Raw genomic sequence first — 57,671 nt, forward strand, 5'->3', positions numbered from 1 at the left:
ACAACGATGATCAGGATTTCGGCCCAGGAGGGCAGAACCTTGGGGCGCCGGGCCTTGCGCGTGTCGTCGGGGAGCTGGAAGGCCGCGACGACGGGGATGACGGATGCCGCCGCTGCGACGTAGCCGCCCGGTTCGAGATTGACCACGCCGCCGAGTTCGACGGTGATGGCGATGATCGTGAACCAGGTGGTGCCGAAGGCGCCGAGTGCGAGTAGCTGGAGGGCTTTGGTGGTGCCGGTGGGAGCCAGCCAGCGCAGCCCCTTGATGTTCAGCGAGGCCAGGGCGAACAGGGTGGTGAGGAGGCCTGCGACAAGGGTGAGGACCTGGAGACCGCCGGGATATCCGTAGACCGTGAGGTCGCCGGGGAATTCGTCGGTGTAGGTCCAGGACATGAACGTGCTGGCGATCGTGGCAAGGCCGCCGACGGCGGCGAGCCGACGGAACAGAACCGTGCGGGGGTTGTCGCCGACCGGTGCGGTCTCGGCTGTCTGCGTGGTGTCGGTTGTCATGGCTCTCACGCCCGATCCGCGACGCGCTCACCGAGCAGGCCTTGTGGCCTGACGAGGAGTACGACGATGAGAAGTACGAATGCCCAGACGTTGGCCCAAGCGCCGCCGCCGAGCTGCTGCATCCCGGGAATCTCTTCGATGTAGGCGATCGACAGGGATTCCGCGAGGCCCAGGACGACTCCGCCGACCATGGCTCCGTAGATGTTGCCGATGCCGCCGAGTACGGCTGCGGTGAAGGCCTTGAGGCCGAGGATGAAGCCCATCTCGAAGTTGATCTGGCCCTTGTCGAGGCCGTACGCGACTGCTGCGACGGCTGCGAACGCGGCACCGATGGCGAACGCCATCACGATGATGCGGTCCGTGTTGATGCCCATTAGCTTCGCGGTGTCGGGGTCCTGCGCGGTGGCCTGCATGGCGCGGCCGCTGCGGCTCTTCGCTACGAAGAGGCCCAGGGCGAGCATGCACAGGGGTGCGAGGACGAGAACGAAGGCATCGGCGCGCTGGAGGTACAGGTTGTCGAAGAGCTTGAAGGACTCGCCCTGGAACTCGGGGAAGCTTCGCGGCTTCTTGGCATCCGGGTAGAAGCCCCAGACAAGCTGCTGGAGAACGATTGAGAGGCCGATTGCGGTGATGAGCGGGGCCAGCCTGGGGGCGCCGCGCAGCGGCCGGTACGCGAAGCGTTCGGCGGCTGTGGCGACGGCGACGGAGGCGATGGCGCCACCGACGATCATGAGGGGAATGGCCACGAGAAGTGACGTTCCGCTGGGGAGCGCGATGTAGGCGGTGAGGGCGCCGAAGCCCCCGATCATGAAGATCTCGCCGTGGGCGAAGTTGATGAGCTGGACGATGCCGTACACCATGGTGTACCCGATGGCGATGAGGCCATAGAGGGCGCCGAGTGCAAGGCCGTTGGCCAGCTGTTGCGGCAGTTCGTGCACCGCAGGGCCTCCGATGAGCTTGTCGGATATGACTCCGCGCGAGGGCGCTGTTGCGCCCTCGCGCGGTGGGGATCAGGTCGTGATGTGGTGCGGGGTGGTGCGGTGGATCAGTCCTTGAAGGTGGCGGACTTGACGTCCTTCCAGACCTTGCCCTCGACCTTGTAGACGGTGAGCTGCTTGTTCGTGGTGTCGCCGTACTCGTCGAAGGCGACCTTGCCGGTCACACCGTCGAAGGCAACCTTGGCCATGGCCTCGACGACCTTGGCGCGGGCGTCGTCCGGGAGCTTGCCGTCGTTGGCGGCGACCACGCTCTTGACGGCCTGGATGATGGCCCAGCCGGCGTCGTACGAGTAACCGCCGTAGGCGGCGTACGGGTCCTTGTAGCCTGCGGCCGAGTAGTCGGCGATGAACTTCTTGGCCGTCGGGAGCTTCTCGACCGGGTAGCCGATCGAGGTGGCGAAGTCACCGTCGTTCGCAACGCCGGAGGCGCTGATGAAGGCCGGGTCGTAGATGCCGTCTCCACCCATGGTGGGGATCTTGGCGCCGGTCTTCTTGATCTGGTCGGAGAGCAGGCCGCCCTCGGGGTACTGACCACCGAAGTAGACGGAGTCGGCGCCGGAGGACTTGACCTTGTCGGCGGTGCTGGAGAAGTCGGTCTCCTTCACCGTGACGTGGTCGGTGCCGGCGATGCTACCGCCGAGGCGCTTGAATTCGGCGGAGAAGATGGCGGCGAGGCCGGCGCCGTAGGTCTGCTTGTCGTCGACGACGTAGACCTTCTTCTTCTTCGCGTCGTTGTACAGGTACTGCGCGGCGAACTTGCCCTGGACGACGTCCGTGGCGGCGGTCCTGAAGTACGTCTTGAACGGACGGTCCAGCTTGCCCGAGCCCCAGTTGTCACCCTGGCTCAGCGCCGGGTTGGTGTTGGCGGGGGAGACCTGGACGACGCTGGCCTTTTCGAAGTCACCCTGCATGGACTGGGCGACGCCGGAGTTCAAGGGGCCGACGGCTCCGATGACGTCCTTGTTGCCGACGAGCTTGGCGGCGTTGGCCTTGCCGGAGGCGGGTACAGCCTGGTCGTCGAGGGCTTCGATTTTGAACTCGACGCCGGGGACCTCGTTGTTCTTGTTCGCGGTCTTGGCCGCGAGGTCGACGGAGTTCTTGATGCCCTGGCCGAGTGCGGACAGCGACCCGGTCAACGGGGCGTCGACGCCGATGACGACGGTGGTTTTTTTGCTGCTGTCGCTCTTCTTGTCGCCGTCATCACGCGACCCGCAGGCGGTGAGCGTGAGCGCTCCCGTGGTGACCACTGCGGTGAGGATGAACAAGGAACGCTGTCGCACGGTAAGTCCTTTCCCTGGCGCGGCCTCCTCTGCTGAGGTGCCGTTTCGGTCGCCGGGCCGTCCTGGGGCGGAAGGGGCGGGCTGCAGACGCGCCCGGCGGCGCGGTGACTGGCCGTGACTCTAGGCGCAGGTGATGAGGTCGGGGAGCGGGCAGCGCAGGATGTGACTGTCTTGTTATGCCGAGGGCAACACTCAGTGGGAACTATATAACTAAAAGGGACTTATAGTCGCGCTGGGTAATTGCCCACATGCTGAGAAAGCCCAGTTCCGCTCAGGCGCATGAGGTGATCTTGGTGCTGACCGAGGCTGGAGTGAACGAAGTGTGGAGGCGGGGTCGGCGGCGTGGCGGCTGTCGAGAGCGAAGCTCGGATTCCCTCGGGCGTGATTGTTACGGAGCGTTACATCCGGGAGGTCGGTCGGCCTCCGTGGTACGCGGCGGCAGCAATTGATCATGCCGCGGGGGTCGCCACCGCCGGGGCGGAGGGTAGGGGGCCGAGGCCATGGATATACGCGGTCTGCTCGGCCGTCAACGCCCAGGGCCGGTTCATCTCGGCGGTCGCCAGTTTTCCGAGCTGCCGGTGGCGCCCTTCGCGGCCTCGCAACGCGCCGCGCTCTCGCGGCTGATCAGCGCCTCGGCAGCGGCCGTGCCGCGTTTCTCCTGCTCAGAGCGTGCGGCGGCCAGAATCTGCTCGTGGATTTCGTACTGTTCGTTGGAGAGGCCCTTCTGCTCCCAGTCCAGGCCGGCCCATTTCCCGCCCCTGAGCGCCTCCTTGGCCCAGTACGAGACGAGCGAGGTGCACAGTCCGCCGGGGGTTGTGCGACGGGGCGCCGGGCTGTCACTCGGGGTGATCCCGGAGGTGTCGCTTCCGGTGCATCCGGTCATGGCGGCGAGGAGCACGAGCGTGCACCCGATGCCCGCTCGGCGCGCCGATGTACCGACTGAACCCACCTTCGCAGGTTAGGGGTTGGCCGGTTCGTTTGTCTCGGCTCGGGGCGTTGTCGGTCGACTGCGGCGCGGTGTGGACGGCCCGGCGAGGGCGGGCGCGGACCACGGGCTGTATGCGTAGCGCCACCCGGCCGGGGCGTGGTCGGGCCGGGTGGTGCGGTGTGACGTGCCGGTCAGCCCGCGACCGGCGGGGCCGTGGAGCTGTCGATGTCGCGCAGCAGGCAGGTGAGGCGGGCCGTGCAGACCCGCTTGTCCTGGTCGTCGGTGATCACGATCTCGTAGGTGGCCGTGGAGCGTCCGCGGTGCACGGGGGTGGCGACGCCGGTGACCAGGCCGCTGCGGGCGCCCCGGTGGTGGGTGCAGTTGAGGTCGACGCCCACGGCGAGCTTGGAGATGCCGCCGTGCAGCATGGAGCCGATGGAGCCGAGGGTCTCGGCGAGCACCGCGGAGGCGCCGCCGTGCAGCAGCCCGTACGGCTGGGTGTTGCCCTCCACGGGCATGGTCGCGACGACGCGCTCCGCGGAGGCCTCGATGATCTGCACGCCCATGCGGGTGCCGAGGTGGCCTGCGGAGAAGAGTGCGGGCAGGTCCACGCCGAGGGTGGCGTACTCGTCGATGACCTCTTGCGGGAACTTCACAGCTGTCTGCTCGCCCATGGGGCCCGGCTCCGATCGTCGTGCTGCTCGTCGTGCGGCGTCCTGGCGCCCACGTGCTTAAGCGAACGCTTAGGCGGGTGGTGATTGTTCCAGACGGACAATCACGGACTTGCTCGCGGGTGTGTTGCTGGTGTCGGCGGTCGAGTCCAGGGGGACCAGCACATTGGTCTCCGGGTAGTACGCGGCGGCGCAGCCCCGCGCGGTGGGGTAGTGCACCACCCGGAAGCCCGGTGCGCGCCGCTCGACGCCGTCCTTCCATTCGCTGACCAGGTCGGTGTACGAGCCGTCGGCGAGGCCCAGGTCACGGGCGTCGTCGGGGTTGACGAGGACCACGCGACGGCCGCCCTTGATGCCGCGGTAGCGGTCGTCAAGGCCGTAGATCGTGGTGTTGTACTGGTCGTGGGAGCGCAGGGTCTGCAGCAGCAGTCTGCCTTCGGGCAGTGCCGGGTACTCGACGGGTGCGGCGGTGAAGTTGGCCTTGCCGGTGGCGGTGGGGAAGCGGCGCTCGTCGCGCGGGGCGTGGGGGAGGGTGAAGCCGCCGGGGTGGGCCACGCGTGCGTTGAAGTCCTCGAAGCCGGGGACGACGCGGGAGATCCGGTCGCGGATCGTCGCGTAGTCCTTCTCGAAGTCCTCCCAGGGGGTGGTGGACGCGGGGCCGAGGGCGGCGCGGGCGAGGCGGGCGACGATGGCCGGCTCGGAGAGCAGGTGCGGTCCGGCGGGGGTGAGGTTGCCGCGGGAGGCGTGCACCATGCCCATGGAGTCCTCGACGGTGACGAACTGCTTGCCTGCCGCCTGTACGTCCTTGTCGGTGCGGCCGAGGGTGGGCAGGATCAGGGCGCGGGTGCCGGTGACGACGTGCGAGCGGTTGAGTTTGGTCGAGACGTGGACGGTGAGGTCGGCGCGGCGCATCGCGGCCTCGGTGACGTGGGTGTCGGGGGAGGCGGCGACGAAGTTGCCGCCCATCGCGAAGAAGACCTTCGCCCGGCCGTCGCGCAGCGCCTGGATGGCCCGCACGACGTCGAAGCCGTGGTGGCGCGGTGAGGTGATTGCGAATTCTTTGTCGAGGGCGTCCAGGAAGGCGGGGGCGGGGCGCTCGAAGATGCCCATGGTGCGGTCGCCCTGCACATTGGAGTGTCCGCGCACTGGGCACACGCCGGCGCCGGGGCGGCCGATGTTGCCGCGGAGCAGGAGGAAGTTGACGACTTCGCGGATCGTCGGCACGGCGTGCTTGTGCTGGGTGAGGCCCATGGCCCAGCACACGATGGTGCGCTGTGAGGCGAGGACCATGCGCAGGGCTTCCTCGATTTTTGCGCGGTCCAGGCCGGTGGCGGTGAGGGTCTCGTCCCAGTCGGCCTCGGCGGCGGTGGCCGCGAACTCTTCGTACCCATGGGTGTGTTCACGTACGAACGTTTCATCGATCGCGCCGTCGGTCTGCACGATCAGTTTGTTCAGGAGGCGGAAGAGGGCCTGGTCGCCGCCGAGGCGGATCTGCAGGAACAGGTCGGTGAGCGCGGCGCCCTTGAGCATGCCCTGGGGGGTCTGCGGGTTCTTGAAGTGCTCCAGGCCCGCCTCGGGCAGCGGATTGACCGAGATGATCTTCGCTCCGGCGGCCTTGGCCTTCTCCAGGGCGATGAGCATCCGCGGGTGGTTGGTGCCCGGGTTCTGCCCGGCGACGATGATCAGGTCGGCCTGGTGCAGGTCCTCCAGGGAGACGCTGCCCTTGCCGACGCCGATGGTCTCGCTCAGCGCCGAGCCGGACGACTCGTGGCACATGTTGGAACAGTCCGGCAGGTTGTTGGTGCCCAGCTCGCGGGCGAAGAGCTGGAGCAGGAAAGCCGCTTCGTTGCTGGTGCGGCCCGAGGTGTAGAAGACGGCCTCGTCGGGGGAGGCCAGCTCCTTGATCTCGGTGCCGATGATCTCGAAGGCCCGCTCCCAGCTCACCGCTTCGTATCGCTCGGCGCCCTTCTCCAGGAGCATGGGCTGCGTGATGCGGCCCTGCTGGCCCAGCCAGTACCCGCTGCGGCCCGCCAGGTCCGCGATCGGGTGCGCGGCGAAGAAGTCGGGGGTGACGCGGCGCAGTGTCGCCTCCTCGGCGACGGCCTTCGCGCCGTTCTCGCAGAACTCCGCGGTGTGGCGCTTGTCTTCCTCGGGCCAGGCGCAGCCGGGGCAGTCGAAGCCGTCCTTCTGGTTGACCTTGAGGAGGGTCTGCGCGGTGCGGCGCACTCCCATCTGCTGCTGTGCGATCCGCAGGGTGTGCCCGATGGCGGGCATTCCGGCCGCGGTGTGCTGAGGCGCCGCGACCTGCGGTGCGTCCTGGACCGGGTCATCTGCGGGCGGCTTGGCAGCCATGGTGCTCCCCTTCGAGCTCTGAGCATGCGTAGGCGTATGCGTATGCGTTGCGGCGTTCTGCTGCGTACACAGGTCCGGCTGTTCCGTCCGGTGCGTAAACAGTTCCGTTACGTACGCATCCGATCCTGTCACGCAGCGCTGACAACGAGGCCGGGTGGGCCGGGAATGTCAGTGCGGCGGCCTAGGATCGGGTGCGTGGTAGAGACAGCATCGAAGAAGAGCGCAGAAAACCGTCCCCGCCTGCTCCTTATGGACGGGCACTCCCTGGCGTACCGGGCGTTCTTCGCGCTGCCCGCGGAGAACTTCACGACCGCGAGCGGCCAGCCGACGAATGCCATTTACGGCTTCGCGTCGATGCTGGCGAACACGTTGCGCGACGAAGCGCCCACGCATTTCGCGGTGGCCTTCGACGTGTCGCGCAAGACGTGGCGGTCGGACGAGTTCCCCGAGTACAAGGCGAATCGCTCCAAGACCCCCGACGAGTTCAAAGGGCAGGTCGAGCTGATCGGCGAGCTGCTCGACACGATGCACGCGGACCGGTTCGCGATCGACGGGTTCGAGGCGGACGACGTCATCGCGACCTTGGCGACGCAGGCCGAGGCCGCCGGTTTCGACGTGCTGATCGTCACGGGCGACCGGGACTCCTTCCAGTTGATCAGCGAGCGCGTCACTGTGCTGTACCCGACCAAGGGCGTCTCGGAGCTGACCCGCTTCACGCCCGAGAAGGTCGAGGAGAAGTACGGGCTCACCCCGCAGCAGTACCCGGACTTCGCGGCGCTGCGCGGCGACCCCTCGGACAATCTGCCGGGCATCCCGGGCGTCGGCGAGAAGACCGCCGCGAAGTGGATCAATCAGTTCGGTTCGTTCGCCGAGCTGGTGGAGCGCGCCGACGAGGTCAAGGGCAAGGCGGGGCAGAGCTTCCGCGACCATCTGGATGCCGTGAAGCTCAACCGCCGCCTCACCGAGATGGTGCGCGACGTGGAGCTGCCCAAGGGGCCCGCCGATCTGGAGCGTGCCCCGTACGACCGCGAGGCGCTGCTGGGCGTCCTGGACGTCCTGGAGATCCGTAACCCGAGCCTGCGCGAGCGGCTGCTCGCCGTGGACCCGGGCGCCGTCGAGGAGGAGGCCGCGGCCCCCGCCGCCGGTATCGCCATCGACGGCACGGTCCTCGGCTCCGGTGAGCTCGCGCCCTGGCTGGCGGAGCACGGCGGCCAGCCGCTGGGTGTGGCCACCGTCGACGCGTGGGCGCTGGGCACGGGCAGTGTCAGTGAGATCGCGCTCGCGGCGGCCGACGGGGCCGCGGCCTGGTTCGACACCACGCAGCTCGACGAGGGGGACGGGAAGTCCTTCGCCGCCTGGATCGCGGACCCCGCCAGGCCCAAGGTCATGCACAACGCCAAGGGCGTGATGCGGGTCTTCCCCGAGCACGGGTGGAGCGTCGATGGCGTCTCCATGGACACCGCGCTCGCCGCCTACCTGGTCAAGCCCGGCCGCCGTTCGTTCGCGCTGGACGCGTTGTCCATCGAGTACCTCGGCCGTGAGCTGGCCCCGGCCGCGTCCGCCGACGGTCAGCTGGCCTTCGGCACCGACGAGCAGGCCGAGGCCGATGCCCTGATGACGCAGGCCCGCGCCGTCCTGGACCTGGGTGACGCCTTCGGGGAGCGCCTGAAGGAGGTCGGCGCGACGGACCTGCTGCACGACATCGAGCTGCCCACCTCCATTTTGCTGGCCCGCCTGGAGCGCCACGGCATCGCCGCCGACCGCGCCCATCTGGACACCATGGAGCAGCAGTTCGCCACCGCCGTGCAGCACGCGACGGCGGAGGCGCACGACGCGGCGGGGCGCGAGTTCAACCTCGGCTCGCCCAAGCAGCTCCAGGAGATCCTCTTCGGGGAGCTGGCGCTGCCCAAGACGAAGAAGACCAAGACCGGTTTCACCACGGACGCGGACGCCCTGGCGTGGCTGGCGGCGCAGACCGAGCACGAGCTGCCGGTCATCATGTTGCGCCACCGCGAGCAGGCCAAGCTGCGGGTCACGGTCGAGGGTCTCGTCAAGGGGATCGCGGCGGACGGCCGGATCCACACGACGTACAACCAGACGGTGGCGGCCACCGGCCGGCTCTCGTCCACCGACCCCAACCTGCAGAACATCCCGGTGCGTACGGACGAGGGCCGGGCCATTCGCCGGGGGTTCGTCGTCGGCGAGGGCTACGAATGCCTGATGACTGCCGACTACAGCCAGATCGAGCTGCGTGTGATGGCGCACCTGTCGGAGGACGCGGGTCTCATCGAGGCGTTCGCCACCGGCGAGGACCTGCACACCACCGTCGCCTCCCAGGTGTTCGGCGTGGAGAAGTCCCAGGTCGACCCGGAGATGCGCCGCAAGATCAAGGCCATGTCGTACGGACTGGCCTATGGTCTTTCGGCGTTCGGCCTGTCCCAGCAGCTGAACATCGACGCGGGTGAGGCCCGCGGGCTGATGGACACCTTCTTCGAGCGGTTCGGCGGTGTGAGGGACTATCTGCAGCGGGCCGTCGAGGAGGCCCGCGCCACCGGGTACACCGAGACGATGCTCGGCCGCCGCCGCTATCTGCCGGACCTCAACAGCGACAACCGCCAGCGCCGCGAGATGGCCGAGCGGATGGCGCTCAACGCCCCGATCCAGGGCACGGCGGCCGATATCGTCAAGGTCGCCATGCTCAGGGTCGACAAGGCGTTGGAAGGGGCCGGGCTGACCTCGCGGATGTTGCTCCAGGTGCACGATGAAATCGTGCTGGAGATCGCCAAGGGTGAGCGCGAGCGGGTCGAGGTGATCGTGCGCCGCGAGATGGCCGCCGCCGTCGAGCTGAACGCTCCGCTTGATGTTTCGGTGGGTGTGGGCACCGACTGGGAGTCCGCCGCGCACTGACCGCAGGGCCCGGCGGCGCCCGGCGGCCCGCTCACCCGTTCCGAGTCGGAGGTACGACATGGAGTGGGTGAGCGGGTCTTCCCCCGCCCAGGGCCGAGTGCGTCAGCGTCGTCGGTCGGCGACCGTGGAGCCGATGGCCGCCGCGTCCGGCGGGACCGCTTGCTCAGGACCCGCCGCACCGCGAGCCCGGCCCCGCTGCCACAGCCGTACCCCCGCCGCGTACAGCACAAGACCGGCCGCCAGTCCCGCACCGGCCCCGAAGCACGCGGTCGGGACGAAGTCGAGCGGCTGCAACGGCACGGTGTCCATGGTGATCAGGCGCAGACACCGGTGTACGACGCCCAGCAGTACGCACACCCCCAGCAGCGCGCCGGCCGCCCAACGCCCCCTCGCCTCCAGCAGCGGTACGGAAGCGGGCGCCTGCCCGTCGGGACCGCACCGCAGCGCGGTGACCGTGAACCAGCCGAGCACCACCAGGGCGAGCGCCGAACTGCCGTACTGCGCGTACGAGTACACCGGGAAGCCTGCGACGAACTCGCCGAGCACCGGCAGGACTCGCACACCCCACCGGTCCAGGTGCGTGAAGCTGTCCCAGAGGACATGCGTGCACGCCCCGACGGTCGCCGACAGGACGAACCGCCAGGTCAGCGAGGAGAGTCGGCTGCCGCGCCAGTCTCTGCCACGGACAAAACGGTGAAAGCGGGCCTGGCGGTGACGCGGCACCAGCGCGAGCAGCGGCTCGCGCATCAGCAGCCAAATCCCCACCAGTGCCGCCGTGATCAGTACGTCGACGGTGACGATGCCCGGCAGTGAATGGGTGAAGTCGCCGAAGGCCATCGCGGCCGGGATCGCGGTGGCCGCGAAGTACGTCATGTCGGGTGCGAAGGACCCGGCGACGAGCGCCGAGGCGAACAACGGGCCGCGCGCGGTCCCGTCACGCCGGATGCCCGGCAGTACCGCCGCGGCATGACTGAGTGTGAACGGCAAGGGCCCCCCTCGGACCGCTTCTGAGCGGTGTCGAACAAGTGCCGATCAGTATGCGGGACGTTTACGGGCGAGTGTCCTGAGCCACCCGCCATGTGAAGAACCGGCAATAAAGGGGCAGGGGTCGGTGCCCCGGCGCGCGGAGTTGTCGTAGTGTCGCGTGAGTCCTGGCGCTGGGGAGCGCGGGCAGCCATCGACGGGGAGGGCCTTACGTATGACAGCGCAATTCGGTCGCAGGCTGCGCAAGGGGGCGACAGCCACCACGGTGGCAGCGCTCGCGGTGGCAGCGCTTTCGGCCTCGCAGGCGCCGGGCATCACGGACGCTCACGGCGACCAGCCGGCCGCGGGGGCGACCGATACTCCGGACACCCCGGTGACCGGTGACTCGCCGTACTACACCGACCTTCCGCCGCTGCGCACACCCGACAAGCCGGGCACTTCGGTCGACCTCCCGGGCTCGCCGGGTTCGGCGGAAGCAGGCATACCCGCCACGGTGCTGTCCGCGTACAAGCGGGCGGAAGCCGCCATCAAGGTCGCCGACCCCGGCTGCCGCCTCCCTTGGCAACTGCTCGCGGCGATAGGCAAGGTCGAGTCCGGTCAGGCCAGTGGTGGCGCGGTCGACGACAACGGCACCACCCTGAAGCCGATTCTCGGCCCCAAGCTCGACGGTGTCGGGTTCGCCAACATCTCCGACACCGACAACGGCGCCTACGACGGCGACGTGACGCACGACCGCGCGGTCGGACCGATGCAGTTCATCCCCTCGACCTGGGCGACCTGGGGCCAGGACGGCAACGGCGACGGCAAGAAGAACCCGAACAACATCTACGACGCGGCGCTCGGCGCGGGCCGCTACCTCTGCGCCAACAACCGGGACGTATCGGCCAAGGACGACCTGGACGCGGCGATCCTGGGATACAACCGGTCGACGGAGTACCTGCGTACGGTCCTGTCCTGGTTCGAGTACTACAAGAGCGGCAGCCACGAGGTCCCGGACGGCGAGGGCGTCCTGCCCGGCAACTCCCTGCCCGACAGCGACCCCGTCGGGGTCGGACGGCCCACTCCCGGTACGAGCCCCACGCCGGGGCCGAGCAAGCCAGGATCGACCACGCCGGGGTCCACCGAGCCCACCACGCCGACCAAGCCCACCACGCCGACCAAGCCCGGCAAGCCGACGCCGCCTCCGGCGACCAACCCGCCGACCAAGCCCACCCCGCCGGCCCCCGCGCCGCTCACCGCCCTTGAGCGCCTCGGCGCACGGACGGTGACCGCCACCGCGGGCGAGAACTTCGCCGACCGGCTGCGGGTGCGGGGCGAGACCGCCGCGGGCAAGGTGGTCAAGGGCGCCAAGGTCCAGTTCCAGATCGTCGGCGACACCGGCGCCCGCTTCCCGGGCGGCGCGCTGCGCGTCACCGCCACCACGGGCGCCGACGGCATCGCCGTCGCCCCGGTCCTCGGTGCGGGACAGCGGACCGGCACGTTCACCGTCCGCGCCAAGGCCCTCACCACCGCCGCGCCCACCGCCGACTTCGCCGCGACCGTCAAGGCCAAGCCCGCGCCGGACCCCAAGTCCGACGCCATGGCCCGGACGTCCGACAAAGCACTCACGGCCCAGGCCGGCGGCTCCTTCGCCGACCTCGTCGAGCTGAAGGCGACGTACAAGAGCAAGGCCGCCGCAGGCGTCGGGGTGAGCGCCTCGCTGGTCACCGATGCTGCGACGCCGGTGGAGAACAGCAAGGGCCCGTACTTCGAGCACGCCGATGGCAAGACGGTCCGCACACTGACCGGCCTGAAGACGGACGCCAAGGGCCTGGTGGAGCTCCCGAAGATCTACACCGACGGGAACGCGGGCACCTACAAGCTCCGCCTCACCACCGAGGACGGTGTGGTGCTGACGGTCGAGCTGACCGTCACCGCGGCGCCCACCACGCCGCCGACGGACACCCCGTCGACGACACCTTCCACGACGCCCACCGCCAAGCCCGGCGCGTAACCGCCCCGGCCGAACTGCCGCTGCCCCGCCCGGACCTGCGTACCGGGCGGGGCAGCGGTATGTCCGCGCGAAGTGTCCGCGCACCGCCTTCTCATCTGGCCGACGCGTTGCTACGGTGCCACCGCCCTGACGATGCATCAGATCCCGGGAGGTCGAGCATGCGTGCTCTTGTCGCCGCCGCCATCGGGCTGGTCGCCGCCCTCGCCCTCGTCCTCACGATCACGGCCGTCGGTGCACCACCGGGGGAGACCTCGCCCAAACCGCTGCTGACCACCGTTCCCGGGCCGAAGAAGTAGTGGGGGCCGCACCGTGCGCCGTAAAGCCAGCCTGATCCTGCTCGCCCTCGCGGTCTTCTTCGCCGCCCTGTCACCGCTGCTGCGCTGGTACGCCTTCCCGCGGCTCGCCAAGATCCCGCCCAGCCAGTACCAGGAGATGGTGCTTGAGGCGAAGCCCGCGACCCTCCTGGACTACAGCACGATGAAGGCCGCGGAAGTCGAGAAGATCACCATCGTGCAGACCCTCAAGGGCAACGTCGAGGAGTCCGAGAAGATCGAGCGCAGCGCGGGACGCGACGTCGTCGTCTGGGACGCCCTGTCGTACGTCGAAGGGGCCGACGGCAAGATGGTCTCGGCCCTCCCCGAGCGTTACATCTTCGACGCCCACAGCCAGGCACCGGTGCACGCCACCGGCGAAATGGTCGACGGCGACGCGGTCAGGCGCGAGGGCATCGAGTTCAAGTGGCCCTTCCTCACCGAGAAGCGCGACTACGAGTACTTCGACGCCCAGACCCGCACCGCCGCCCCGATCCACTACAGGGGGACCCAGGACTTCCGCGGCCTTGAGGTCTACTACTTCGAGCAGACGATCCCCTGGACCAAGGTCAAGTACCCGAGGAAGCTGCCCATGCCGGGCATCGACGCGACCACAGTGGAGAAGCAGACAGGCACCACCCGCTGGTACACCACGAAGCGGATGTTCTGGGTCGAGCCCGTCACCGGCGCCCCGGTCAGGGGCGAGGAGATCCACCAGGAGGAGCTGCGCGGCGGCACCCTGCTGAACGGCCGCGACAAGGTCACCGCCTTCTCCGGGCATGTGAAGATGCGCGCCGACTACATCGACTCCACCTACGACCTCGTCAAGTCCAACCGCCTCATGGTCCTGCTGCTCACCGCCTACCTTCCCTGGGGCTTCCTGGTGTCGGCCGTCGCCCTGCTGGCCCTCGCCCTGCTCCTGGAGGCCCGCAGCCGAAGGCCCGGGGACCCTGCGCGCTCGGGCGCCACGTCCCCGGCGCCGGAACCGGTCGGCAGCCCCTGAAGCGGGTGAACCCCGGCTCGTAACACGGGTGAACCTCCGCCCCGATCAACGGACTTCGCGGCTCACCCCCGGCTGAGCCGCGCCTTCGTGTACCGCGTCGGCACGGCCCCCGCCGGGTCCTCGGGCCACGGGTGCTTCGGGTAGCGGCCGCGCAGGTCCGCCCGCACCGCGCGGTATCCGTCCCGCCAGAAGGACGCCAGATCGGCCGTGACGGCCGCCGGGTGCCCCGCCGGGGAGAGCAGGTGCACCAGCACAGGCACCCCCGCCACCCGCGGCGTCTCGGCAAGACCGAACATCTCCTGGAGCTTGACCGCCAGTACGGGCTGCTCCCCGCCGTACTCGACCCTGACCCGCGACCCGCTGGGCACCTCGATCCGCTCCGGCGCCAGCTCGTCCAGCCGGCCGGCCTCGCCGGACGCCCAGGGCAGCAGCCGGTTCAGCGCTTGGCCCGCGCTGATCCGACCCAGGTCGGACCGGCGTCGGGCGCGGGACAGCTCCGGCTCCAGCCATGCGTCGATCCGGGCCGGGTCCGCCAGCGCGGCGTCCGACACATCGGGCCAGGGCGCGCCCCTGACCCGGTGCAGGAACGCGAGCCGATCCCGCAGCGCCTGCGCGTCGCGCGACCACCGCAGCAGCCCAAGCCCCTCCCGCCGCAGCCCGTCGAGCAGTGCGTCCCGTACGAGCGCCCTGTCCGGTGTTTTCAGCGGTCGTACGGCCAACTCGATCGCCCCGAGCCGCTCCACGTGCCGCGCCACGACGTCCCCGTCCTCCCAGCGCACCTCCTCACCGCGTGCGAGGAGGTGCTCGGCGGCCAGCCGTGCGGTGTCCTCGTCGATGACCGCTGCGAGCCGTACCCGCGCGGAGGGGGCATGGACGGGCCGGTCGGCCACCGCGACCGCCAGCCAGGACGCGCTGCGCAGCCGAGACCCGTCACCGAGCTCGGCCCCGGTACCCGAGGCCATCAGGAAGGTCCCTTCGCCCCGGGCCCTGGCGACCCGCTCGGGAAACGCGAACGCGGCCACGAGCCCGGCGGCCGCGTCATCACTGGTGGATGCGGAGGCGGATGCTGATCCAGCCGCGGAGGTGGCTCCGGCGGTGCCGCTCGTGGTGGTGCCGGAGCGGGGGCCCTTGCCGCCCGCCGCCGTCGCCAGGCGCTTCGCCTCCTGGCGCCAGCGGGCCCCGTACGCGTCGCCGCCCCGCCGGGCCGCTCGCCAGGCCGCCGCCAGGTCGTCCCCGTACTCCCTCGGAGGCTCCTCGCTGAGCAGCGCGACCACTTCCGCCGCCCGGCGCGCGCCGACCTCCCGCGCGCCGTCAATGAGCGCCCGCGCGAGCCGGGGGTGCAGGCCGAGGCGGGCCATCCGTACACCGCGCTCCGTCGCGCGGCCCGTGCCGTCCACCGCGCCGATCGCGGTCAGCACCACGCGCGCCGCGGCCATCGCGCCGCCCGGCGGCGGATCGAGCAGGGCCAGGCCGCTCGCGTCCGGATCGCCCCAACAGGCGACTTGCAGAGCGAACGCCGTCAGGTCCGCGACCTTGATCTCGGGGGCGGGGTAGCTCGCCAGCCGCCCGTTCTCCGCCTCGGACCAACAGCGGTAGACCGCGCCCGGCGCCTCACGCCCGGCCCGCCCCGCGCGCTGCCGGGACGCCGCCAGGGAGGCCCGTACGGTCGCCAGGGCGCTCAGACCCCGTGCATGGTCGGTACGGGGCTCACGCGCCAGCCCGGAGTCCACGACGATCCGCACTCCGGGGACCGTCAGGCTCGACTCGGCCACCGACGTCGCGAGCACCACCCTGCGCGCGCCGGCGCCCGACCCTGCGAGCACGGCGTCCTGCACCGCGGCCGGCGCGCGCCCGTGCACTTGGAGCACCTCGGCGTCCAGGCCGCCCAACTGCCCAGCCACCCGCGCGATTTCACCGACGCCCGGCAGGAAGCACAGCACATCGCCGGCCCGCTCGGTGAGGGCCCTGCGCACCACGGACGCCACATGCGTCAGCATCACCGGGTCGACCCGCATGCCGTGCGGCGGCCGCACCGGTCGCGCGGGCGGCGCCCACACGGTCTCGACGGGGTACGAGATCCCGTGCGCCTCCACCACGGGCGCGTCGTCGAGCAGCCGGGCCCAGCCCGCCGCGTCGGTGGTCGCGGACGCCGCGACGAGCCGCAGCTCGGGACGCAGAGCCGCCCGTACGTCCAGCAGGAAGGCCGCGACGGTGTCCGCGTCGAGGTGCCGCTCGTGGCACTCGTCGAGGACGACCACGTCAATCCCCGCCAACTCCTGGTCGCGCTGGAGGCGTTGCAGCAGGACACCGGTGGTCACGACCTCCACCACCGTCTCGCGCCCCACCACGCGCTCCCCGCGCACGGTGAACCCCACGCGCCCCCCGACGCTCTCGCCGAGCAGCCACGCCATACGCCTGGCGGCGGCACGTGCGGCGATACGACGGGGCTCCGCGACGACGACCTTGCGCACCGGGCGGCCCTCGTCGAGCAGCCCGGCCAGAACCAGCGGCACGAGCGTCGTCTTGCCCGTGCCGGGCGGGGCACACAGGACGGCGGTGCCGTGCTCTTCCAGGGCGCGTTGGAGGTCGGGCAGGGCGGAGCGTACGGGCAGCTGGGCGAGGGCGTCGGTGCGGATCACGCCCCCAGTGTCGTACGTGGGCGGGTGCGGGGTGCAGGGGTGCGGGTGCGGCGGGACTTGGGTGCGGGTTGCCTGCGGCGCTGTTCCCCTACCCGCCCCTTCCCGCTGTGTCATTTTGCGGCTGCCGCCGCGTGGCGGGGCTCCGCCCCGGACCCCGGTCCTCGAACGCCGGACGGGCTGAATTTGCCGCTTGCGGCAACTTTCAGCCCGTCCGGCGCCTGAGGACTTCGGGAAGGGCGGGTAGGGGAAATAAGCCCCGCGCAGCGGCCCGCCCCCGCCCCCGCCGCCCGTCCCCTCAGTTCCGTACGCAGACGAAAATCGCCGTGCCCGGGATCAAGTTGCCCCGCAGGGGAGACCAGCCGCCCCACTCCTGCGTGTTCCACGCGGGCCACTGCGGCTCGACCAGGTCGACCAGGGTGAAGCCGCCCGCGACCACGTCCCGGACCCGGTCGCCGACCGTCCTGTGGTGCTCGACGTAGATCGCGCGGCCGTCGTCGTTCTGCTCGACGTAGGGCGTCCGGTCGAAGTAGGACGCGGAGACGGAGAGGCCCTCGGGGCCGGGCTCGTCGGGGAAGGCCCAGCGGACCGGGTGCGTGACGGAGAAGACCCAGCGGCCGCCGGGCCGCAGGACCCGCCGCACCTCGCGGAAGACCTCCACCGGGTCGGCGACGAAGGGCACCGCCCCGTACGCGGAGCACGCGAGATCGAAGGAGCCGTCCTGGAAGGGCAGCTTTCCCGCGTCGGCCTGCACCAGAGGGATGTCGCCGCCGATCCGCAGCGCGTGCTGGAGCTGGCGGTGGGACAGGTCCAGCGCCACCGGCCGTGCCCCCTGCGCCGCGAGCCAGCGCGAGCACTGGGCCGCGCCGGCGCCGATCTCCAGGACATCGAGCCCCTGGAGGGACTCCAGCGGCCCCAGCAGGCCGGCCTCCATCTCGTCCAGCCCCTCGGGGCACCAGACGAAGCGGTCGTCGCCCAGGAAGGTGCCGTGCTCGATCTGGTAGTCGTCCGCGTTCCGGTCCCACCAGCCCCGGCTCGCCCGGCTGCTCTCGGCCTCGTCGGCTTCGCGCCGGGTGGGCTCGCTCTCGTCGGCGTCGTCCGCCGTGCAGGAGTCGAGAGCCTCGTAAGTGTCGTCCTCGTGGATCATTGCGCCCGTCTGTCTCGTCTGCGTAGGGTCGCTCGGACCTGGGGCTGCCGGGTGTGCTGTGGCCCGTGTGGCCTGCTGAAGCCCCGTGAAAGCCCAGGTGTGCCCGGTATAGGGCGTTCCGCCCCGGGTGTGCGCCTTCGCGCATTGACCCTGCCCGGCTGCCCCCGTATGCTACAAGTTGCGCTGCGAGCCTGCGCACCTCAGACAGAGCAGGCTGCGCTTGCATCGGTTGTATGCCCCCTCGGTTGTCGAGGCGCTTCCGTTCCACGGAAAGTGCGCCTCCTAGGCTGCCCGGCTGCAGCTGATGCCGATACGGGCTCCCGGCGTAGCAGTACCTACGACTTACTGTCCGTACCGGAGCCCTTACCCACATGACGAGCAGCACCGAGACCACCGCCACCACGCCGCAGGTTGCGGTCAACGACATCGGTGACGAGGAAGCATTCCTCGCCGCGATCGACGAGACGATCAAGTACTTCAACGACGGCGACATCGTCGACGGCGTCATCGTGAAGGTCGACCGGGACGAGGTCCTGCTCGACATCGGTTACAAGACCGAAGGCGTCATCCCGTCCCGCGAGCTTTCCATCAAGCACGACGTCGACCCCAATGAGGTCGTCGCCGTGGGCGATGAGATCGAGGCTCTTGTTCTCCAGAAGGAGGACAAGGAAGGCCGTCTCATCCTGTCCAAGAAGCGCGCACAGTACGAGCGCGCCTGGGGCACGATCGAGAAGATCAAGGAAGAGGACGGAATCGTCACCGGCACGGTCATCGAGGTGGTCAAGGGTGGTCTCATCCTCGACATCGGCCTCCGTGGCTTCCTGCCGGCTTCCCTCGTCGAGATGCGCCGCGTCCGCGACCTCCAGCCCTACGTGGGCAAGGAGCTCGAAGCCAAGATCATCGAGCTGGACAAGAACCGCAACAACGTGGTCCTGTCCCGCCGTGCCTGGCTTGAGCAGACCCAGAGCGAGGTCCGTCAGACCTTCCTCACGACCCTGCAGAAGGGCCAGGTCCGCTCCGGCGTCGTTTCCTCGATCGTCAACTTCGGTGCGTTCGTGGACCTCGGTGGCGTCGACGGTCTCGTGCACGTCTCCGAGCTCTCCTGGAAGCACATCGACCACCCCTCCGAGGTTGTCGAGGTCGGCCAGGAAGTCACCGTCGAGGTCCTCGACGTCGACATGGACCGCGAGCGCGTCTCGCTGTCGCTCAAGGCGACGCAGGAAGACCCGTGGCAGCAGTTCGCCCGTACGCACCAGATCGGGCAGGTTGTTCCCGGTAAGGTCACGAAGCTCGTTCCGTTCGGCGCGTTCGTTCGCGTCGACGAGGGCATCGAGGGTCTGGTCCACATCTCCGAGCTGGCCGAGCGCCACGTGGAGATCCCGGAGCAGGTCGTCCAGGTCAACGACGAGATCTTCGTCAAGGTCATCGACATCGACCTTGAGCGTCGTCGCATCAGCCTCTCGCTGAAGCAGGCCAACGAGGCCTTCGGTGGCGACCCGGCGTCGGTCGAGTTCGACCCGACCCTGTACGGCATGGCCGCGTCGTACGACGACCAGGGGAACTACATCTACCCCGAGGGCTTCGACCCCGAGACCAACGACTGGCTCGAGGGCTTCGAGTCCCAGCGTGAGGTGTGGGAGACCCAGTACGCCGAGGCGCAGACGCGCTTCGAGCAGCACCAGGCTCAGGTCATCAAGTCCCGCGAGGCCGACGAGGCCGCTGCCGCCGAGGGCGCAGCTGCCCCGGCCGGTGGTGGCACCCCGGCAGCCTCCAGCGGTGCTGGTGGCGGCAGCAGCAGTGCCGGTTCGTACTCCTCGGAGTCGGCGGACAACTCCGGCGCCCTGGCGTCGGACGAGGCCCTGGCGGCGCTCCGCGAGAAGCTGGCCGGCGGCCAGAGCTGAATCGCTGAGCAGCGCGTCGGCGTAAAGCCGAGTAGCTGACAAGTAAGGCCCGCTCTCCAGGAGAGCGGGCCTTACTTCGTTTCCCACTTCGTTTCCCACCACGGTGTTCCGCAGTGGTGGGGCAGGTGCGTCGGCAGGTGATCGGTGCATTCGGGGAATGCCCGCGCTCCGTGGCACGTTCTCCCGTAGGAACACGAGGAGGAGCGGTAATCGTGCTTGAACCGCAGGATCTGTACGCATGGGAGCCGAAGGGCCTGGCTGTCGTCGACATGGCGCTGGCCCAGGAATCGGCCGGACTGGTCATGCTCTACCACTTCGACGGCTACATCGATGCGGGTGAGACCGGCGAGCAGATCGTCGAGAAGCTGTTGGACACACTGCCCAACCAGGTGGTGGCCCGCTTCGATCACGACAGACTGGTGGACTATCGAGCCCGCCGCCCCCTCCTGACCTTCCGGCGCGACAAATGGGCGGAGTACGAGACCCCGACGATCGACGTCCGCCTGGTGCAGGACGCGACCGGGGCGCCCTTCCTGCTGCTTTCCGGCCCCGAGCCGGACGTGGAGTGGGAGCGGTTCTCCCTTGCCGTACGCCAGGTTGTCGAGCGACTCGGTGTGCGCCTCTCGGTGAATTTCCACGGCATCCCGATGGGCGTCCCGCACACCCGCCCGGTCGGCATCACCCCCCACGGCAACCGGACCGACCTCATGCCTGGACACCGCAGTCCCTTCGACGAGGCGCAGGTGCCCGGCAGCGCGGAGTCGCTCGTGGAGTACCGCCTGTCAGAGGCCGGACACGACGTGCTCGGTGTCGCGGCGCACGTGCCGCACTACGTCTCGCGTTCGTCGTACCCCGACGCCGCGTTGACGACCTTGGAGGCCATCACGGCGGCGACCGGGCTCGTGCTGCCCGGCGTCGCGCACTCGCTGCGCACCGAGGCCCGGCTGACACAGGACGAGATCTCCCGGCAGATCGGTGAGGGCGACGAGGAGCTCATCTCGCTCGTGCAGGGGCTTGAGCACCAGTACGACGCGGTGGCGGGCGCGGAGACGCGGGGCAATCTGGTGGCAGAGGCGGTCGATTTGCCGTCGGCGGACGAGATCGGCCTCGAATTCGAGCGTTTCCTCGCCGAGCGTGAGGGCGAGGGGTAGGGCGGGGTCCAGGGCTGGGGCTAGGTATTCCCTGGCCCCCTGGCCCCCCGGCCCCCGGACCCCGGACGGGCTGGACGTCGTCGCCACGTGCGGCAGCGCCCAGCCCGTCCGGCGTTCGAGGGCCGGTGCAGGGGCCGGTGCGGGGCCGAGCCTCAGTTGTGAAGAAGGGGGCTGGGGAGAGGCCGGGAGGGGCCGGGGAGGGGAAAGCTCCGTGGGCTCCCCTTAAGCTTTCGCGCATGCTGAAAGTGGGCCTGACCGGCGGTATCGGCGCCGGCAAGAGCGAAGTGTCGCGCATGCTCGTCTCGTACGGGGCTGTGCTCATCGACGCCGACAAGATCGCCCGGGAGGTCGTCGAGCCGGGAACACCCGGACTCGCGGCCGTCGTAGAGGCCTTCGGCCAGGACATCCTCGCCGCCGACGGGACTCTGGACCGCCCGAAGCTCGGCTCGATCGTCTTCGCCGACACGAGCCGCCTGGCGACGCTGAACGCGATCGTTCACCCCCTGGTCGGCGCCCGCTCCGCGGAGCTGGAGGGCGGCGCGGACGCGGACGCCGTCGTCATCCACGACGTACCACTGCTCACGGAGAACGCGCTGGCCCCCCTGTACGACCTGGTGGTCGTCGTGGACGCGTCCGCCGGGACCCAGTTGGAGCGGCTCGTGCGGCTGCGTGGCATGACCGAGGACGAGGCCCGCAGCCGGATGGCCGCTCAGGCGAGCCGCGAGCAGCGCCTGGAGATCGCTGACCTGGTGGTGAACAACGACGGGCCGCTGGAGGCGTTGGAGCCGCAGGTCCGCAAGGTCTGGGCCGAGCTGACCGGACGCGCCGAGCGGATCGACACCCACTAGATCGGTTCGCCGCCCTGCGGAATACGACATGCCGTACCGACCGTTGAAAGTGTGAGGCGAGGGGAAGGATGTCAGCGTGTCCGAAAGCAGCCCGGAAACCCACGTTATCGACTACCGCGCAGCGGAGCAGCTGCTCGCGGCGCGCGATCCGCGGGGCGCCGTAAAGCTCCTCGACTCCGTGATAGCGGTCCACCCGGAGAACACGGCAGCTCGGCTTCTGCGCGCCCGCGCCTTCTTCGCGGCAGCCCAACTGCGTCTGGCCGAGCTTGAGTTCCAGCTCGTTCTGGAGCGTGAACCCGACAACGCCTTCGCCCACTTCGCCCTGGCGCGTACCTATGAGCGGGTGGCCCGCCCGGATCAGGCCAAGCGCCATTTCCGGCTGGCTGCCGCGCTCGACCCGAAGCCGGAGTATCTGGCGGCGGCGCGGTTCGACTCCGACGCGCAATGACCCGCATGCCTGCTGGCGTGCCCGCTCGTGTGCCGGCTCGCATGCTCGCCCGTGTGCGGGATCTCGTGACGGCGTGACGGCGTAACGACTCGCGTCGGGTGTGATCGGGCGGCCGCCCGCAGTGAGCGTCTGCGCGGTCTTCTGCGCGCGGCGCTCACCGCGTCGACAGCCGTGGTCGGGGGCTTGATCAGTCGCTGATGCGGTCCATGACCTTGCCGAGGTCCACGAACTTGAAGTCCGTCGACGCCCGTCCGCCGTCGCCGTCCGCCGCTGTGTTGTGGCCGTCCTGTACGACGAGGAGTCCGCGCGGGTATTTGTTGCCGAGGGGAGTGTTCAGTACCGCCGCGCCGTCGCATTCCTCCGAGCCGTCGATGGTCTTGGACGCGGTGACGCGGAAGCCGCCCTCGTACTCGTTGTTGTCCTTGAGCTCACGGTCGTACAGGGCGAAGGTGTTGTCGCCCTGGCTCGACGAGAGGAGGTATCCGTCTCCGTCGGACTCGGTCAGCAGCGTCAGTCCCTCGACGTCGGACGAGATCCGGGACCCGCCGAAGCCGGGATCGGCTCCTGGGGTGCATTCCTCGGTCTCCTCGTCGTAGACGCCCGGAACGCCGTATTCACGTACCTTGTCGACGAGTTGCGGTGCGCTCGTGAGGTCGGCGCGCAGCCGCCAGATGCCGACGTCCTCCTGGCCCGCGTACAGCATGCCGTTGGCAGGGTCGACGACCATGCCCTCGATCTGGGGGAGTTCGCCCGGCTCGGCGCACGGGGACCAGGTGGCGCCGTTCGGCAGCCGGAAGGCGGACGGCAGGTCGAGCGTGCGGACCTTGCGGTAGCCGACCTTGCCGCCCGCGGTGGCGGTGAGCTCCAGCAGGGCGATGCCGGTGCGCTCGCGACGGCTGACCAGCGCGTAGGTGCGGCCGGTCGCGCGGTCGGTCCAGGTGGCCAGACCGTACGCCGTCCGCTGGCCGTTGATCTCGTCCTGACTGCCGGAGAAGACCGGCGCGGCGGCCGGGTCGGTGATGTCGGTGAGCGGGCCGCCGGGGCGGTCGCGGTCGATGCGGTAGACCCGCAGACGGTCGTTGCCGCGGTCACTGATCACGGCCACATCGGCGCGGCCCGAGGGCAGGCGGAGGCCCGTCACGAGGTCGACGTTGTTGAACCGACCCGGAGCGTCGTCCGGAACGCCCGTCGAGGGGGCCGGTATTGCCTGTACCTGGCGCGCGTCCAGGTCGTACACCCGCAGGCCCGCCTCCTTCGCGGTGGTGATGACCAGGCTGCGGTCCGGATTGCTCGCATTGCGCCAGATTGCCGGGTCGTCCGCGTCGGCGTTGCCCCCGGCCTCGTCGTCGTGGAGCGCGGGGGTCTCGGCCCGAGGAGTGACGGCGGGCAGCGGGTCGGCCGCGGGTCCGCGCGCCTCGGCCGGCGCGGCGAGGGCGACCGCCGCCAGCGCGGAGCTCAGTGCGAGAGCGGTCGAGCGGAGTGTTCGGTGTCGGGTCACGGAGAGCCTCTCGGTGTCGGGAACATGGCAAGCGCAGCGTGAGCATCGAATGGTCGTCCGACCGGCAGGACATGAACAGGGAGCATCAAGGTGTGCGGGACATGAACAGGCCGCCTCGGCGTGGGGTGTTCGGCCGGTGGAACGGGCGGGTGATGCGGAAGAGCTGTTCAGGCCGATGTGGAAAGGGCCGCTCAGGCCGATGAGTTCTGTGGGCCCGCGGGGTCTGTATCTGTGAAAAGCACGCACCGCGCCGCTTCACAGAGGGAGACCACGATGTCCGAGGCCCCGACCAACGCCGCTGCACCTACTGCCACTTCTGCTTCTGACACACCTGTTCCTGTTCCTGCTCCTGCTCCCGTTCCCGTTCCTGCTTCTGCCTCTGTTTCTGCTTCCGTGTCGGCTCCGGTCAGGACGGGCCGCCGGACGAACATCGCCGTGCGCGTGCTCCAGGTCGTACTCGCTCTGCTCTTCGCCGTCCCCAGCGCGCTGCCCAAGCTGATCGCACACCCCTCGGCCGCCGAGAGCTTCGACAAGATCGGCTTCGGCGACTGGTTCATGTACCTGACCGGAGGGCTTGAGCTGGCCGGTGCGATCGCCCTGGTGATACCGATTCTGTCCGGAGTCTCGGCGCTTGCCCTGAGTGGGCTGATGATCGGGGCGTTCATCACGCAGATCACGGTCTTCGACGGGGAGAACGCGGCGTCGCCGCTGATCGTGATGGCGCTGCTCCTCGTCGTCGCCTGGTTCCGCCGCCACCACAACGCGGACCTCATCGCGCTGGTACGCCGTCGCGCGTAGCCGCCCGGCCGTCGTGTTCATGGCCCCGCGCGCCCTGCCGGACTCCTTGTCCGGCGAGGCGCGCGGAGCCATGAGCCGGTCCGAGCCATGAGCCGGTCCGAAGTGAGCTTTCGCCCCCACGCTCCGACGGATCTCCTTACTGTGGCAGTGGTAGGTGTACGAGCCGAAGCGGGTTGAGGGCACAGGGTAAGGGGGCGCGGTGGAAGCCGAGTTGGTGGCTCTGGCAACGGCGGGGGCGACGGCGCTGGTGCAGCAGATGGTGACGGATTCCTGGTCGCACGCGCGCGGGCGCGTCGCCGCGTTCTTCTCGCGTGGTGGCGCGGCGGTCGACGAGGAGACGGTCGAGGGCGAGCTGGAGGTGTCGCGCGGCGAACTTGCCGCCGCGCGGGAGGCGGGCGACGAGCAGGCGGTGTCGGACGTGGAGGCGGAGTGGCGCACCCGCCTGCGCCGGGCGCTCCAGGCGGATCCGGCGCTTGCAGAGGACCTCCGGTCGCTGCTGGAGGAGTTGGCGCCGGGAGAGGCCGGGCCGGGCCAGGGCGCCGTATACAACACGATCAGCGGGGGAGTGCAGCACGGTCACGTCGTCCAGGCACGGACGATCTCTTCCGTGCAATTCGGCGAACAGGCCTGAAGAAGTCCAGCAGCCTGTCCGGCGTTTGAGATCACGCCCGCAGGATGACCGGGGTCCTCGCAGGGGGCCTGGGGTCCGGGGGCTTGCCCCGCTTTCGCGGGAAGGGGCGGCTGGGCGAAACGGGACGCCCGCGCCTGAGCTTCGGCGTTCCGGGCGACGAACGCGCCCGGCCGGTGTGTCCTCGCCCCGCCGGTGCAGCCGCCCCCGACCGCGTCCCGGAGTGCCGCGCGGTTGCCCCCACCTGCACTTTGCGCCGTGCGCCTGCACCTTGCGCCCACCTGCACCTGCGCCCTGCACCTGCGCCCTGCACCTGCGTCGCGTACCTGCGTCGCGTACCTGTGCCGCATCGCAAAGACCGGCTGTCAGACCCCGCCCGTAGACTCGCACGTGTACAGGGACACAAGCGCACGAGTGGGACGGGGGAGTCGACGTGGACAGCGTGCAGCAGTCATCGGGGGCCCCGCGCGCGCCCGCTTTCCTCGCTTCGGCCCGGCGTGCCGCCGCCGTCTTTCTGCCCGCCGAGCTGCCGCGCGACGGCAAGGTCGCCTTCTGGGACCCGGAGGGCGACGCGCTGCCCGGCGCGACCGCCGAGATCACGGTCGTACGCCGCCACGGCGCCACCGTCCGCCGCCGCACTGTTCCCGCCGTGCTCATGTCCGTCACCGAAGCGCTTCCGCTGCTGGCCCGCGCCCGGCAGGACCCGGCGGCCCACCCCGCCACCCGCTGCTGGGGCGCGGCCGCGCTGCACGCCCTGCACCTGACCGCGCGGGCGCGGATGTTGCCCGGTCTGACCGCGGGTGACCACGACGCCTGGCGGGCCGGACCGCTCGACGCCGACGACATCGCGCAGGTGCGGGCCATCGCGGCGGCCATGCCCGGCGAGGCCCACGCGGTGCCACTCCCCGGCCGTGCGCCGCTCCAGCTCCCCGAGCCCGAAGCGCTGGTCAAGGCGTTCCTCGACGCGGTCGCTGACACCCTGCCCCGGACCCCTTCGGCGGCGTTCGCGGTGGGCGCGCCCTTCGCGGCGCGCGCCGCCCAGCATCTGCCGGGACTGCGGGAGTGGGCGGCGGAGGTCGCGGCCGGGATGGACGCGGGGGTGCGCGTATCCCTGCGCCTGGACCTGTCCCAGTTCGAGCTCTTTGACGGCGGTGCGGACGACGCGGACGTGGATGCGGCGGCGGGCGATGACGCTGCCGGTCAGGACCCGCGCGGGTACCACGCGGACGGTGGTGTCCCCAATATTTCCAGTATCTCCGATGGCGCCGATGCCGTGGTGAAGCGCCGCGCCGGCACCGCCCTGGTCCAGGTGCACAGCCTGGCCGACCCCACCCATGTCATCGACGCCGTCGCGCTGTGGGCGGGCCGGGGGAGCGACGGTTTCGGCCCGCGGGCCAGGATCGACGCGGTGCTGGCGCTGCGTCGCGCGGCGCGCGTCTGGCCGCCGCTCGGGCGGCTCCTGGAGCGCCCCGTTCCCGACGTACTGCCTCTGTCGGAGGACGAGTTGTACGAGCTGCTCGGCCCGGCGGCGGCCAAGCTCGCTGCGGCCGGCGTCGCCGTCCACTGGCCCAGAGAGCTGGCCCGCTCGCTCACGGCGACCGCGGTGGTGCGCGCGGCCCCCGGTTCGGCGACCGACGGTACGTCCTTCTTCGACGCGCAGGAGCTGTTCGCCTTCAGTTGGCAGTTGGCGCTCGGTGGCGAGGAGCTCAGCGAGTCCGACATGGACACGCTCGCCGAGGCACATCGCCCGATCGTGCGGTTGCGCGACCAGTGGGTGGTGGTCGACCCGGCGCTCGTACGCAAGGCACGCAAGCGGGAGTTGGGCCTGCTGGCCCCGGTCGACGCGCTGGTTGTGGCCCTCACCGGCAGTGCGGAAGTGGACGGCGAACAGGTCGACGCGATCCCCGTCGGCACCCTGGCCGCCGTCCGTAACCGTCTCATCGCCGAAGCCGGTGACACGGCGGCCGGCGCCCTGCCGGTCGCCCAGCCCGCCGGCCTCGACGCCACCCTGCGCGACTACCAACTGCGCGGTCTCGCCTGGCTGGACCAGATGACCTCACTCGGCCTGGGCGGCTGTCTCGCCGACGACATGGGCCTGGGCAAGACGATCACGGTCATCGCACTGCATCTGCGTCGTGCCCGCCCCGAGCCCACCCTCGTGGTCTGCCCCGCCTCCCTCCTGGGCAATTGGCAGCGCGAGATCACCCGCTTCGCGCCCGGCGTCCCGGTCCGCCGCTTCCACGGCACGACGCGCACCCTCGATGACCTCGACCCTCTCGACGGCGGCTTCGTCCTCACGACGTACGGGACGATGCGTACGAGCGCACCCGAGCTCGCCACCCACGCCTGGGGGATGGTCGTCGCCGACGAGGCGCAGCACGTCAAAAACCCGTACTCGTCCACGGCCAAGGCGCTGCGCACCATCCCCGCCCCCGCCCGCATCGCCCTGACGGGCACCCCCGTGGAGAACAACCTCTCCGAGCTGTGGGCCCTCCTCGACTGGACGACCCCGGGGCTGCTCGGCCCGCTCAAGTCCTTCCGCGCCCGGCATGCACGTCTGGTCGAGAGCGGCGAGGACCAGGATGCCTCCGAGCGGCTGGCCCGCCTCGTCCGCCCGTTCCTCCTGCGCCGCAAGAAGTCCGACCCGGGCATCGTGCCCGAGCTGCCGCCGAAGACGGAGACCGACCATGCCGTCTCGCTCACCCGTGAGCAGGCCTCGCTCTACGAAGCGGCCGTCCGCGAATCCATGGCGGTCATCGAGGCGTCGGAAGGTATCGCGCGCCGAGGCCTCGTCATGAAACTCCTGTCCTCCCTCAAGCAGATATGCAACCACCCGGCGCAGTATCTGAAGGAGGACACGAGACGCCTCGCCGACCGCTCCGGCAAGCTCGAACTGCTCGACGAGCTCCTCGACACGATCCTGTCGGAGGGCGGTTCCGTCCTGATCTTCACCCAGTACGTGACGATGGCCCGCATCCTCGCCGACCACCTGGCGGCCCGCGCCGTCGGAGCCCAACTCCTGCACGGGGGAACGCCCATCGCGCAACGCGAGGAGATGGTCGACCGCTTCCAGTCCGCCGAGGTCCCCGTCTTCCTGCTCTCGCTCAAAGCGGCGGGCACCGGCCTGAACCTCACCAGGGCCGCCCATGTCATCCACTATGACCGCTGGTGGAACCCGGCCGTGGAGGACCAGGCCACCGACCGCGCCTACCGCATCGGCCAGACCCAGCCCGTGCAGGTGCACCGCTTGATCGCGGAAGGCACGGTGGAGGACCGTATCGCCGAACTGATCGCCTCCAAGCGAGCGTTGGCCGACGCGGTTCTCGGCGGCAGCGGCGAGGCAGCCCTGACCGAGCTCACCGACCGCGAGCTGGCGGACCTGGTCTCCCTGCGGAGGCCCGCATGAGCACGGGAGCGGGACTGGGAGCGGGACTGGGCGCAGGTGCAGGCGCAGGGAGGGGCGGGGGCGCGGACGCGAGCAGGAATGCGAGCGCGAGTACGAGTACGAGGATGAGTACGAGGATGAGTTCCAGCTGGTGGGGCGCCGCCTGGATCGAGGCCCTGGAAGCGCTCTCCCTGGACCCGGCCCGACTGGCCCGCGGCCGCAGTTACGCCAGTGCGGGAAACGTCGGGGCGATCAGTGTCGCGCCGGGCCGGATCGTCACGTACGTACGCGGCAGCAGACCCCGTCCGTACCGTACGGAGATCCGCCTTCGCGCACTGTCCGACGACGACTGGGACCGCTTCCTGACCACGGCGGCGGCCGATCCGTTGCACATGGCGGCGCTCCTCGACAAGGACATGCCGCACTCCCTGGTGGAGTCGGCGGCCGAGGCCGGCGTGGACCTGCTGCCCGTCCCGGGAGATCTGGCCCCGTCCTGCTCCTGTCCGGACCACGGGCACCCCTGCAAGCACGCCGCAGCCCTCTGCTACGAGACCGCCCGCCTCCTGGACAACGACCCGTTCGTCCTGCTCCTGATGCGCGGCCGGGCCGAGCGCGACCTCCTCGACGACCTCGCCCGCCGCAACGCGGCCCACTCGGCCCGCGAAAAGCCCGCACCGCCGCCCTTCCCCGGCATCCCGGCCGCCACCGCCCTGACCCCGCGCACGCTCCCGGCGCTCCCCGGCCCGCTGCCGATGCCCGTGCACCCCGGCCACGCCTCGGCGGCGTACCCCAGTACGCGGGGCGCCCCGGACCCGCTCGCCCTGGACCTCCTGGTGACGGACGCCGCGGCCCGCGCCCACACCCTGCTCGCCACGGGTGAGGACCCCATCGCCCCGCTCACCCCCTGGCAGGACGCGGTCCGGCTGGCCGCCGCCCAGCCCGGCTCGGGCCTCACCGCCACCACCCGCAGCCTGTACGCCGCCCTCGCGTCCGCGACCGGCCGCACCCCCACCGACCTGGCCCGCGCGGTAGCGGCCTGGCAGCAGGGCGGCCGCCCCGGCCTGGCGGTCCTGGAAGCGCCCTGGGACCCCCCGGCGGGCCCCTTCGATCGGGCCCGCCCGGCCCTGGCCGCCGCGGACCTCCCCCGCCTGCGCCCCCACCGCAACCGCCTGAGCGACGCGGAGCGCGGCATCCAGCTCCGGCTGGGTCACGACGACCGCTGGTACCCGTACGAATCGGACCCGGGCACGGACGACTGGTGGCCGACGGGCACCCCGGACGCCGACCCGGTGGGTGCGCTCAGCGCGCTGCTGGGGGACTGAGGGGCCGACACGGAGGGGTCGCTGATGCAGGGGAAGTTCGGGGGCCGGCCCGCGGTCAGGGCGATACGCCGACGGCGGCGCCTCGCCCGCGCTGCGCCGATCGCTGCTCTCCCAGCGCCTGTGTCTCCACCCGCGTGACCACGCTCGTGTAGAAACGGTCGACAGCGGAATCCACACTGCGGATGAACCCCGACTCCGCATTGCCCCGTGTGCTGCCGACCCCCTTGGAGAGCGTCAACCGGAAGCCGGTGAGCTGACTGCTGTCCTTCGGCAGGAGATCACCGGGTTCGGGGCGCAGCTTCTCCAGGGTGCTTCGCGGCCCGGTCCCGTCGCCTTCGACGAGCGTCTGGACGTGCAGATCCGCCGGTGCCTCGCCCAACTGCTTCATCAGCCGCTTCACCCGGGTGAGGGGTTGTCCCTGCTCCGGAGCAGGGATCTCCATGGAGGTCCGGAGCCTGCCCAACCGGAGGTCGGCTGTGATGAGTAGGTTGCCCGGAGCCCCTTCGATCCTGACCTCCGCGTGCAACAGCCCGTCCTCACAGAGGTGGTCCGCGAGCGCGATCCGGCGGGACCGGGGGTCCGTGCCGCGCTTGGCGCGCTGGACGGGAACGACCTTGTGGCCGATCTCGCCTCCGAGCCGCAGACACACCTGCCGAATCAGCCGCTCCCAGCTCTCCACGACGAGGACGGTGCGGGCGTCCCCCTTGCACAGAGTCTCCTCGTCGATCCCGTTGCGTACGGGAACCCATGCCGGGCCCATGTTCTGGAAGCCGTGGCACCCGGAGTTGTCGTGCTGGAGGTAGTGGAGGAGCTCGCGCAGGAGCCAGGCCTGCGACTCGTGACGAAGGCCTTCGTGGTTGATCAGCATCTGGGCCTGGTGTGTTACTTCGGCCCAGGAGAGGTGCCATAGGGCGACTTTGTGCTTACGGCGGCTGTCGACCCTGACGTCGACCAGTGGACTGCCCTCCAGGGCCACATCGTTGGAGAGGGTGATGACGGCCTCGTAGCCGCGCCGGGCCGCGATGTCCATGTAGGCCTGGATCTGTTCGGCCTTGAGAGGGTTGCCGTTGGTCTTGGTTTCGACCAAGGCGGTCCACAGCTTGCCCGCACGTTCGACGCGGATGATGCCGTCGGGCCGCCTAGGGGTGTCCCCGTTCGGCAGGGAGACCTCGGTGAAGGTCTCCATCCGGCCGGCGGGCGCGCCGAAGCCGGCGGTGAGGCGATGCCCGAACTTGGGGACTTGGGCCATGACGGACAGCAGGATGGAGGTTGCCCGTACCTCGCGTTCGTGGTCGCTCTTCAGCGAGGACGCGGGGAACAGCCGGGCGCTCCGCCAGGAGTCGTTCTCGGCCAGCGAGGGCTTCACGACCTTGGGTAGGACGACCCGCTGCTTCGTGGTGCGCAGACGCTTGGCGGGGACCGGGGGGACCGGGGGCGGAGCCGAATCAGGTACGGCCTGAGCTGGGACGACGGCCGACGGGACCACAGCGGCGGGGGCGCTGGCAGGCAGGTCCGCACGCGGGGGTTCCTCCGTCGATGCGGCCACGGCAGCCGACTGCGCCGCAGTATCCGTATCGGTGTCGGTGTCCTGATCGTCGTCCTCGTCGATCTCGATGCCGTAGTCGGTCGCCAGCCCCGCCAGCCCGGTTTCGTACCCTTGCCCGACGGCGCGGAACTTCCACTCGTCGTTACGCCGGTAGACCTCGCCGAACACGAAAGCGCTCTCCACACTCGCATCCGTGATGGAGAAGCCGAGGAGGCCCTCACCGCTGCCGTCGGTGAGCACCAGCCGGATGTTCTCCAACTCGCCGAACGCGGCCCGCTGATGGCGGCTCGCAGCGATGACGACACGGTCGATCTCGGCGGGCAGCACGGAAAGATCGAGTTTGATCCGGTCCTCATTGCCGTTCTCCGTGGGTGTCAGCCCCAGGAGCTGCACGCTGCCGTCCGATGCGGCGGGATTGTTGTAGAAGAAGAAGTCGGCGTTGTGACGGACTTTGCCGCTCTCGTTGAGCAACAGCACGGAGACATCGGCGTCGCCCTCACCGCTCGGGCTGCTCCAGCTCAGACTGACGATGACGGAGTCGACGTTGTCGCTGAGCGTGCCGACACCTACGTTGGAACCCTTGGTCATTTCGTGCACGGAGACCCCCCACAGGCCGGAGCGCAAGGGCAGACGGCTGGTCGATGCGCTCCCTCGAACGATGAGATGAGGCTCCCCCTCAGGAGCGTGAAGTGGAGCTTATCCAGGCACGGAGGCCATTCCGCCCGTATCGGCAAATGAGGCACTCGAGGGTTGCCGGCCGAGGCGGGCGGGGTTCGGCTGCGGAAGCCGACGGCCGGGCAGCGGACAACGGGAAAGCCCGCCGCGACAAGGGGAGGGGGACCGGACTTGGCCGGCCCCTTGTCGCGACGGGCGCCCGTGGGGGGTGCCTGGGGGAGGTTGTCCTTCAGGTGGTCGTGCAGGTGGTCGTGCAGGCAGTGGTGCAGGCAGTGGTGCAGGCGGTGGTGCAGGCGGTAGTACGAGCGGTGGTGCGGGTGGTCAGGCGGTGTGCAGCCTCAGGCCGTACCGGCCGAGGATCTCGTTGATCGGCTGGTGCCAGGTCTCGCCGCCGCTGCTGCAGTTGCCCCAGCCGCCGGAGGTCACTCCCTGAGCCTGGTCCCCGCTGATGAAGGAACCGCCCGAGTCGCCACCCTCGGCGCAGACGCTGGTCTTGGTCATCTGATGGACGGCGCCCTGGCTGTAGTTGACGGTCTCGTTCTTGGCCAGGACCCTGCCGCAGTGCCAGTGCGTAGTGGAACCGGACCGGCAGACCGAGGCACCGATGGGGGCCTCGGCGGAGCCGCGGACCAGTTGGTCGGGGACCGTACCCCAGCCGAGGACCACCGGGACGGTCCACCAGCCGTTACCGACGCTCACCCAGGCGTAGTCGTTGTCCGGGAAGGACGAGCCCTGGAAGTTGCCGATGGCCGAGTTGTCCCAGCCGCGCACGGAGGCGCCCGCCTGGCCGCAGTGTCCGGCCGTGACGAAGCCGCCGTGCACGGAGAAGCCGATGGAGCACCGGACGTTCCCCGTGTAGTACGGGTCGCCGCCCACGGTCCCGGCGGCGAAGGTGGTCGGCGCTTGCGAGGTCTCCTCGACCTTCACCGGCCCGGCCTTGCGGGCCTGCTCGACGAAGTCCTGGACATCGTTGTCGTCCTGCGCCGAGGCGACGATGTTCAGCACGACCCGACCGGCTTTGGGGTTCACATGCCAGCTGCTCACCCCGGTCGGTGCGGAGAGCGCGTCGATCCGCTTCTTGACGGCGTCGAGCTCCTTCGCGCTGTGCGACACGATTCGGACCGCAGCGCCCGTCGCCCTTACGTCGTCGGCTTTTCGGGCGGCGTTGACCGCGACGGTCAGCTTGCCGGTGCCCGCGTCGAACCAGGATCCGCCGTACGCGGCTCCCGCGGCGCGGCGTGCCTCGCCTTCGAGAGCGGTTGCTGTCTTCTCCGCCCTCAGCCGTGCCGTGGCCTGGCTCTGCGTCAGACCCAAGTCCCTCTGCATGGCGGTGAGTAGACCGGCGGAGGCCTGTGGGGCGGTGGTCGGTTCCGGCACTGCGGCAGCGGCGGGGACGAGCCCGGCGGTTGCCCAGGTACCGAGGAGGAGGATGGCGGAGAGACCGGTGCGTATGACTGTCGTACGTCTCAAGGCATTGGCCCTTCTGTTGTTCCAGCAGCGTGGGGAGGAACAGCAGGCGGATGAGAGCGGCCAGACGGATGAGAGCGCTCTCACATTCCACCCGGCCGGAGCGTAGCGGAGGACGGTGGGCAGGTCCATGCCAATGACGGCACCAACTCGGGCACCCCGCCCAGGAACGGCGGCGACCCGGTGCAGGTGGCAAGGCGCTACACATCGACGTCGTCATCGAAGAGGGGCATCACGTCGAGCAGTCGGGTCGCGGAGGTCGTCACGTTGAGCGCAACGAAGAGCACGCGCTGGGCCCGGGCCCGCGTAGTTCACTGCCCGGCATGCGGCCCCACCGGCGCCCGCAGCCACACTTCACCCCCCCCAGGACCCACTGGTCACCCCTCTCGCCGCGTCACGAAAACCGGTGCAGGCGGAGCCGGGCCCTTAAGGTGGTTCCGTGGTCGACGAGACGCGGAACACGGTGGGCGGGCACGCCAGAGTCGGGAATCTCGTACAGGCAAGGAGTATCGGTGAACTCCACGTGCACGAGGCGCCCGTGCCGGACGCCGACCCCCCGCCCTGCCAACTCCCTCCGAAAACCCTGCATTTCGAGGACCGGCAGGCCGAGCAGGCGACCGTCTTCCAGTCGGCAGGGACAGGTGCCGTCGGCCAAGGGCCACTCCTGGTCGCAGTCAGCGGCATCGGCGGAGTGGGCAAGACGGCGCTCGCCTTCCAGCTGGCCCGCGGACTGCGCGAGCGCTGCCCGGACGGCATCCTCTTCGTTGACCTCGATGACTACCGGCGCGACGGTGGAGTCGAACTGACCGACGTACTCGCGGAGTTGCTCCGCCCTCTCGGGGTCAGTCCCCCCTGGCTGGCTCCGTCCCTGTCCGGCCGGCGCGCACAGTTCTGGGAACGTACGCAGGGCAAGCGGCTGGTCGTGGTCCTCGACAATGTGCGCTACGGGACCGAGGCCGAGTCCCTGCTGCCGGCCTCCGCCGACAGCATCGCCATTGTCATCAGTCACGGTCGGCTGTACGACATCGAGGGCGACGGCCTTCTGGAACTGCCCCTCGCCCCGCTCGACGAGCAGGACGCCGTACGACTGCTACGTCGTATCGTCGACGACCCGAGGATGGCTGCGGAACCAGAAGCGGCAGATCAACTCGCCGTACTCTGCGGCGGTTTGCCCGCAGCGCTCCATGTCGCCGCACAGTGGGTACGCAAGCACCGCCGCCGCAGGCTTCCGCGCCTGGTCGAAGAGCTCGCCGCCGAGTTGCACGGAAAGGGTCTCTTCATGGTCGAAGGGCTGTGGGACGCCGCATACCGGGACCTGGGCGCCGACGCCGCCCGTCTCTACCGGCTGCTGCCCGTCTTCCCCGGTCCGTCCATCACCACCGAGGCGGTGGCGGCTCTCCTCGGTGAGGTCGGTGACGTCGGCGATGCGGCGGAGGACGCCCTCGAAGAGCTGGAAACGGCGAGCCTGCTGCTGCCGGACACCGGCGACCGTTTCCGTATGCACGACCTGGTGCGCGCGCACGCCCGCCGCTGCACGGACCGAGTGGCCACCGGAGCGGAGGAATCGGCCGAGGCGCGTCGGCGTATCGTCCGCTGGTATCTGCGACAGGCACAGCGCGCCGACGAACTCGCCGCAGGCAAGCGGCTGATCCTCGGCGCTGCGGTCGAGTTACTGCCGTACGCCCCCGACATCGCCTTCGCGGGTAAGCCGGAGGCGCTGCACTGGCTGGAGGCGGAGCGCCTCACTCTCCACGGCTGTGTACGAGCCGCCCACGCGCACGAACTCGACGCCGAGGCCGTGGCCTTGTGCGAACCCCTGTGGACGCACTTCCTCGACCACAGGCACCTCACCGATGCGATCGATTCCTTCGGGTACGCGGTGGCCTCGGCCAGGCGGGTCGGCGACATCCCCGCGCTGGTGAGGATGCGCTGCCAGCTCGCCCGCCCCCTGTGGGAGCAGGGGCGTTACGAGGAAGCGCAGCGGGAACTGGAGCACGCGCTGCACGGCGCGCAGACCCTCGGCACGACGCCTCAGGAACGCAAGCTCCAGGCGTCGGCGATCGAATTCCGCGGCAAGTTGCTGTCCGTACAGGGCGATTGGGTGGCGGCGGAACCGTACTTCGAGCGGTCCCGACGCATTCACATCGAGATCGGCAACAGCTACGGCGTCTTCCTCCAGACCTACCTGCTGGGCCTGTCGGCGGCAGGGATGGGCGAACCGGAGCGCGCCGCACGACTGTTGGAAGAGGCCCACGCGATGGCGCGCGAGCAGCAGCGCGAGCGGATGACCGCACGGTCGGGATTCGAGCTCGGACGGGTGCTGCACGGACTCGGACGTACGGGGGAGGCAAGGGAACTGCACGAGGCCGCGCTGGCGAGCGCGCAGCGGCGCGGGGCGACTTTCGACGAGGCGCGCATCCATGACGCGCTGGCGGCCCTGACGGAGGAGACGGGGGACGCGGGCGCGGCGGAGAGCCACCGCGAGTCGGCCCGTGCAATCAGGGAGCAGTCGGCCTAACACTCGCGGTCGGCCTCCGCGGCGGTAGCGGCCGAGATGCGTACGTCGTACGCCCGGCCGGCGACGATGCAACGGAAACTGGCGACCGCACCCGGAGACTTGCCCAGCCAGGCGTGCACGCCGGAGAGGACGGCGGCGGGATCGGCGCGGAACACGCGCCCGCCCTCGCGACGGGCTCCGATGCGCACGGACAGCAGGGGCCCGTCGGCTCTGCGCACCACACAGCGGTCGCGGCCGAGAACCACACCGACGGTCCGTCGTCCCCCGTACCGGGCGAGCGTCGCGGAGATCCAACCACCCACGGTCCATCCGGCACCCACCGTCCATCCGGCACCGCCGCTCCATCCCGCACCCCCGGCGCGGTGGATGAGGAGAGCGGCGCTCTGCGACTGCCGGGCGGTGGCGCGGCCGTGTTCGGCGGCGAGATGGTGGGAGGCCTTGTCGCTGTATGGCGCCCGCCGTTCGACGCGTACGTCGTCACCGCTGATGCCGACCTGCACTGCGAAGGCGGTCGGCTCCTCCCTTCCCGAGACGGGCACCGGCCACGGCCGCTCGTCCAGTGGTCCTTCGAGCGGCGCCATGCCGAGCAGCGCGTACAGCTCGCCCCGGAGCCGCTCCATCGCCCGCCCCTGCACATGTTCGGCAAAGGCGGCCGAGGCGAGGGCCCGCCCCGAGCCGTCCCGATGCGCGGCGATGGCGCTCTCCACGTCTCCGGGCGACTCAAGCCACGGCACACACGCGATCAACTCGGCCATCGGACTACCGGCGATCAGCTCGTCGCCCCCGTCGCAAGCGGCAACCAACGGCCGGTCGAGCGCGGCGGCGTACAGCGCAGTGGACCCATGATCAGTGACCACAACATCGGCGGCAACGATCAGCGAGGCCCACTCCTCGAACGGCCGCGCCACAACGAGCCCGGCATCGACGGCGGGCGCGAGGCGCTCGCGCAGATCGAGCAGCCCGCGCTCACTGTGCACATTGGGATGAGCGACGAGCGCCAACTGGTAGGCGTCGTACGGCAACTGTCCTGCCACGTCCGCCACCAGCCCGGGTCGCCGCACGAGCAGCGACTCGGCCCCCCAGGTGGAGGCGAACACCACCAGCTTCCGCCCGTCCGTGCCGAGTGCGGCGCGGTAGCGGTCGCGGTGGGGGAGCGAGGCCAGTATCCGGTCAAGGGTCGGATCGCCGACCACGGCAGCACGCCGGGCGGCTTGCGGGCACTCCCTGCCGAGCCGGGAGACCTGACTGGGGTGCGCGAGCGCATGAAGATCGGCGAGCAGCCGCCCGCCCCGCTCCAGATACACAGGATCGAGCCCGGAAGCGGATTCGTCCGACCCCTCCCCGGACAGCGCCTTGTTGAACCCGGCCCCGTGCGGCAACAACACCAGGGGCCCACCGCGCAACAGGTCAAGATTCCCTTTGGGGCTTGCGGCCAGGATCAGCTGATGCGTACGGGAGACGGCCTCGTCCCAGGGGATCGTACGAGCGCCGGAACGCTCAATGGCGGCGAGGGCGTCGACCCCGAAGTCGGAGCCGGGCACGAGGGTGAAGCGACGCATGATGCGATGATCACCGGCGAAGACGGGCAGGACGTCCAGCAGCCGATGCAGCGCGGTGGCCGACCGCACGGCAAAGAGGACGACGGCCTCCCCTTCCCGCCCAACCTTCCGCTGCCCGCTGCCCGCTGCCCGCTGCCCGCTGCCCGCTGCCCGCTGCCCGCTATGGAATCGTTAATCCTACTTCGTTCCACCGATTCAGGTATGCCATTTCCGCAGATCAGCGAGGGTTTCGTGGGGCGGCTGGACGGCATGGCCGAGACACTACCCGCCGCCCACCCCACCCCCCGAAGCCCGCTCACCAGCGGCTGCCGAGGCCCGCCAGGCATGCCACCCATGCGCACCAAGCGACACGACCGCCTCAGGAGGCCGCATGGGCTCACCCGGCAAGAGGTCGACGAGCGGCGTACACGGGATATCGCGGCCACCAGGCGCCGCATGGGGCAGCTGGATCCGGAGAGCTGACGGAGGCGCCACCGGGTCGCCATCGCCTCGACTTCGCCTCGACTTAGCCTCGTTCCACCGACGTGGCTCGGGGAGGCTCGAGTCCTGCCAGCAGAGGCTTCAGGAACCGGCTCGGGGACCCGTGCCAGAAGATGGCGAGGGTGTCTCGCGAACGGGTTGCCGCGACGAAGAGCAGGGAACGTGCACGTTGCACCTCTCTGCGATAGCGAATCGCATCCGTATTCTCCAGACGCGTTACAGCATCCCGCGGGACCAGTCCGTCGCGGACACCAGCGATGATCATGCGTTGATACTCGAGTCCCTTGAACCGGAACATCGTGCCGATGTGTACGCCGCCGTCGTCACGTGGTCCGTCCGGTCCGATCTCGACTGCTCTGATTCCGTGCTGAGCCAGGGTGTAGGCGACTTGCTGTGCCATGGCGTTCGTAGGAACGCAGATGGCGATTTGTTCGAGGGGGATGTCGTTCCAGGCGGCGATGCGCTCCGCGACGGCCTCTCGCTCCGCATCCCAGTCGGTACTGGCGTGCAGTTCGGGAAGGCCACCGCTCAGGATTGAGCGGTATCCGGCCAGGGTCTCTTCGTTGCCATCCAAGTCGTCGAAGTGCTCCCCGCTGAGCAGGCCGATCGCGGAGCCCAGGATCTGACGCGTGGTGCGGTAGCTGAGCATCAGTTTGGCTGAGCGGCCGCGGATATTGATGCCGAGACTACCCAGCGTCACATGGTTGTTGTAGATCCTCTGGTGAGTATCGCCGACCAGGAAGATGTCATTGCGCCCTCGTGGCACCATGGCCCTGAGCATCTTCCAGTGGGCGGCCTTCAGATCCTGGGCCTCGTCCACGATGATGTGCTGGTATCGGTACCGCAACCATCCCCCGGAACCGGCCTGCCGATGGATGTTGTCCAGGCCTCCGGCCTCCTCGCGCTGACGGTCGATGGCCTGGATACGCTGCTCTCGCTCCAACTCAAGACGGGCAGCCCGCTCGGCCACCTGCTCCCAGGTCTGTCGCCCGAGCCGGTCGAGGCGCTGGGTGAAGCGCTCGGCCAGCTGCCAGACTTCGGCCCGCTCGGCGCGGCCGATGCTTTTGCCGCGCCCCGCACGACGGGCTCGAAAGTACTCCGTACGTGAGGTCACCGCTTGGCCGAGGATGACCTGGGTCCACTCGTCATGCAGGAACTGCGCGTCCCAGCCTGTCTCGTCCAGCTCGTCCAGCAGTGAATGCCACTCGCGCAGCGCCTGGTTGTCGTCGAGTGTCTGCTTCTTACTGCCGGGCTCAGCCTCGCGGACTATGCGCAACGCGATTTGATCGACGTGGCTGATTTCCACTCGGGAGAGCAGTTGCTCACCGCCGAGTTCCAGCAGGCGTGCCCGGAGGTCCGCAGCCAGGTTCTTGTTGTATGTGGTGAGGAGCACGGGCTTGTCGCGCCCCGGCGGGAGCTGCTCCACCAGGTGCTTGACGCGGTGCAGGGCAACAATGGTCTTGCCGGTGCCGGGGCCGCCGCCCACCCGGGCGGGCCCGGAGTAGTCGCGTGCGACCAGTTTCGCCTGGGTGGGATGCAGGAAGACTTTCCAGCGGCCGAAGTTGCCGCCTTCGAGGGCCTCGCGCAGTGCCTCGTCCGTGGTCGTGACCATGGTGGCCGGCCTCTCGGCCGCCGCCTGGAAGTCCTCGGTGTCCACTGCTTCCGGCGCCGCGACCGGGGCGGTGACCTGGTCCAATACGTCCTCGTACGACTTCCCGTCGGCGAGGGCGAGCAGGACTTCACCGGTGAGCTGCGGCGCGTACTCGACGAGGCCGAGGAGCTGGTCCTCGGTGGTGAGCGTACGGACGACTGGGACCAGCGGTCCGGCCACGCCGAGGTCGGTGAGCTGTTCGTCGGAGAAGCGCGCGAACAGCTGCTCCGGCTTCGTGGGTGTCGGCGCGGGCTCCGGCCGCGTGGGAGCGGCCCGGCGCAGCACGCTCTCCTCGACGATCTGGAGATCGACGTACTCGATTCCACCGGTGATCTGGTTGATGCCGTAGCTCAGCCGTTCGAGGTTGTCGTAGACATCCTTGCGGTGCTTGACCGTGACAATCAGCCAGTCGCCATCGGCGAGACGGAGGAGAAGCGCCCGGTAGTCGTCGGTGACACGCGCCGACCACAGGCGGTCATGCCCCTTGAGCTGCTTCAGCTGCAGGCCGGTGGCCTTCGGGTTGTCCTTGAACTTGTGCTGGAAGTCGTAGATCGCGCCCTTGACCGAGCGGGGGAGCTTCAGGATCTCCTTGTCGGCCTTGTCGAGGAGACGCAGGGAGATGGCGGAACTAGTCATGACTGTGTTTCCCCGTGGGTCGACGCGGTGTCCTGCAGATCACGATGCTCGGAGCGGCCGGATGGTTGCACGTCGAGGACTTCTGAAAGCTCGGTCGCAGTCCATGAGGGAGCGGGACGCACCTCCCAGCCGGCGGCGGCGAAGGCCTTGTCCCGGTCTTCGGCTTCGTAGTCGGGCTCGTCGTTCGTCGGCCTGGGTGCTGTGACGATGCCGATCCCGGCGCCGGGCCAGGCGAGCTCAGCCATCCACCCCTGGTCATCGAGCTCGTAGCCGGCAACTGGTACGGGGACCCCCAATATGGCGAGCGCTTGCGCGAGTTCGGACAGTCCGGACTCGTCCGGGTCGAGATACTCAAGCACCTTGGTCCAGGCTCCGTCACGTATGACCGCGACGGATGCCGGGGCCGGTTCCGGGACGGGCGCCGCCTCGGTAGGGGCACTCTGAGCTTCGGGCCCCGGAAGCTCGATACGTGCGGAGGCGAGCCAGCCGGACCCCCCGGTCACGGCCAGCACCTCGGTGGAGAAGCCGTCAAGCTGGCTTGTTGTCAGCTGGGCGCTGTCGCCACCTCCTCGCTCCAGGAATTGCAGCAGGTTGCTCCAGTACAGCCATGCCTGCCAACGGCGCTTGTGTGCAACTTCGTCGGCGAGCGCGCGGGCACTGTCGTCCAGCACTGTGAGTGCCGTCCAGGCGGGCGGCTTGTGGCGTCCGTCGGCTGCGGCAATCACTGGGCAGCCGGACCGATCCTGTGTCGTCAGCACCTGCACGGGGCCTTTCGGCCCGGCCGGTTCCGCGCCGCGGAGCGCGGCGGCGAGCTGTGCGCCGACCGCTTCGGGGGAGAGTGCCACCGCGCGGGCGCCGGCCCCGGTGAGCCCGGCGACGGCAGCCTCCGCACGCCACAGCCAGCGATCGGCATCGGGTCCACGCAGGTAGGCGAGAAGCAGGTCCGCCGGGTTGACCCACACCGTCTCTGCCAGCTGGCCCGGGAGGCCGCCTCGTGCACTCGCGTAGTACGAGCGGGCGCGGGCCTGAGCGCTGTCCCCGTACGGCTGCCAGACCGGATCGGCCGGTCCGGTACCTGCGTAGCCCGTGTCGCGTACGCGCGTGCGCCACTCCTTGACGTCGTGGTAGGTCAGTTGGAACACCCGTAGGCCCTCGGCCCGCAGCCTGGTCCGCTTCGCAGCGTCGTCGGCGAGCCTGTTGTGCTTCTGGCTCGCGTGGAACTCGAAGCCGTCCAGGTAGAGCGCGAGACGTGGCCCAGGAGCGTCGAGGCGCTCGAACAACACATCTGGGCGCGTGCCGTCCAGTACACGCTGCTGGGACACACGCCAGCTCACGGTGGCTCCGTCGATGCCGGTCAGGCGCAGGTCGAGGGAGTAGGTGCCGGCTGTGGTGGTGTAGGCATCCGCGCTCGCACGGGAGTCTGTCAGCCCCGCCCAGTCCTTGAGGGTGTCGATGAACATGACCTCAAGGTCACTCTCGGCCTGCCGGTCCATCGGGATGTCATGGGTTGCCGCCACGGTGGACGTCTTCCACGCCTCGCCGTGCTCACCGAGCAGCTCGTCCAGCATCTGCCGTGCTTCGTTGCGGCTGACTTTGTCGTAGTCCCCGGCCGGAACCCTCCGCAGCAGACAGCGATGGCAGCCGTCCAGGCCCTTCTCCAGGCAAGGGCAACTCTCAATGACCTCACGGGCCTTGAGCAGCACCTCCCGGAAGCCTTCAGCGCTGGCGAGCCGGTGCAGGTATCCCGTGCCGCCGGGCAGCCGGTCGTACACGACGAGGAAGCGGCGCGGCCAGTCGGAGTCGCCGCCGTCCGGCATGGAGGCCGGGGCGATGTCGATGTGGTCCGGGTCGCCGCCGTAGCGGGCGGCGATTCCCGCGAACATGGCCGCGGTGAATGAGGCGAGGCGTTCCTTGGCGCGGGCGACGGAAGCGGGCAGGAGGATGCGTACGGCCTCCGTCACCAATTCATGGGCGAGCAGCAACGGCACATCCTGCCCCTTGCCCTGGCTCGCGGCGCCGGCCGGTGCGGTCCTGCGTCGGGGACACCACAGCAGGTGGTGCGTGCTTGCCTTCGTGCTGGCTGCCAGGGACTCGGTGAGTGCCTCCTTCGGCTGGTCCACGACCGGGCGTCCGTCTGCCGTGGCGCCACCACAACTCGTGCAGACATAGAAGGGATTGAGCCGGACGTCGTCCCCCGCGACCGGAACGGTGCTGCTGCCGTCCTGCCGGTCCAGGCCGAGGTTGAGGGTCCTGATGACGGCCCGTCGGGTGAAGTCGACACCGAAGATCGCTGTGTCGTGCCGCCAGGAGCCGGGCACGAGGTGCACCGGGTCGATGTCGACGGTCGTCAGCATGGCGAATCGTTTACGGTCCCGCTCTTCCTTGTCGTCCCGCACTCTCGCGTCGTCCCGCTTGTCGCGTGCGATGACGCGCTTGGGCTCCAGCACGTACTGAACGCAGCCGGCGTCGGCGATTTCCCGGCCACCGCAGCGCGGACAGGCGGACGTGTCGGCCTGGGCATTCTCCGTACGCGCGTAGCCGCAGGCCGGACAGAGCCGCCACACCGACCACGCGCGTCGCTCGGCGCTCCCGATGTCCAGCGCCCGCACCACATGTTTGTAGCCGTTGACATAGAACGTGTTGCCGGGAGCGAGCTCGGAGAGGGCCAGCTTGCGGGACCGCTCGTAGTCCCGCACTTCGCTCCGGTACATCTTCTTGGCGCCTTCGTCGCTGCCGCCGGCCGGCTCCTCGGTCCAGTACAGCGTGGCTTCGAGCTGGGTTGTGGTATCGGCGAGGCTGTAGTTCGGAAGGAGGCCCAGCTCCACCAGAGCGCCATGCGCACTCGATTGGCTCAGGTCGCGCAGCAGGTTGCCGGTCGCACGGCGCTCGGCCAGCAACTCCCTTCGCTCACGATCCTGTTCGGGGTCGCTGCGCACCAGACTGTCCACCGCTGAATCGATGGCCTTGATGCGACGGCGCAGCTCCTCGCGGCGTGCGGTCCAGTCCTCCTCGGCCTCCTGCAGAGCGCGGGCGATGCCGGAGACCGCGTAAGCCCTCAGCTCCGCAGCGGCGTGATCGGATACGCCGCTTTCCTCCGCGCCCGGCACGGACGGGAAAAGGGCGAGGAAGTCCTCAGCCAGTGCGGCGCCATGGGTGAGCGCGGCGTCGTGAAAGTCCTGACACCAGCCGGACGTACCGAACAAGGCGGACACCAGCCGGGGAACGGGCTGCATACGCTCACCATCAGCCGTTGTCAGCGCACCGCGTGCGGCAAGGTCGAGGAGGTGCGCTGTGTACTGGCGTCGCAGAATCTCGACCGCTGACAAATAGCAGCCTGGCGGCACGATCTCCCCCGCGATCATTTCCCGCGGCTCGTCCAGGTAGTACAGGTCTCTCGCGCGCCTGCCGCCGAAGGCCACTACCAGAGCGTTCCCCGTCTTGCGGCCGGCACGGCCCGCTCGCTGCACATAGTTCGCTGGGCCCTTCGGCAGCGACCCCAGGAGTACGGCTGACAGATCACCGATGTCGATGCCCAGTTCGAGCGTCGGCGTACAGGACAGCACATTGGGGTCGGTGTAGTGGGTGCCGTCGCGGAACGTCCGCTCGACCCGTTCGCGCTGCGGCCGTGTCAGCATGCCTGTGTGTTCTGCGGTGGCAACCCGGAATGTGCCACCGGTGATGTACAGGTGGCGGTAGTAGTCGTCTCGGTAGTCGCGTGCCTTGGAGCTGCCGAAGCTGCTGCTGCCGCTTGCGGGAGACCCCGGCTGCGGGGCTGTTATGTAGCCCCGGCATCGGTAGCGCGGGCACGGATGCCCGTACCAGCGGGTGCGCTGCGCGGGGTCCACGACTTGCTGCCACCCGCAGTCCTCACAACTGACGAAAGCCTTGTTCACCGCGGTGTCGGCCAGTGGCCGCACCTGGATGTGCCCCGGCTGCAGCCCGTACACCCTGGTCGTACGGTCCTGAGCCGTACGCACTGCGAGCGCGCCCTCCTCGGCGAGTACGGGAAGGAGTCGGCGCAGGTACTCGGTGGCCCCGGCCGCATCAAGCTCCAGGCAGCGGCTGGTCCAGTTCTGGTACCAGCCGAGCCGCCCGGTGATCGTGTCGAAAGCCGACCGGTCCTTCTGGCCGTCCAGCAGAAATCGCGGCGCGGCGATCCCGTCCGGAAAGGCGGGCATACCGTCGGGGCGGCCGCCCCAGATTTTGAAGCGGGTGACTCCCGCATCCTTCATCCAGGGCTCCAGCCAGCGATGGCGAATCCCTCCGCGCTGACGGATGCGCTCCAACAGCCCGCGCACGAAGGCCAGATAACGCTCAGCCGTCGGCAGACCGCCCACCGCGAGAAGCTGCCCCGGAAGTGAGAGATGCAGATCCCGCGCAAGGCTGGCGATCCGGTCGGGATTCTCGATGAGTACCTCGGCCGCCGCTGTGCGAGTCAGCTCCAGCGTCCGTCCCTGGCGGGACCGGAGTCCGAACTCCATGACCGTGGCGAACGCGAGCCGCTCACCGATCAGCTTCCATGTACGTACGTCTCCCGAGCCTCGCCCGGACAACAGCCGGTCCACACCGGGCTCGTCATGCAGATCCGGCGGAACGACGGCGGCGAGCGTCTGCGGGTCGTCGACCGAGTCGAGGATGTTCCCGATCAGGTCGTTGAGCGCGATGGGTTCCCCGGAATCCTCCAGGTTGTGCGCGAGTAGAGAGCGCAACGAGAATGTGTACGACCGGTTTGCCACATATCCGGCCCGATGTGCCGCGTCCTGCGTCGAGTCGTTGAACAGCAGCGTCTTGCGCTCTTCCGGTACGAGCGCGATGTCGCCGCCGGTGAACAGCTGAGTGACGGTGGCAGCGGCCAGCGCCGCCAGCCGCGTACCGAGAAAGCGCACCGCGTTGTCGCTGGTGCAGGCCGGGCAGCGGTCGTCCAGCGCCGCCTTGTCCGCGGACTTCTTCTCCGTGATGGCGAGAGCGAACCAGGCATCCTGGAGCTCTTCCACATCGGAGGCAACGGGCAGCCGGTACGTTCCGTTCGCCCCGTCCAAGACCACAACCGGCGGCGCGTCCGTCCCGGAAGAGGGCTTCGCCGAGGTGACTGCGTCCAGCGCGTTCTGCGCCTCCGCGGGTGTCGCGGCGATGAAGTACCGGATGCGTCTCTTGTCCCGGCCCACACCGGCCCGCCAGATCTTGTCCTGGCCCATGACCAGCTGCTGCGGGTCCGCCTCCGGAGAGATCGTTGCCCATCCCGAGCGTCCGCAATTGCGGCAGTACACGGCCGGAAGCCGGACAGAGGCTTCGCGCACGGTGGTGTCTGTGCCGGGGAAGGGCTGTGGCCGCCGCGAATCGCCCGAAGGCCACCCGCTCGATGCCCCCTCTTCGTCTTCGCTTCCACCGGCGGGTGCGGCAGCCAGCGCGGCTCGGCGGGCCGCCGTGCGGTCGTCCTCGAACCACCAGAACTCAGGCTTGGGGCCCACACCGCGCAGGATGCGTCCCACCGGACGAACCCATAGGTGGGCCTCGATATGCAGCAGCGGCCTTGGCCGCCTCTCGTCCGAATCCGGGTCCCGAGCTGCTGACAGCAGCGCCACGAAACGACTCAGTGCCTGGAGCGCCAGGCGGGGATTCTCCCGGGCGGTCCGTCCCCACGCATACCCGAACCGCCCCATGCGATCCCGGAGTTCCCACTCGCTCAGCGGCTCACCGTTCAGCAGCGACAGAACGCCTTGGGTGAAGTCGTGCCGCTTCAGCATCCGGCCGATCTGGAATGCGGTCAGCCCGCGCTTGCCCAGCAGCCGGGCCGCCAGCCCGTCCATGTCCAGCCGGTCGGGATGCGACTCCACGCTCGGGCCGCCCGAGCATTCGATGACCTCCTTGGGCGACGGCGGCTCCGGCAGCTCGTAGTCCACCTCACCGGTGAACTGCTCGGCGGTCATTCGCTCTTCGCCGATCACCGCATCCGCCGGAAACGGCATTCCGAAGACCTGCGCCGCGACCTCCAGAATCCCGCCCGAGCTGCTCCCCGGCCTGCTCTCGCCGAGTGTCGCCGAGGTCGCCACCGGGCAGATCGACCCGAGCGGCCTCCCCGGCCGGCTCTGCCCGGTGGCCGACGCGAGCCTGCGCAGCAGCATCGCCACATCCGTGCCCTGCGCGCCGTCGTAGGTGTGGAACTCGTCCAGTACGACGTAGGAGATCTCGGCGTCCGCCCACAGGGCCCGGTCCTCGCTCCGCTGCAACAGCAGATCGAGCATCTTGTAGTTCGTCACCAGCACATCGGGCGGTGTTACCCGCATCTCCTCGCGCCGGGTCATCACCCGCCGGAAGTCCGTGTCCGGCCGGTCGCCGATGTACAGCCCCGCTGTGACCTGCGCCAGTTCAGGCTGTGCCAAGTACTCCCCGATGCGCCCCGCCTGGTCGGTTGCCAGAGCGTTCATCGGATAGAGCAGGACAGCCTTGACGCCGCCGCGGCCCTTGGCGCGCTCCCGTCGGCAGTGATCGAGCACCGGCACCAGAAAGGACTCGGTCTTGCCGGACCCTGTCCCCGTAGTGATCAGCGTCGGCTGAGCCGCTCCGCGCAGGGTACTCAGCCGCTCGTAGGCCTTGGCCTGATGCCGATAGGGGGTGAAGCCCGGTGCCCACTCCAGATGCTGTCGCCACGCGTCCCCGGCCTGGTGGAACGGTGTCCTGATCCGCAGATACGGACCCCGGAAGATCCCCCCTTCCGGGTCCTGCAGGAACCGTTCCAACGCGACCCGGGTGTCCTCGTCCGTGAGCGCGTACGTCGTCGTGAGGTACTGCGTCAGACTGCCCTGCAGCTGCGCGGCTGCCAGCGTCGGCCTCACGGCGGTCTCCTTCGTGCTGTGTCACGTCACTGAACTGGATCAACCGTATAGCCGACCTCCGACATAACCCCCCGATGGATGTTGGCCGATATGTGTGCTGGCCGAAACTGTGAGCTCTCGGGCTCGCCCGACCGCGGTTCGGCTCTCTTGCGCACACGCGCGTGGAGGTCTCGTAGAGTCTCCAGAACTGTTACGAGTCTTCGGGGGATCATGGAGCCGGAACGGGGATGTGCATGCGGGGTGTTCGGTACGACCAAAGGGTGCTTGCGCTGGTCGAAGTGCGGGGCGAGCAGCGGGATCAGGACCAGGCTGAGCAGGAATTCGAGCGTCGTGGCTGGCCGGTCGTCACCTCGTTCCCCCGAGGCGAAGGCGCATCGGCGGGCGTGCTGAGTGCTGACCCCGTTTCAAGGTTGTACTGCGTGGAAGTACGGCTGTTCGGCGCGCGCAACCGCAGGACTGGGCGTGCGGCTGTTTGGCGTGTGCAGCGCCTGGCGAAGGCATCGCGGCTGGAGATGTACGTAAGGCGCTGCGATGTGATGGACCGCGACCGGGAGCAGTTGACCGAGTGGCAGGCTCACACCATCGCTTACCGCCCACCGCTTCGTCCTGTGCCAAGACCCATGACGATCTCCGCGAGATTGCGCCGCCGATGGATGATGGCGCGAGCGCGATACACCGAGAGGCGAGGACACCACGACGCAGGCTCGCTCGTAACCGGCACCGCATCGGAGGCCAGGAGACTCGCCCGTATATCCATGCCGGAGGGTGCCCCGGGCCGGACGGACATCGACGTTCGTGCGCTTCACGGGCGGGAACGCAGCTGGATCGTGCCTCGCCGTGAAGAAGCTGGTAGACGACGTGTGTATCGCTTCACGGCTTGGCTGCTGGCGATGGCATTCTGTGCTGTTCTCGCCCACCACCACACGGGGTTCCGCCGCTGGCTGTGGGTGGCGGTCGCAGCTGCATGCTTCGCTGTCGGTCTGCGTATCGGTAGCAGAATGTTCGAGTCCGGTGGTCGTGCCCTCAGTGTCCTTGTCAGCTGTGCGGCAGCGGTCTTCTTCCTCGGTGCGGCATTCGGCTGGTTCTCATCCAACGCTCAGGTCTTGAGCCCGGAGCAAACGGTGCTGCTCGGGGCTGTCACCCTCACGGTTGTCGGGATCCGGCTCCTGGTACGGCAGTGGACGTGGGGCGAGTGGCTGGCCTGGGCGGCCCCGCTGGCATTCACCATGCTGGTCTCCTTCGCCGTCGCGTCCGGATCAGTCCTGCACGCGCTGTACGCGGACGGGCTCGGCCTCACGCCGGAAGATCTGGACGTACCGGGTATCTGGCAGGCCTTGTCCGCGGTCAAGGTGCTGGGATTCCTGAGTCTGGCGCTGTTCGTGCCGGCCGTCTGGGGCATCGTCAAGCATGTCCATGCCCCTTTCGCGCGCCCCGGGGAGCACCTCAGCGTTCCGCTGTATGTGCTGGTGCAGGCCATCGTGATCGTCCAGGTCGCCGGCCTGGCGGCAGATTCTGCAGGTCATGCGGTGAACGCTGTGAAGGCAGCGGCGGATCGGGGAGAACAGCCACCGCCGTACTTCGGCGTCGAGCCCGAGTGGACCTGTGTCGAGCCGACCGTCCCGTTGGCGCGGCTGAACATTCAGGGTGGCGAGCTCCGCGCGGAGCGCCCGTATCTCTCCTTCGGGGTGGCCGGGGGCATGGTCAGCCTGTGGAACCCCGACACCGGTGAGCCGCTCAAACTTCCGTCCGGACAAGTGCGGCTCCTGCCTGCGCAGGACAGTGGCGCTGCCTGTCGGGTTCCCCCCGGGGAGCGGGCGGACACATAGCGTCGTGAACGGTGTGACGTCTCATGGCTTTCGCTGCGGCGGTCTTGTTCTCGACGAGGGCGTACGCCTTTCTCGTGTCGGTGCAGGTGGCGCCGATTCGTCGGGCAGGGGGCCCAGGGGCTGGACGGGCGGGGCTTCCAACCCATCCACGGTCCCCATGCCCGGCAGCATGTCAACGGCTGTGGCGGGAGGGCGCGGGGAAGCGGCGCGGGCGGGGGCTTCGAGGATGCCGCGCCGAGTCAGTTCCGCGACGTTGACCAGTGGTCCTGAGACCACAGCGGCCAGCAGCTCTGCCTGCGTCGGCTCCATCTCGGTGAGGTGCCGGAGGACGCTGAGGACCTCGACGAGTTCGATGCTCCACTCCGCGCGCCATCGTCCGCTGTGCATTCCGTCCAGCGGGCTGCCGGTGCGGCCGGTCGGTCGGCTGCTGCGGGCCGCCAGCCAGTTGACGGGTCGACCGCCAGCCGGCTCCGCCGACGGCCAGTTCACGCAGCTGTTGGAGCTTTTCCTCGCGACTGCCCTGCAGGGCGGCGTAGTGGACCGGCGCTGCCTGGCGCGAGTCCTGGTCGCGGTGGCGTACAAAGATCGCAATCGCGAGTTCACGTTGCACCCCCGGGAAGAAGCGACTTGCAATGGGGGGCTGCTTTCCCTCCGGGGAAAGGTCGATGATCCAGCCCTCGGTGCATGTGCTCCGCAGGTACTCGCGCATTCCCTGGAAGGCGGGGCCACGGAGAAAGCCTGCGGTGGAGATGAAGCCCACCACGCCCTGCTGGTGGTCGGGGGAGTGCTGCTCGAAGACCTTGTGCGTGGCCCAGCGCCAGAAGTAGACGTAGCGGTTCTTGAGCTTGTTCTCGTGCCTGCCGTTCTTGCCGCCGAGACGGAAGCGGTCGAGGAGAGGCGGGCCATGGCCCACCGCCCCCAACTCAATCCATCCGCCCTCCCCTTGGGCACGTTCGCGGTCGGGCGGGTTTCCGATGACCACGGTCAGCCGCTCTTCGCGCTTGATCTCGTTCGCGGCCTCGGCGTCCTCCCGGAGCGGCGCCATCGCGGCGCCTCCCATGCCGAAGAGCGCGGACGGTCGCCAGGGGTCGGCCAGAGTATCGGTGAGGTGGAGCCGCAGATCTCGCAGACCGATGTCCGCGTCTTGCGCACGGAGTGTTTGCGCGATGCGCATTTGGGCCACCGCGTAGGCGGCCATCTGCTTCTCGAATCCGATGAGCCGACGAGAGAGCTCCTCCACGGCTTCGGCGCGGAAGCCGAGGTTCCCGCCCGACGAGCGGCGCTTCGCCACGAGATCGATGATCGAGCTGAGGAAGGTACCGGTACCCATGGCCGGGTCGATGATGGCGACGCGTGAATCAGCAAAGCCATCGCGGCAGTTGAGTGATTTCCGCAGTACCTCGTCCACGAGTCGCACCATCTCGTCGACGAGAGGCGCCGGTGTGTAGTACGTCCCTGAAGCCTTCCTGAGGTCGGGGTCGTATTCCTGCAGGAAGTGCTCGTAGAGGTGGACGTGGGCCTCAGGTTCCCGGCTGAGTACGGCCGGCCAGTCGACCGCACCGATGACGCGGACCATCATGTCGAGGCTGTTCCTGAACTCCTTCCCGACATGGTCGGTGAGGATTTGAAGTGCCCTGCCCATGACGGTGTGATCGGCACCGAGCATGTCACCGATCTCGTGCAGGCTGTGATCGGTCAGGGCAATACCCTCGGCGCGGGCCAGGAGCAGGGCGAAGGTGACGGTTTGAGCGTACCGATCGGCGAATGCCATATGCGGATCGCGGTCATCGGTCTTGGGAAAGAGAACGAGTTCCCAAGTCTCGGCCAGTTCCGTGAACGGACGTTCCCGACGCCGGTCTGCCTGCCCTCGTTTCTCGTCCTGGAGACGGTCCCGCACTTCTGCGCGCAGCAGTCTGCACAGCGGCGCTACCGAGCCGACCAATTGGGCTACGGTCCGCAGTGGCTCCGGTTGCCATATCAGGAACTCCCGTAACAGTCGTTCGAATGCCGCACCCGCAGCGCCGGGTGCGCGTAATCGGCGCCCTGCCCGGTAGAGGTCCCCCTCCATATGTACCGCTTCGCCGTGCTGTTGCCCGAGGCGGTACAGAATCCAGGTCTGACCATTGGTGTAGATCAGATTGGGAAGCCTCGACATGCCCTCCCACTGCTTGCGGTCGTTCCCGCGCAGGCTCCTGGGTTGATGTTCAGCTTCTCCGGGCTCTTCAGCTCGATGTAGCCGACGATGTGCTGCTTGTCCCGTCCCACTCTGGCCGCGAGGTCGGGGCGGATTCCGAGGTCGGGGCGCCTGGCCTCGGGGTGGAGATGGAGTTCGAGCCCGAAGTGCGTGGCAGCCGCCGACAGCAGATTCTCCACCGGTCTGCGGATGGCTGCCTCGTCCTCGGCGACCTCACCCAGGATCTGATGGCACTCGGTTCCGCATCTGGCGACGATCTGCTCGATCCACACGCCGGCCGTCATGTCCCGCTCGCCCCCCAGCAGTTCACCGGACACTCCGGGTATCCGGGGCATTCACGGTAGGTACTTGCGGACGGTCCGTCGAGGGGGCGTACGGGGAGGACGGCGACCGGCATCCGGGCTGATCAGCTCACCTCGCACGGGTGTAGAACGAGTAGTACAATTCGGCTATGGGTAGAAACGCGGAGGTTCCGCTCAGAGAGCTCAATCAGCAGACCTCAAGGGTCATGGCCCGGGTAGAGGCCGGCGAGACCGTGACCATCACCAGGGATGGCGTGCCGATAGGGGACATCGTTCCCCGGGGAGTGAGCGGCGGACGGCCCGCGTATCCGTTCCGGACCGACCCAATGGGCCCCTTGGAGCTTCCCGATCTGGGCGGGCCGGTTCTGAGTGATGACGAGATCGGCGGGACTCTGCGGGGAATGGGCTCGGCGGATGACTGAGATCCCGGTGGCCATCGCGGACACCAATGCCCTGTATCGATTGTTCACCCCCAAGGACCCGCGTCACGCTGCGCACAGGGAGTGCCTTGCCGGAGTTGGGCACCTCGTCGTTTCGTCCATGGTCCTCACTGAACTCGACTACCTCATCACTGAGCGGGTTGGAGCGAAGGCGTCGATGAACGCTCTCGACTTCATCGCACGCCAGGTAGAAGCCCGGCGCTTCGAAATCCCCGATGTGGCGCCTCATTTGCGCGGCGCCATGGCGGTGATGCGGGGATACGAAGACGCTGCCGGCGGGAAGGGAGTGGGGCTGGCCGACGCCATGAATGTGGTGCTTGCCGCGGCTTTTCAGACCGCGGAAATGTTCACCACCGACCGTCACTTCCGCATGATGCGTCCGCTCACCGCGCACAGCGCGTTCCGGCTGCTGCCTGACGACCTCTGAGGGGTGGGCCGCCCTCCTTGCGACACACCGTGAGGGCTTGCCGGAAGGGGCTCCGACAGCCCCGGCCAGGGCGGCTACCTGGTGGACCAGGTCCGGAACTCGACAACGAAGTCCGCGTGGTGGGTGTTGTTGCCGCGAGGGATGGCAGTGACGAATCCGTGCTCGACCGCCCTGTGTATGACCAGCGGCCGTCTGATTCCCGGTACGGGTTGCTGGTCATGTTCCGCCCATGGTCGGCCTGGTGCGGGTGGTCAGGACGCACTCGGCCCAGACGGTCTTGCCGGGGGCGGCGGTGCGCGGGGTGACGCCCCAGCGGGTGGCGAGAGAGGCGACGAGGAGGAGGCCGCGTCCGGAGGTGGCGTCGGCGGGGGTGGGGACGAGGAGGGGCTGCTTCTCGGCGCGGGAGTCGGTGACTTCGATACGGAGAGTGGCGGCGGTCTCCGTGAGGCGCAGGTGGAAGTCGCGGCCGGGCACGTGGCCATGGCGGACGGCGTTGGAGGTGAGCTCGGCGGTGATGAGGGTGAGGGCGTCGTTGGCGTCGGAGCCGTAGGGGTGGCCCCACTCGTGGAGACGGTGCGAGATGAGGCGGCGGGCGAGTCGTGCGCCGCGTGAGGTTGATGTGAACCGCATATCGAACTCATGTGTGCGGGCGCGGTGTTGGGGTTCGTCCATGGGGTGGGGAGTTGCTGACTTCATGGGGTAAACGGTGCCGCTGCGTGAGTAACGTTGACTAGGAGTGACGCCCTGACGGGCGTTGAGTGTGTGCGGTTGGGGTGCGGGTGTGTGAGGTGCGGGGCGTGACCGGGGAGGGTACCGGGGCGTTCGCTTGGGTTGGGGTTGGATACGGGAGGTGCGAGGCGTGGACGAGCAGTCGCCGGGAGCAGAGCATGAGGTCGGGTCGGGCATCCTGGTGGTGTTCGGGCGGCAGTTGAAGGGGTTCCGGGTGTGGGCGCAGTTGGAGCGGCCGGAGTTCGGGAAGCTGACCGGGTACTCGGCCTCGACCATCGCGGCGTTCGAGCAGGGGGTACGGATCCCGCCGCCGAAGTTCATCGACAAGGCGGATGAGGTACTGGGGGCGCGGGGCATCCTGCGGGAGATGAAGGAGGAGGTTGCGCGGGCGCAGTACCCGGCGTTCTTCCGAGACGCGGCGAAGTTGGAAGCGTCGGCGGCTGCTCTGCATGTGTATGCCACCCACGCGGTGCCGGGCCTCTTGCAGACGGAAGAGTACGCGAGGGCTGTCTTCGCGATGCAGCGCCCGTTGCTTGACGACGCGGTCATCGAACAGCGCTTGGCCGCACGCCTGGCCCGCCAGGAGATCTACGCGCGTCGGCCCTCACCCCTCATGAGCTTCGTGATCGAGGAGGCAGTGCTGCTTCGGCCGATCGGTGGAGAGCCCGTAATCCGTGGCCAGTTGGAGCAGATCCTGCTCTTTGGGCAGAAACGCAATGTCGAGATCCAAGTGATGCCGATCAAGCGATCGGACCACGCAGCATTGGGCGGGCCGTTCAACTTGATCGACACACCGGGAGGGCAGAGGATCGCCTACACCGAGGTGCAGGACGACAGCCGCCTGTATACGGGGCAGCCGAAGGTCCGGGAGCTTGAGGCTCGTTATGGGATTCTTCGGTCGCAGGCGCTCAACCCGAGTGAGTCGCTGGTTCGCATCGAGAAGTTGCTGGGAGAAACATGAGTAGTGAGTCTGAACTGTCCTGGTTCAAGAGCAGTTACAGCAGCGGCGGCGGCGGTGAATGTGTCGAGGTTGCTGCCACGTGGTTCAAGAGCAGCTACAGCGCTGGCAATGGCGGTGAGTGCGTCGAAGTGGCGACCTGCCTCAGCACCGTGCACGTTCGTGACTCAAAGGTCATCGCCGGGCCGATGCTCACGCTGGGAGCGCGGGCGTGGGGGGAGTTCGTCGGGTTCGCGGCGGGGCCTCATATGGCGTAGCGATGTAGGTGATACGGCGTGGGGCGGCTCCCGGTGGTTTCGGGAGCCGCCCCACGCCGTGGTCGGGGGTGCGGAGGGCGTCAGTCCTCCGTTACGGCGACGGGTGCGGCCGGGGTGGGCGGGGTCCAGCGGCCGGCGGCGATCTCGGCTTCGAGGCGGGCGGTGAAGTGGGCGTGGGCGGCGCGCATTTCGGTCTCGCGGTCGGCCTTGTAGAAGGGGGAGGTGTAGCCCTCGGGGGGTGGTGTGGTTGCGGGACTGGTCAGGTGATCGAGGAGGGTGAGGTAGTCCTCCTTGGTCTGTCCGTGGCCGTAGGTGTTGAAGTCGCCCGCGATCTTGCGGCCGTTGGCGTCGAAGTAGGTGGCCGACTCGTAGTCGTACAGCTGCGGGTAGCGGGACTTGAAGATGGCGACTAGTTGGTCGGCAGTGATACCGAGCCAGACGGAGACCAGCGCGTCGAGCTCGACGAGCGCGGCGCGGCGCTCGTGCTCTGTGCGGAGCGGGGTGGTGTATTCCCAGGTCGGTCTGAGGCTGGCCGCGAGGGATTTCAGGTGGGGCCAGTGGGGGTTGGCCCAGTTCTCGTAGCCCGCCCAGCTGGGGTCGAATAGCTCTGCCCAGAGGGGGGCGTAGTGGGTGGTGAGGGCGTTCAGGCGGAGGGCGCGGAGGAGGAGGGCTGGGGCGAGCGGGTGCTTCGGATCGGGGGCGGGCATTTTGCGGGCCTCGCTGCCCAGGAGGTGCGAACGGCTGGTGATACGGAGCAGATAGTCGAGGGGTAGCGCCGCCCAGAATCCAGAGTTCAAGGCTGTCAAGCGCTCATCTGCCAAGGCCGTTGAGTTCACGGTAATTACGTGAGCGGGGCCGGGCGGGAGGAGTGCTGCCTGCAAGCTGCGACTCGTATCGAAGGGAATCATGACTCGCCAGGCCAGCCTGAAGTACGCCGTATACGGCTTCTCGAGCCAGGAGTCCTGGGCTGCTAGGTACGTGGCTTTGTCAGTGGCCCGCACATAGTTGGTCACGGGAACGTGCGCCTCAGAAAGGTCCATCGGTGTGAGCAAGTCCCAGTCCCTGTTGCTCCGGCAGGGGATTCTCGGCTCCTTCGAGAACGGGAGTGCTGATGCAAAGTGCGGCCCTTGGAGAATGACATCCGAGAGCTCGGGGACGCCCTGGTTCGCCCAGCGGATCAGCCCGTCCTTCTTGGCGTGGGTTTCGTCGTATCCCCTTGTGATCATCGGGTGGTAGTCGGCCAGGCTGGTGTCGTAAGCGGCCAAAGCCTCAATCGCTCCCTGCTCGCCGACGAGGACCGGATACAGCAGAGGGGTCTGTGCCACTCCGCCTGTTGAGCCCGTCAGGGCTTGCCAACTGGCCAGCAGTGCCGTGTCCGCCCGCACCACGCGCTCCCTGTGCGGGCGGATGTCCCAAGAGCCGTTGTGCTTGATACCGGGCGTCGCACCTCGTCCGTCATGGGTCAGCGAGTCGGGCAGGACCTCGGCGTCGCGGAGCTCGCTGAGGTGCAGAAAGTCTGGATTCTGTGACGTTCCGTAGATGTGCATTCCGAATTCCTGGGCACGGGAAAGGTCTTCGAACGCCCAGTTCGCCGAGTTGACGAAATGCGCGTGCACCCGCAGGTGTCGGTACGCAGCGGCTCGGATCGTGCCCTCACGTAGACCGCCGAAGTGCGTGTCCGGATGGATCAGGCCCGCGCTGCCGTGCAGCGCGATGTGCTGCCACACCTGCGCCATGAAGGCGCGGTAGAGGTCGCCCTGGGTCCCCACGAGCAGTGGATACATGGCCGGGCTGCCCAGCGCGGCAACGAACCCCGCATGGACCGCCAACTCACCAAGGAAATAGTCTTGACTGTTCGTGTCAGCGCCCAGCACTTCGTCCTTGCGCAGCCGCCACTCCGCCGCCCCCGGCTTCTCCGCCAGCACGAACCAAGGTTCCGACTCCGCCAGAACCAGGTCCTCCTGCCACCGAGGCCGCACCCACGGCGGATTACCCACCTGCAAGTCGTACCCACCCCGCCCAAACACCTGGGCGTACTCCAACTCCCAGTGGAAGAACCCCTGCTGGCCCGCGATGTCCTTCGCCTGCGCCGCCCACGGGAACCGGCTCTCCAGCCAGTAGCTCCGATCCATCCCCATGTAGTCCGGCAGCGCGTCCTCGTACGGTGTGAGTTCCGTCAGGGACTCGAACTCTCCGACCAGCGACTCCGTCGGAACATCGTGCGCACCCAGCAGCGACTCCGCGAAGTCCAGCCAGTCGTCCAGGTTCGCCAGGGCGATGACCGCTCGGCGCTGCTCGGTGATTGCTTCCTTGCGGCGGCCCGTGCGGCGCTTGCTCACCGAGTCGCGGGTCAGCGAGCCCGCCTTCGTTTCGCCGCCGAAGAGGTCGTCGGACTCCCAGGCCATCAGTACGCCGTCGCCCTCCTCCGGGGCAGAGGCGAGTGCGGTCTCGTACACCGCCGACTGCTCGGCGAGCTCCGCCGCGTGCTGGTAGCGCGGGTGCGTACCGTCCAGCAGGGCCGCCTCCTGGACCGGCCAGAACCAGAGCGCGCACCATGCGTCCATCAGCGTCTTCAGTCGCCAGTACGGGGTGTCGACCTGCTCCAGGTCGGCGAGGACTTCCTCGCGCTGGACGGCCTCCAACGGCTGCCGCAGCCAGTCCGGTTCCGCGCCCCACACGTCGATGCGGCGTGAGATGTCCCGTTCGGAGATTTCGAGGCGGCGTACGACCAGCTGCCACAGGTACTCCGCGCGGCGGGCCAGGCCCTGGAGCCGGGCGGTCTGTCTGGGGCTGGGGCTGCGAGTGATCGCCTTGCGCCAGGCCGCCAGCGCCTTCGCCTCCGCCGGGGCCAGCGCCTTCGCTTCCTTCTCGGCCGCTACCGCCCCCCACTCCTTCGCCGGGAGCAGGAAGTGGTGGACCGACCCCTCCGGGAGGCCGTTCGCCGCCTCCGTCAGCGGGAAGCGTTTCGGCGTCGTACCCAGCCAGGCCGCCTTTGCCAGCTTCTCCGCCGGGTAGATCTCGCGGCGCCCGCCGATCAACGAGTTGCCCCGCCGCAGGTGCAGCCCGAACCACGGCGCCTCCATGCCCGGGTGCATGGTGTTCAGCCACAGCGAAACTTCGGCCAGCTCCACCGCCGTCGAGTTGAGGTCGACGCCGTAGGAGTTGTGCAGGGCGATGTATGCCTTGGCCTTCTGGTACTCGATCGGATAAGCCTCGGTGTCGATCGCGACACCCGTCTCGTCCTGTCGGCGCCGCAGATACTCGGCCGCGACCTGGTTGATCGCCTCGTTCAAGAACGCGCCCGAGCCGAGGGCCGGCTCGCAGATTTTCCAGTCCAGCATTTCCCGGGCGGGGGTGACCGTGTCGTCCTGGTCCAGGCGGTGTTGCAGGGCCAGTTGGACCGTGACCTTGGTCAGGGACTCCGGGGTGTAGTACGACGCCGACGTCTGGCGGTCGCGGCCCGACAGGCGGTAGA

Annotated in this window: 37 protein-coding genes (2 of these 37 cut by a window edge); 18 read left to right on the plus strand and 19 right to left on the minus strand. The window is 69.1% G+C overall.

Translation table 11 applies throughout. The features are described from left to right. From ABCR94_RS22895 to ABCR94_RS22920, 6 genes are all read right to left on the minus strand, one after another. Positions 1 to 509, minus strand: partial view of a branched-chain amino acid ABC transporter permease gene (locus ABCR94_RS22895; protein ID WP_347122025.1) — the start only. 1,225 nt of this gene lie to the left of the window's left edge; the window shows 509 of its 1,734 coding nt (coding positions 1-509); the start codon lies at positions 507 to 509; the stop codon falls past the left edge of the window. Between the two features lie 5 nt (positions 510 to 514). After that, on the minus strand, positions 515 to 1,447 hold the full coding sequence (locus tag ABCR94_RS22900) for a branched-chain amino acid ABC transporter permease (RefSeq protein WP_347121706.1): 933 nt from the start codon (positions 1,445 to 1,447) through the stop codon (positions 515 to 517). A 107-nt stretch (positions 1,448 to 1,554) separates the two neighbouring features. After that, the gene (locus ABCR94_RS22905; RefSeq protein ID WP_347121708.1) at positions 1,555 to 2,787 is read right to left on the minus strand and encodes a branched-chain amino acid ABC transporter substrate-binding protein; all 1,233 of its coding nucleotides are present in this window, start codon (positions 2,785 to 2,787) and stop codon (positions 1,555 to 1,557) included. A gap of 544 nt (positions 2,788 to 3,331) precedes the next feature. Continuing rightward, positions 3,332 to 3,736 (minus strand): hypothetical protein, encoded by a 405-nt coding sequence (locus ABCR94_RS22910; RefSeq protein ID WP_347121709.1) that lies wholly within the window; start codon positions 3,734 to 3,736, stop codon positions 3,332 to 3,334. A 170-nt stretch (positions 3,737 to 3,906) separates the two neighbouring features. Further along, positions 3,907 to 4,389 (minus strand): PaaI family thioesterase, encoded by a 483-nt coding sequence (locus ABCR94_RS22915; RefSeq protein WP_347121711.1) that lies wholly within the window; start codon positions 4,387 to 4,389, stop codon positions 3,907 to 3,909. Positions 4,390 to 4,458: 69 nt separating this feature from the next. Beyond that, complete coding sequence (locus ABCR94_RS22920; protein WP_347121712.1) at positions 4,459 to 6,738, minus strand: FdhF/YdeP family oxidoreductase; 2,280 nt, start codon at positions 6,736 to 6,738, stop codon at positions 4,459 to 4,461. Between the two features lie 195 nt (positions 6,739 to 6,933). Between ABCR94_RS22920 and polA the strand changes: the two genes are divergently transcribed. After that, a complete protein-coding gene (gene polA, locus ABCR94_RS22925) occupies positions 6,934 to 9,645 on the plus strand; it encodes a DNA polymerase I (protein ID WP_347121714.1) in 2,712 nt (903 codons plus the stop codon). 102 nt (positions 9,646 to 9,747) lie between these two features. Here the strand turns inward: polA and ABCR94_RS22930 are convergent, their stop codons facing one another. Then, a complete protein-coding gene (locus ABCR94_RS22930; RefSeq protein WP_347121716.1) occupies positions 9,748 to 10,632 on the minus strand; it encodes a DUF4184 family protein in 885 nt (294 codons plus the stop codon). Positions 10,633 to 10,843: 211 nt separating this feature from the next. Between ABCR94_RS22930 and ABCR94_RS22935 the strand changes: the two genes are divergently transcribed. From ABCR94_RS22935 to pgfA, 3 genes are all read left to right on the plus strand, one after another. After that, a complete protein-coding gene (locus ABCR94_RS22935; RefSeq protein ID WP_347121717.1) occupies positions 10,844 to 12,622 on the plus strand; it encodes a lytic transglycosylase domain-containing protein in 1,779 nt (592 codons plus the stop codon). 158 nt (positions 12,623 to 12,780) lie between these two features. Beyond that, positions 12,781 to 12,918, plus strand: a complete 138-nt coding sequence (locus ABCR94_RS22940; protein ID WP_347121718.1) for an SPW_0924 family protein — start codon at positions 12,781 to 12,783, stop codon at positions 12,916 to 12,918. Between the two features lie 13 nt (positions 12,919 to 12,931). Then, the gene (gene pgfA / locus ABCR94_RS22945) at positions 12,932 to 13,936 is read left to right on the plus strand and encodes a cell envelope lipid trafficking protein PgfA (protein WP_347121719.1); all 1,005 of its coding nucleotides are present in this window, start codon (positions 12,932 to 12,934) and stop codon (positions 13,934 to 13,936) included. Between the two features lie 62 nt (positions 13,937 to 13,998). Here the strand turns inward: pgfA and hrpB are convergent, their stop codons facing one another. Then, entirely contained in the window at positions 13,999 to 16,575 is a 2,577-nt protein-coding gene (gene hrpB / locus ABCR94_RS22950) for an ATP-dependent helicase HrpB (RefSeq protein ID WP_347121721.1), read from the minus strand. A gap of 295 nt (positions 16,576 to 16,870) precedes the next feature. Continuing rightward, a complete protein-coding gene (locus ABCR94_RS22955; protein ID WP_347121723.1) occupies positions 16,871 to 17,719 on the minus strand; it encodes a class I SAM-dependent methyltransferase in 849 nt (282 codons plus the stop codon). A gap of 371 nt (positions 17,720 to 18,090) precedes the next feature. Here ABCR94_RS22955 and rpsA point away from each other — a divergent pair, with 371 nt between their 5' ends. The 4 genes from rpsA to ABCR94_RS22975 all read left to right on the plus strand — a co-directional run bounded on the left by rpsA (position 18,091) and on the right by ABCR94_RS22975 (position 22,067). Continuing rightward, entirely contained in the window at positions 18,091 to 19,620 is a 1,530-nt protein-coding gene (gene rpsA / locus ABCR94_RS22960) for a 30S ribosomal protein S1 (protein WP_347121725.1), read from the plus strand. Between the two features lie 212 nt (positions 19,621 to 19,832). Further along, positions 19,833 to 20,771 (plus strand): PAC2 family protein, encoded by a 939-nt coding sequence (locus ABCR94_RS22965; RefSeq protein WP_347121727.1) that lies wholly within the window; start codon positions 19,833 to 19,835, stop codon positions 20,769 to 20,771. A 236-nt stretch (positions 20,772 to 21,007) separates the two neighbouring features. Beyond that, positions 21,008 to 21,619: a dephospho-CoA kinase gene (coaE, locus tag ABCR94_RS22970; RefSeq protein WP_347121729.1), complete on the plus strand. Its 612-nt coding sequence runs from the start codon at positions 21,008 to 21,010 to the stop codon at positions 21,617 to 21,619. 76 nt (positions 21,620 to 21,695) lie between these two features. Further along, complete coding sequence (locus ABCR94_RS22975) at positions 21,696 to 22,067, plus strand: tetratricopeptide repeat protein (protein WP_347121731.1); 372 nt, start codon at positions 21,696 to 21,698, stop codon at positions 22,065 to 22,067. A 187-nt stretch (positions 22,068 to 22,254) separates the two neighbouring features. Here the strand turns inward: ABCR94_RS22975 and ABCR94_RS22980 are convergent, their stop codons facing one another. Then, complete coding sequence (locus ABCR94_RS22980) at positions 22,255 to 23,565, minus strand: phytase (RefSeq protein WP_347121733.1); 1,311 nt, start codon at positions 23,563 to 23,565, stop codon at positions 22,255 to 22,257. A gap of 393 nt (positions 23,566 to 23,958) precedes the next feature. Between ABCR94_RS22980 and ABCR94_RS22985 the strand changes: the two genes are divergently transcribed. The 4 genes from ABCR94_RS22985 (at position 23,959) to ABCR94_RS23000 (ending at position 29,698) form a co-directional block, all read left to right on the plus strand. Next, positions 23,959 to 24,363: a DoxX family protein gene (locus ABCR94_RS22985; RefSeq protein WP_521977587.1), complete on the plus strand. Its 405-nt coding sequence runs from the start codon at positions 23,959 to 23,961 to the stop codon at positions 24,361 to 24,363. A 199-nt stretch (positions 24,364 to 24,562) separates the two neighbouring features. Next, positions 24,563 to 24,994 carry a hypothetical protein gene (locus ABCR94_RS22990; protein ID WP_347121736.1) on the plus strand — a complete coding sequence of 144 codons (432 nt, stop codon included), beginning with the start codon at positions 24,563 to 24,565 and terminating at the stop codon, positions 24,992 to 24,994. 439 nt (positions 24,995 to 25,433) lie between these two features. Beyond that, a complete protein-coding gene (locus ABCR94_RS22995; RefSeq protein WP_347122027.1) occupies positions 25,434 to 28,397 on the plus strand; it encodes an SCO1167/SCO6262 family helicase in 2,964 nt (987 codons plus the stop codon). Then, positions 28,394 to 29,698 carry an SWIM zinc finger family protein gene (locus tag ABCR94_RS23000; protein ID WP_521977589.1) on the plus strand — a complete coding sequence of 435 codons (1,305 nt, stop codon included), beginning with the start codon at positions 28,394 to 28,396 and terminating at the stop codon, positions 29,696 to 29,698. The genes ABCR94_RS22995 and ABCR94_RS23000 overlap by 4 nt, the downstream gene beginning before the upstream one ends. A 55-nt stretch (positions 29,699 to 29,753) precedes the next feature. On the opposite strand, the gene ABCR94_RS23005 is transcribed toward ABCR94_RS23000, so the two are convergent. Beyond that, on the minus strand, positions 29,754 to 31,832 hold the full coding sequence (locus ABCR94_RS23005; RefSeq protein ID WP_347121738.1) for a TerD family protein: 2,079 nt from the start codon (positions 31,830 to 31,832) through the stop codon (positions 29,754 to 29,756). Positions 31,833 to 32,240: 408 nt separating this feature from the next. After that, positions 32,241 to 33,389: a S1 family peptidase gene (locus ABCR94_RS23010; RefSeq protein ID WP_347121740.1), complete on the minus strand. Its 1,149-nt coding sequence runs from the start codon at positions 33,387 to 33,389 to the stop codon at positions 32,241 to 32,243. Positions 33,390 to 33,825: 436 nt separating this feature from the next. Between ABCR94_RS23010 and ABCR94_RS23015 the strand changes: the two genes are divergently transcribed. Beyond that, positions 33,826 to 35,904: an NB-ARC domain-containing protein gene (locus ABCR94_RS23015; protein WP_347121742.1), complete on the plus strand. Its 2,079-nt coding sequence runs from the start codon at positions 33,826 to 33,828 to the stop codon at positions 35,902 to 35,904. On the opposite strand, the gene ABCR94_RS23020 is transcribed toward ABCR94_RS23015, so the two are convergent. The 3 genes from ABCR94_RS23020 to ABCR94_RS23030 form a co-directional block, all read right to left on the minus strand. Beyond that, complete coding sequence (locus ABCR94_RS23020) at positions 35,901 to 37,532, minus strand: CDP-glycerol glycerophosphotransferase family protein (RefSeq protein WP_347121744.1); 1,632 nt, start codon at positions 37,530 to 37,532, stop codon at positions 35,901 to 35,903. The genes ABCR94_RS23015 and ABCR94_RS23020 overlap by 4 nt on opposite strands. 436 nt (positions 37,533 to 37,968) lie before the next feature. Then, positions 37,969 to 40,230 (minus strand): UvrD-helicase domain-containing protein, encoded by a 2,262-nt coding sequence (locus ABCR94_RS23025; protein ID WP_347121746.1) that lies wholly within the window; start codon positions 40,228 to 40,230, stop codon positions 37,969 to 37,971. Continuing rightward, on the minus strand, positions 40,227 to 47,063 hold the full coding sequence (locus ABCR94_RS23030) for a DEAD/DEAH box helicase (protein WP_347121748.1): 6,837 nt from the start codon (positions 47,061 to 47,063) through the stop codon (positions 40,227 to 40,229). Before ABCR94_RS23030 ends, ABCR94_RS23025 begins: the two co-directional genes overlap by 4 nt. A gap of 260 nt (positions 47,064 to 47,323) precedes the next feature. Between ABCR94_RS23030 and ABCR94_RS23035 the strand changes: the two genes are divergently transcribed. Beyond that, on the plus strand, positions 47,324 to 48,889 hold the full coding sequence (locus ABCR94_RS23035) for an NnrS multi-domain protein (protein ID WP_347121749.1): 1,566 nt from the start codon (positions 47,324 to 47,326) through the stop codon (positions 48,887 to 48,889). Positions 48,890 to 49,061: 172 nt separating this feature from the next. Here ABCR94_RS23035 and ABCR94_RS23040 read toward each other — a convergent pair whose 3' ends face one another. Both ABCR94_RS23040 and ABCR94_RS23045 read right to left on the minus strand, forming a co-directional pair. After that, the gene (locus tag ABCR94_RS23040) at positions 49,062 to 51,044 is read right to left on the minus strand and encodes an N-6 DNA methylase (RefSeq protein WP_347121751.1); all 1,983 of its coding nucleotides are present in this window, start codon (positions 51,042 to 51,044) and stop codon (positions 49,062 to 49,064) included. Beyond that, positions 51,023 to 51,418 (minus strand): hypothetical protein, encoded by a 396-nt coding sequence (locus tag ABCR94_RS23045; RefSeq protein WP_347121752.1) that lies wholly within the window; start codon positions 51,416 to 51,418, stop codon positions 51,023 to 51,025. The genes ABCR94_RS23040 and ABCR94_RS23045 overlap by 22 nt, the downstream gene beginning before the upstream one ends. Positions 51,419 to 51,534: 116 nt before the next feature. Between ABCR94_RS23045 and ABCR94_RS23050 the strand changes: the two genes are divergently transcribed. Beyond that, entirely contained in the window at positions 51,535 to 51,807 is a 273-nt protein-coding gene (locus tag ABCR94_RS23050) for a type II toxin-antitoxin system Phd/YefM family antitoxin (RefSeq protein WP_347121753.1), read from the plus strand. Then, positions 51,800 to 52,252, plus strand: coding sequence for a PIN domain-containing protein (locus ABCR94_RS23055; protein WP_347121754.1), 453 nt, complete (start codon positions 51,800 to 51,802; stop codon positions 52,250 to 52,252). The genes ABCR94_RS23050 and ABCR94_RS23055 overlap by 8 nt, the downstream gene beginning before the upstream one ends. 216 nt (positions 52,253 to 52,468) lie before the next feature. On the opposite strand, the gene ABCR94_RS23060 is transcribed toward ABCR94_RS23055, so the two are convergent. Next, the gene (locus ABCR94_RS23060; protein WP_347121756.1) at positions 52,469 to 52,948 is read right to left on the minus strand and encodes an ATP-binding protein; all 480 of its coding nucleotides are present in this window, start codon (positions 52,946 to 52,948) and stop codon (positions 52,469 to 52,471) included. A gap of 163 nt (positions 52,949 to 53,111) precedes the next feature. Between ABCR94_RS23060 and ABCR94_RS23065 the strand changes: the two genes are divergently transcribed. Both ABCR94_RS23065 and ABCR94_RS23070 read left to right on the plus strand, forming a co-directional pair. Beyond that, entirely contained in the window at positions 53,112 to 53,942 is an 831-nt protein-coding gene (locus ABCR94_RS23065) for a helix-turn-helix domain-containing protein (protein ID WP_347121757.1), read from the plus strand. Continuing rightward, positions 53,939 to 54,196 (plus strand): DUF397 domain-containing protein, encoded by a 258-nt coding sequence (locus ABCR94_RS23070; RefSeq protein WP_347121758.1) that lies wholly within the window; start codon positions 53,939 to 53,941, stop codon positions 54,194 to 54,196. The genes ABCR94_RS23065 and ABCR94_RS23070 overlap by 4 nt, the downstream gene beginning before the upstream one ends. 80 nt (positions 54,197 to 54,276) lie before the next feature. Here ABCR94_RS23070 and ABCR94_RS23075 read toward each other — a convergent pair whose 3' ends face one another. Further along, a protein-coding gene (locus ABCR94_RS23075) for a class I SAM-dependent DNA methyltransferase (protein WP_347121759.1) crosses the window boundary here: on the minus strand, positions 54,277 to 57,671 show its 3' portion. It continues 1,696 nt past the right edge of the window; the window shows 3,395 of its 5,091 coding nt (coding positions 1,697-5,091); the start codon falls outside the window, past its right edge; its stop codon occupies positions 54,277 to 54,279.

Source organism: Streptomyces changchenzhani (genome assembly GCF_039766235.1).
Lineage (GTDB): Bacteria > Actinomycetota > Actinomycetes > Streptomycetales > Streptomycetaceae > Streptomyces.

What these genes read in the sequence shown, in the direction of transcription:
- ABCR94_RS22915 (WP_347121711.1), bottom strand. Translation starts at nt 4,389, where the DNA reads ATGGGCGAGCAGACAGCTGTGAAGTTCCCGCAAGAGGTCATCGACGAG.
- ABCR94_RS23070 (WP_347121758.1), top strand. Translation starts at nt 53,939, where the DNA reads ATGAGTAGTGAGTCTGAACTGTCCTGGTTCAAGAGCAGTTACAGCAGC.
- ABCR94_RS23000 (WP_521977589.1), top strand. Translation starts at nt 28,394, where the DNA reads ATGAGCACGGGAGCGGGACTGGGAGCGGGACTGGGCGCAGGTGCAGGC.
- ABCR94_RS22920 (WP_347121712.1), bottom strand. Translation starts at nt 6,738, where the DNA reads ATGGCTGCCAAGCCGCCCGCAGATGACCCGGTCCAGGACGCACCGCAG.
- ABCR94_RS22935 (WP_347121717.1), top strand. Translation starts at nt 10,844, where the DNA reads ATGACAGCGCAATTCGGTCGCAGGCTGCGCAAGGGGGCGACAGCCACC.
- ABCR94_RS23055 (WP_347121754.1), top strand. Translation starts at nt 51,800, where the DNA reads ATGACTGAGATCCCGGTGGCCATCGCGGACACCAATGCCCTGTATCGA.
- ABCR94_RS23005 (WP_347121738.1), bottom strand. Translation starts at nt 31,832, where the DNA reads ATGACCAAGGGTTCCAACGTAGGTGTCGGCACGCTCAGCGACAACGTC.
- ABCR94_RS23060 (WP_347121756.1), bottom strand. Translation starts at nt 52,948, where the DNA reads ATGAAGTCAGCAACTCCCCACCCCATGGACGAACCCCAACACCGCGCC.
- ABCR94_RS23045 (WP_347121752.1), bottom strand. Translation starts at nt 51,418, where the DNA reads ATGCCCCGGATACCCGGAGTGTCCGGTGAACTGCTGGGGGGCGAGCGG.
- ABCR94_RS22940 (WP_347121718.1), top strand. Translation starts at nt 12,781, where the DNA reads ATGCGTGCTCTTGTCGCCGCCGCCATCGGGCTGGTCGCCGCCCTCGCC.
- ABCR94_RS23040 (WP_347121751.1), bottom strand. Translation starts at nt 51,044, where the DNA reads ATGTCGAGGCTTCCCAATCTGATCTACACCAATGGTCAGACCTGGATT.
- rpsA (WP_347121725.1), top strand. Translation starts at nt 18,091, where the DNA reads ATGACGAGCAGCACCGAGACCACCGCCACCACGCCGCAGGTTGCGGTC.
- coaE (WP_347121729.1), top strand. Translation starts at nt 21,008, where the DNA reads ATGCTGAAAGTGGGCCTGACCGGCGGTATCGGCGCCGGCAAGAGCGAA.
- ABCR94_RS23050 (WP_347121753.1), top strand. Translation starts at nt 51,535, where the DNA reads ATGGGTAGAAACGCGGAGGTTCCGCTCAGAGAGCTCAATCAGCAGACC.
- ABCR94_RS22955 (WP_347121723.1), bottom strand. Translation starts at nt 17,719, where the DNA reads ATGATCCACGAGGACGACACTTACGAGGCTCTCGACTCCTGCACGGCG.
- ABCR94_RS23025 (WP_347121746.1), bottom strand. Translation starts at nt 40,230, where the DNA reads ATGACTAGTTCCGCCATCTCCCTGCGTCTCCTCGACAAGGCCGACAAG.